Origin of the sequence: Stutzerimonas stutzeri KOS6, assembly GCF_000307775.2 — a bacterium.
GTDB lineage: Bacteria > Pseudomonadota > Gammaproteobacteria > Pseudomonadales > Pseudomonadaceae > Stutzerimonas > Stutzerimonas stutzeri_B.
Genome location: NZ_KK020679.1, coordinates 1 through 57,436, shown reverse-complemented (window position 1 = coordinate 57,436; position 57,436 = coordinate 1). Strand labels below are relative to the sequence as shown.

50 protein-coding genes and 2 tRNA genes (1 of these 52 cut by a window edge) are annotated in these 57,436 nt (G+C 62.6%); 34 read left to right on the top strand and 18 right to left on the bottom strand.

Going from position 1 to position 57,436, the window contains the following annotated elements; genetic code table 11:
* On the bottom strand, positions 1-1,052 hold the 5' portion of the coding sequence (gene thrS / locus B597_RS45780; protein WP_003295192.1) for a threonine--tRNA ligase. The gene continues 871 nt to the left of window position 1, outside the view; the window shows 1,052 of its 1,923 coding nt (coding positions 1-1,052); it begins with the start codon at positions 1,050-1,052; its stop codon lies off the left edge, out of view.
* Between the two features lie 227 nt (positions 1,053-1,279).
* Positions 1,280-1,356 (bottom strand) — tRNA-Val (locus B597_RS45775).
* 168 nt (positions 1,357-1,524) lie between these two features.
* Between B597_RS45775 and B597_RS45770 the strand changes: the two genes are divergently transcribed.
* Positions 1,525-2,808 (top strand): NAD(P)/FAD-dependent oxidoreductase, encoded by a 1,284-nt coding sequence (locus B597_RS45770; RefSeq protein WP_024162585.1) that lies wholly within the window; start codon positions 1,525-1,527, stop codon positions 2,806-2,808.
* Positions 2,809-2,814: 6 nt separating this feature from the next.
* On the opposite strand, the gene B597_RS45765 is transcribed toward B597_RS45770, so the two are convergent.
* Both B597_RS45765 and B597_RS45760 read right to left on the bottom strand, forming a co-directional pair.
* A complete protein-coding gene (locus B597_RS45765; RefSeq protein WP_003295195.1) occupies positions 2,815-3,765 on the bottom strand; it encodes a PA2778 family cysteine peptidase in 951 nt (316 codons plus the stop codon).
* Entirely contained in the window at positions 3,762-4,163 is a 402-nt protein-coding gene (locus B597_RS45760) for a PA2779 family protein (RefSeq protein ID WP_003295196.1), read from the bottom strand. The genes B597_RS45765 and B597_RS45760 overlap by 4 nt, the downstream gene beginning before the upstream one ends.
* 200 nt (positions 4,164-4,363) lie before the next feature.
* Here B597_RS45760 and B597_RS45755 point away from each other — a divergent pair, with 200 nt between their 5' ends.
* Positions 4,364-4,675 (top strand): I78 family peptidase inhibitor, encoded by a 312-nt coding sequence (locus tag B597_RS45755; protein WP_003295197.1) that lies wholly within the window; start codon positions 4,364-4,366, stop codon positions 4,673-4,675.
* Positions 4,676-4,742: 67 nt separating this feature from the next.
* On the opposite strand, the gene B597_RS45750 is transcribed toward B597_RS45755, so the two are convergent.
* Positions 4,743-5,774 (bottom strand): acyltransferase family protein, encoded by a 1,032-nt coding sequence (locus tag B597_RS45750; protein ID WP_003295198.1) that lies wholly within the window; start codon positions 5,772-5,774, stop codon positions 4,743-4,745.
* Positions 5,775-6,012: 238 nt separating this feature from the next.
* Between B597_RS45750 and mobA the strand changes: the two genes are divergently transcribed.
* From mobA to B597_RS45735, 3 genes are all read left to right on the top strand, one after another.
* Positions 6,013-6,654 carry a molybdenum cofactor guanylyltransferase MobA gene (mobA, locus tag B597_RS45745; protein WP_003295200.1) on the top strand — a complete coding sequence of 214 codons (642 nt, stop codon included), beginning with the start codon at positions 6,013-6,015 and terminating at the stop codon, positions 6,652-6,654.
* Positions 6,655-6,668: 14 nt separating this feature from the next.
* Positions 6,669-6,890 (top strand): YgdI/YgdR family lipoprotein, encoded by a 222-nt coding sequence (locus B597_RS45740; RefSeq protein ID WP_003295201.1) that lies wholly within the window; start codon positions 6,669-6,671, stop codon positions 6,888-6,890.
* Positions 6,891-7,030: 140 nt separating this feature from the next.
* Positions 7,031-7,107: transfer RNA gene (locus B597_RS45735), tRNA-Pro, on the top strand.
* A gap of 78 nt (positions 7,108-7,185) precedes the next feature.
* Here B597_RS45735 and B597_RS45730 read toward each other — a convergent pair.
* Entirely contained in the window at positions 7,186-7,434 is a 249-nt protein-coding gene (locus B597_RS45730; protein WP_003295203.1) for a glutaredoxin family protein, read from the bottom strand.
* A 420-nt stretch (positions 7,435-7,854) separates the two neighbouring features.
* Between B597_RS45730 and B597_RS45725 the strand changes: the two genes are divergently transcribed.
* The 6 genes from B597_RS45725 (at position 7,855) to B597_RS45700 (ending at position 13,016) form a co-directional block, all read left to right on the top strand.
* Positions 7,855-9,102, top strand: a complete 1,248-nt coding sequence (locus B597_RS45725) for an OprD family porin (protein ID WP_003295204.1) — start codon at positions 7,855-7,857, stop codon at positions 9,100-9,102.
* A 224-nt stretch (positions 9,103-9,326) separates the two neighbouring features.
* On the top strand, positions 9,327-9,728 hold the full coding sequence (locus tag B597_RS45720; RefSeq protein WP_003295205.1) for an ElaB/YgaM/YqjD family protein: 402 nt from the start codon (positions 9,327-9,329) through the stop codon (positions 9,726-9,728).
* Between the two features lie 14 nt (positions 9,729-9,742).
* Positions 9,743-10,123, top strand: coding sequence for a phage holin family protein (locus B597_RS45715; protein ID WP_003295207.1), 381 nt, complete (start codon positions 9,743-9,745; stop codon positions 10,121-10,123).
* Complete coding sequence (locus B597_RS45710; protein WP_003295208.1) at positions 10,120-10,440, top strand: hypothetical protein; 321 nt, start codon at positions 10,120-10,122, stop codon at positions 10,438-10,440. Before B597_RS45715 ends, B597_RS45710 begins: the two co-directional genes overlap by 4 nt.
* Positions 10,441-10,584: 144 nt before the next feature.
* Positions 10,585-11,916: a deoxyguanosinetriphosphate triphosphohydrolase gene (locus B597_RS45705; protein ID WP_024162583.1), complete on the top strand. Its 1,332-nt coding sequence runs from the start codon at positions 10,585-10,587 to the stop codon at positions 11,914-11,916.
* Between the two features lie 5 nt (positions 11,917-11,921).
* Positions 11,922-13,016, top strand: coding sequence for an FUSC family protein (locus B597_RS45700; RefSeq protein ID WP_024162582.1), 1,095 nt, complete (start codon positions 11,922-11,924; stop codon positions 13,014-13,016).
* Here the strand turns inward: B597_RS45700 and B597_RS45695 are convergent.
* Entirely contained in the window at positions 13,000-13,344 is a 345-nt protein-coding gene (locus tag B597_RS45695; RefSeq protein ID WP_003295211.1) for a YggL 50S ribosome-binding family protein, read from the bottom strand. The genes B597_RS45700 and B597_RS45695 overlap by 17 nt on opposite strands.
* A 251-nt stretch (positions 13,345-13,595) precedes the next feature.
* Here B597_RS45695 and dacB point away from each other — a divergent pair, with 251 nt between their 5' ends.
* Positions 13,596-15,053 carry a D-alanyl-D-alanine carboxypeptidase/D-alanyl-D-alanine endopeptidase gene (gene dacB / locus B597_RS45690; RefSeq protein WP_003295212.1) on the top strand — a complete coding sequence of 486 codons (1,458 nt, stop codon included), beginning with the start codon at positions 13,596-13,598 and terminating at the stop codon, positions 15,051-15,053.
* A 49-nt stretch (positions 15,054-15,102) separates the two neighbouring features.
* On the opposite strand, the gene rlmKL is transcribed toward dacB, so the two are convergent.
* Entirely contained in the window at positions 15,103-17,280 is a 2,178-nt protein-coding gene (gene rlmKL, locus B597_RS45685; protein WP_024162581.1) for a bifunctional 23S rRNA (guanine(2069)-N(7))-methyltransferase RlmK/23S rRNA (guanine(2445)-N(2))-methyltransferase RlmL, read from the bottom strand.
* Positions 17,281-17,640: 360 nt separating this feature from the next.
* On the opposite strand from rlmKL, the gene rmf reads away from it, so the two are divergent.
* Positions 17,641-17,856 carry a ribosome modulation factor gene (rmf, locus tag B597_RS45680; RefSeq protein ID WP_003295213.1) on the top strand — a complete coding sequence of 72 codons (216 nt, stop codon included), beginning with the start codon at positions 17,641-17,643 and terminating at the stop codon, positions 17,854-17,856.
* A 90-nt stretch (positions 17,857-17,946) separates the two neighbouring features.
* Here rmf and B597_RS45675 read toward each other — a convergent pair whose 3' ends face one another.
* The gene (locus tag B597_RS45675; protein ID WP_003295214.1) at positions 17,947-18,978 is read right to left on the bottom strand and encodes a quinone-dependent dihydroorotate dehydrogenase; all 1,032 of its coding nucleotides are present in this window, start codon (positions 18,976-18,978) and stop codon (positions 17,947-17,949) included.
* A gap of 107 nt (positions 18,979-19,085) precedes the next feature.
* Entirely contained in the window at positions 19,086-19,307 is a 222-nt protein-coding gene (locus B597_RS45670; RefSeq protein WP_024162580.1) for a DUF2835 domain-containing protein, read from the bottom strand.
* 158 nt (positions 19,308-19,465) lie between these two features.
* On the opposite strand from B597_RS45670, the gene B597_RS45665 reads away from it, so the two are divergent.
* On the top strand, positions 19,466-20,380 hold the full coding sequence (locus B597_RS45665) for a DUF6685 family protein (protein WP_031323857.1): 915 nt from the start codon (positions 19,466-19,468) through the stop codon (positions 20,378-20,380).
* Positions 20,381-20,517: 137 nt separating this feature from the next.
* Here B597_RS45665 and B597_RS45660 read toward each other — a convergent pair whose 3' ends face one another.
* From B597_RS45660 to B597_RS45640, 5 genes are all read right to left on the bottom strand, one after another.
* Positions 20,518-25,368, bottom strand: coding sequence for an NAD-glutamate dehydrogenase (locus tag B597_RS45660; RefSeq protein WP_003295219.1), 4,851 nt, complete (start codon positions 25,366-25,368; stop codon positions 20,518-20,520).
* Between the two features lie 284 nt (positions 25,369-25,652).
* Positions 25,653-26,957, bottom strand: coding sequence for a TRAP transporter large permease (locus B597_RS45655; RefSeq protein ID WP_024162578.1), 1,305 nt, complete (start codon positions 26,955-26,957; stop codon positions 25,653-25,655).
* A 56-nt stretch (positions 26,958-27,013) separates the two neighbouring features.
* Positions 27,014-27,520, bottom strand: coding sequence for a TRAP transporter small permease (locus B597_RS45650; protein ID WP_003295221.1), 507 nt, complete (start codon positions 27,518-27,520; stop codon positions 27,014-27,016).
* A 66-nt stretch (positions 27,521-27,586) separates the two neighbouring features.
* The gene (locus B597_RS45645; RefSeq protein ID WP_003295223.1) at positions 27,587-28,564 is read right to left on the bottom strand and encodes a TRAP transporter substrate-binding protein; all 978 of its coding nucleotides are present in this window, start codon (positions 28,562-28,564) and stop codon (positions 27,587-27,589) included.
* 207 nt (positions 28,565-28,771) lie between these two features.
* Positions 28,772-29,716 (bottom strand): LysR family transcriptional regulator, encoded by a 945-nt coding sequence (locus B597_RS45640; RefSeq protein WP_003295224.1) that lies wholly within the window; start codon positions 29,714-29,716, stop codon positions 28,772-28,774.
* A 271-nt stretch (positions 29,717-29,987) separates the two neighbouring features.
* Here B597_RS45640 and B597_RS45635 point away from each other — a divergent pair, with 271 nt between their 5' ends.
* Together B597_RS45635 and B597_RS45630 are read left to right on the top strand one after the other, a co-directional pair.
* Positions 29,988-31,211, top strand: coding sequence for an OprD family porin (locus B597_RS45635; RefSeq protein ID WP_003295226.1), 1,224 nt, complete (start codon positions 29,988-29,990; stop codon positions 31,209-31,211).
* A gap of 84 nt (positions 31,212-31,295) precedes the next feature.
* Entirely contained in the window at positions 31,296-33,167 is a 1,872-nt protein-coding gene (locus tag B597_RS45630) for a methyl-accepting chemotaxis protein (protein ID WP_226925020.1), read from the top strand.
* A 49-nt stretch (positions 33,168-33,216) separates the two neighbouring features.
* Here B597_RS45630 and B597_RS47470 read toward each other — a convergent pair whose 3' ends face one another.
* Positions 33,217-33,378, bottom strand: a complete 162-nt coding sequence (locus B597_RS47470; RefSeq protein WP_024162576.1) for a hypothetical protein — start codon at positions 33,376-33,378, stop codon at positions 33,217-33,219.
* Positions 33,379-33,811: 433 nt separating this feature from the next.
* Between B597_RS47470 and B597_RS45625 the strand changes: the two genes are divergently transcribed.
* From B597_RS45625 to B597_RS45575, 12 genes are all read left to right on the top strand, one after another.
* A complete protein-coding gene (locus tag B597_RS45625; protein ID WP_024162575.1) occupies positions 33,812-34,564 on the top strand; it encodes a 5-oxoprolinase subunit PxpA in 753 nt (250 codons plus the stop codon).
* Complete coding sequence (locus B597_RS45620) at positions 34,561-35,274, top strand: 5-oxoprolinase subunit B family protein (RefSeq protein ID WP_003295230.1); 714 nt, start codon at positions 34,561-34,563, stop codon at positions 35,272-35,274. The genes B597_RS45625 and B597_RS45620 overlap by 4 nt, the downstream gene beginning before the upstream one ends.
* Entirely contained in the window at positions 35,271-36,200 is a 930-nt protein-coding gene (locus tag B597_RS45615; RefSeq protein ID WP_031323854.1) for a 5-oxoprolinase subunit C family protein, read from the top strand. The genes B597_RS45620 and B597_RS45615 overlap by 4 nt, the downstream gene beginning before the upstream one ends.
* Before the next feature lie 190 nt (positions 36,201-36,390).
* Positions 36,391-37,350, top strand: a complete 960-nt coding sequence (locus B597_RS45610) for an AAA family ATPase (protein WP_003295233.1) — start codon at positions 36,391-36,393, stop codon at positions 37,348-37,350.
* Positions 37,350-38,312 (top strand): DUF58 domain-containing protein, encoded by a 963-nt coding sequence (locus B597_RS45605; protein ID WP_003295234.1) that lies wholly within the window; start codon positions 37,350-37,352, stop codon positions 38,310-38,312. Before B597_RS45610 ends, B597_RS45605 begins: the two co-directional genes overlap by 1 nt.
* On the top strand, positions 38,309-38,803 hold the full coding sequence (locus B597_RS45600) for a DUF4381 domain-containing protein (protein ID WP_003295235.1): 495 nt from the start codon (positions 38,309-38,311) through the stop codon (positions 38,801-38,803). The genes B597_RS45605 and B597_RS45600 overlap by 4 nt, the downstream gene beginning before the upstream one ends.
* Complete coding sequence (locus tag B597_RS45595; protein ID WP_024162573.1) at positions 38,796-39,815, top strand: vWA domain-containing protein; 1,020 nt, start codon at positions 38,796-38,798, stop codon at positions 39,813-39,815. Before B597_RS45600 ends, B597_RS45595 begins: the two co-directional genes overlap by 8 nt.
* The gene (locus B597_RS0223925) at positions 39,812-41,512 is read left to right on the top strand and encodes a VWA domain-containing protein (protein ID WP_003295237.1); all 1,701 of its coding nucleotides are present in this window, start codon (positions 39,812-39,814) and stop codon (positions 41,510-41,512) included. Before B597_RS45595 ends, B597_RS0223925 begins: the two co-directional genes overlap by 4 nt.
* A 4-nt stretch (positions 41,513-41,516) precedes the next feature.
* Entirely contained in the window at positions 41,517-43,142 is a 1,626-nt protein-coding gene (locus B597_RS45590) for a BatD family protein (RefSeq protein WP_024162572.1), read from the top strand.
* Between the two features lie 181 nt (positions 43,143-43,323).
* The gene (locus B597_RS45585) at positions 43,324-44,541 is read left to right on the top strand and encodes a CmpA/NrtA family ABC transporter substrate-binding protein (protein ID WP_003295238.1); all 1,218 of its coding nucleotides are present in this window, start codon (positions 43,324-43,326) and stop codon (positions 44,539-44,541) included.
* Between the two features lie 14 nt (positions 44,542-44,555).
* Complete coding sequence (locus B597_RS45580; RefSeq protein ID WP_003295240.1) at positions 44,556-45,134, top strand: ANTAR domain-containing response regulator; 579 nt, start codon at positions 44,556-44,558, stop codon at positions 45,132-45,134.
* Positions 45,135-45,434: 300 nt separating this feature from the next.
* Entirely contained in the window at positions 45,435-45,878 is a 444-nt protein-coding gene (locus B597_RS45575; RefSeq protein ID WP_003295241.1) for a thioesterase family protein, read from the top strand.
* Here the strand turns inward: B597_RS45575 and B597_RS45570 are convergent.
* Positions 45,875-46,813 carry a 1-phosphofructokinase family hexose kinase gene (locus B597_RS45570; RefSeq protein WP_024162571.1) on the bottom strand — a complete coding sequence of 313 codons (939 nt, stop codon included), beginning with the start codon at positions 46,811-46,813 and terminating at the stop codon, positions 45,875-45,877. The genes B597_RS45575 and B597_RS45570 overlap by 4 nt on opposite strands.
* 369 nt (positions 46,814-47,182) lie before the next feature.
* Here B597_RS45570 and B597_RS45565 point away from each other — a divergent pair, with 369 nt between their 5' ends.
* Together B597_RS45565 and B597_RS45560 are read left to right on the top strand one after the other, a co-directional pair.
* The gene (locus tag B597_RS45565; protein ID WP_024162570.1) at positions 47,183-48,394 is read left to right on the top strand and encodes an MFS transporter; all 1,212 of its coding nucleotides are present in this window, start codon (positions 47,183-47,185) and stop codon (positions 48,392-48,394) included.
* 26 nt (positions 48,395-48,420) lie between these two features.
* Positions 48,421-50,094, top strand: a complete 1,674-nt coding sequence (locus B597_RS45560; protein ID WP_024162569.1) for a bifunctional protein-serine/threonine kinase/phosphatase — start codon at positions 48,421-48,423, stop codon at positions 50,092-50,094.
* A 3-nt stretch (positions 50,095-50,097) separates the two neighbouring features.
* On the opposite strand, the gene B597_RS45555 is transcribed toward B597_RS45560, so the two are convergent.
* Positions 50,098-50,406: a hypothetical protein gene (locus tag B597_RS45555; RefSeq protein ID WP_003295243.1), complete on the bottom strand. Its 309-nt coding sequence runs from the start codon at positions 50,404-50,406 to the stop codon at positions 50,098-50,100.
* A 471-nt stretch (positions 50,407-50,877) separates the two neighbouring features.
* Here B597_RS45555 and nirB point away from each other — a divergent pair, with 471 nt between their 5' ends.
* The 4 genes from nirB (at position 50,878) to cobA (ending at position 57,412) form a co-directional block, all read left to right on the top strand.
* Positions 50,878-53,328, top strand: coding sequence for a nitrite reductase large subunit NirB (nirB, locus tag B597_RS45550; RefSeq protein WP_024162568.1), 2,451 nt, complete (start codon positions 50,878-50,880; stop codon positions 53,326-53,328).
* Between the two features lie 24 nt (positions 53,329-53,352).
* Positions 53,353-53,682 (top strand): nitrite reductase small subunit NirD, encoded by a 330-nt coding sequence (gene nirD / locus B597_RS45545; RefSeq protein ID WP_003295245.1) that lies wholly within the window; start codon positions 53,353-53,355, stop codon positions 53,680-53,682.
* Positions 53,683-53,799: 117 nt separating this feature from the next.
* The gene (locus B597_RS45540; RefSeq protein WP_024162567.1) at positions 53,800-56,649 is read left to right on the top strand and encodes a nitrate reductase; all 2,850 of its coding nucleotides are present in this window, start codon (positions 53,800-53,802) and stop codon (positions 56,647-56,649) included.
* A gap of 25 nt (positions 56,650-56,674) precedes the next feature.
* A complete protein-coding gene (cobA, locus tag B597_RS45535; RefSeq protein ID WP_024162566.1) occupies positions 56,675-57,412 on the top strand; it encodes a uroporphyrinogen-III C-methyltransferase in 738 nt (245 codons plus the stop codon).
* Positions 57,413-57,436 lie beyond the last annotated feature (24 nt).

Sequence of the window (57,436 nt, the reverse complement as noted above, 5' to 3'; positions counted from 1 at the left end):
GGCAGCTCGCGGTAGCTTTTCAGACCCTGGTTGTACACCTGAACGTGGCACGGACAGTTCATCGGCTTGATCGCATAGTCGCGACTTTCCGACTCGGTGGTGAACATGTTCTCGGCGTAGTTCGCCCAGTGCCCGGACTTCTCCCAGAGCACGCGATCGACAACCTGCGGCGTCCTGATTTCCAGGTAGCCGTTTTCGCGCTGCACCTGGCGCATGTACTGCTCGAGCACCTGGTAGAGCGTCCAGCCATTCGGATGCCAGAACACCATGCCCGGCGCTTCTTCCTGGGTATGGAACAGATCCAGGCGCTTGCCGATCTTGCGGTGGTCGCGCTTCTCGGCTTCTTCGATACGCTGGATGTAGGCGGCGAGCTGCTTCTTGTCGGCCCAGGCGGTACCGTAGACGCGCTGCAACTGCTCGTTCTTCGCATCGCCTCGCCAGTAGGCTCCTGACAACTTGGTCAGCTTGAAGGACTTGAGGAAGCGGGTGTTCGGCACGTGCGGACCACGGCACATGTCGACGTACTCTTCATGGTAATACAACCCCATCGCCTGCTCGTCAGGCATATCCTCGACCAACCGCAGCTTGTAGTCCTCGCCGCGCGACTTGAACACCTCGATTACCTCGGCGCGTGGCGTCACCCTCTTGATGACGTCATAGTCACGATCGATCAGCTCTTTCATGCGCTGCTCGATAGCCGCCACATCATCCGGCGTGAAGGGACGCTCGTAGGCGATATCGTAGTAGAAGCCTTCATCGATGACCGGCCCGATGACCATGCGCGCCGTCGGATAGAGCTGCTTGACAGCATGCCCCACCAAGTGGGCGCAGGAGTGGCGGATGATCTCCAACCCCTCTTCGTCCTTCGGCGTAATGATCTGCAGCGAGACATCCTTTTCGATCAGATCGCACGCGTCGACCAGCTTTCCATCGACCTTGCCGGCAACGGTCGCCTTGGCAAGCCCAGCACCAATGGATTGAGCCACCTCGGCCACGGTGACCGGATGATCGAACGAACGCTGACTGCCGTCGGGAAGAGTAATGGTGGGCATGGCGCCTCCTCTCCTAGTGGTGACCCGTACCAAAGGCCACATGGGTTGGGATGAGCCAGGAAAGCGATCCGGCGAGCATACCTGCCGCACAGTGGCAGGGCGCTTAGAGCGCACTCTACGACCGAACCGAAGTCACTGGAAAAATGACTGGCGATGCTTTCAGAAAGCCGAGGCCCTGACAAGCAGACCAAAAAAAAGGGTCGCTTGCGCGACCCTTTTATTCGAATTGGTAGGCACAATTGGATTCGAACCAACGACCCCCACCATGTCAAGGTGGTGCTCTAACCAACTGAGCTATGTGCCTTCGATGGGGGCGCATTCTAAAGACACAGCCAAAAGAGTCAAGCGTTTTTTTCGCCTAACTCACTGATATTTGGAAATTTTGAAAATTCATGTCGGCGAGCCCAACAACTTGGCGGCTGTCATGGTTAAACGCTAGGATGCGTAAAAAATTCAGAACAGAGAATCCAATATGCCGCACAAGGAATACCCCGCCTCGTACTACGCAGCGACAGCAAATCCGGCGAACGACCGCCAGGAGCTTCAGGAAAGCAAACAGGCCGACGTATGTGTCATTGGTGCTGGATACACCGGTTTATCCACGGCGCTGTTCCTGCTCGAGAAAGGTTTCAGCGTGGTCGTTCTGGAAGCGGCAAAAGTCGGTTTCGGCGCTTCCGGTCGCAACGGTGGACAAATCGTCAACAGCTACAGCCGTGACCTTGACAGCATCGAACGTAGCACCAGCGATTCGGCAGCCAAGCTGATCGGGGAAATGGCATTCGAAGGGGGCCGAATCATCCGTGAGCGAGTGGCGCGCTACGGCATTCAGTGTGATCTGAAAGACGGGGGCGTGTTCGCTGCCTTCAATCAAAAGCAAATGCATCACCTCGAAGCACAGAAGGCACTATGGGAGCGGTACGGCTACCGCCACCTGGAACTACTGGACGCACCCGGCATACAGCAAGTCGTAGCCTGTGATCGGTATGTCGGCGGGATGCTCGACAAGCAAGGCGGCCATATTCACCCACTCAACCTGGCGCTTGGCGAAGCCGCTGCCATTGAGTCGCTAGGCGGGGCCATATACGAGCACTCACCAGCCGTCCGAATCGAGCGAGGCGAAGAGCCGGTAGTGCACACGCCGAAGGGCAACGTCCGAGCAAAATTCGTCGTGGTAGCAGGCAATGCCTATCTCGGCGACCTGGTTCCCGAACTGGCAGCCAAATCCATGCCGTGCGGCACTCAGGTGATCACTACAGAACCGCTCGACGAGGAACTGGCGAGAGTCCTGTTGCCACAGGACTACTGTGTCGAGGACTGCAATTACCTGCTTGATTACTACCGACTCTCCGCTGACAAGCGCCTGATCTACGGAGGAGGCGTCGTCTACGGGGCGCGAGACCCCGCGGATATCGAATCCATTATCCGGCCCAAGATGCTGAAGACCTTCCCCCAGCTGGCGAACGTGAAAATCGACTATGCCTGGACCGGCAACTTCCTGCTCACGCTTTCGCGGCTACCCCAGGTCGGCCGTTTGAACGGCAATATCTACTACTCGCAGGGATGCAGCGGCCACGGCGTCACCTACACCCATGTCGCCGGCAAGGTAATAGCCGAAGCACTGAGCGGCCAGGCTGAGCGATTTGACGCGTTCGCCAGCCTGCCCCACTACCCGTTTCCCGGAGGGCAGCGTTTCCAGATTCCACTCAGCGCAATCGGGGCGATGTACTACAACCTGCGCGACAGGCTTGGCTTCTGAAAAAGATCAAGGAGCGGGACAGCGCGGGTTCGGCAGGCACTGCCCTGCCTGCTCGCGCCCCTGAGCCGGGAGCGGTGACCTGAAGCGGCCATCCTCCGGATCCAGCAGCAAGGCACAAGACCGTGCTTGTCGAGCACTGGCAAGGCACCCCCGCTCTGCAAGCACATGCGACAGATTGAACCAGCCAATGGCGAAGCGCGGATCGCCCCCAACACTGGCGCGCAATGATTTTTCCGCCGCGTCTTTTTCCCCCGCTGCGTACTGGCTGTTGGCCAAGGCAAAAAGGCCAAGCGCGGAGTTCCAATATTCGACAGCCGCCTCGTAGGCCATCCTCGCGGCATCAGCCTGGCCGACCTCCTCCAGGTCGCTCGCACTGCGCAGCCAGTGCGCTTCTTGCGCCGTTTCGGGCAGATGATCAGGCGCCAGCGTGAGCATTGCCCACTTTTCTGCCTTGGCCCAGGAGCGCTCGAAGGCACCGAAAGTGGTAATCCAGCGCTTTGTAGTGCCCGAACGCAACACGATCCGCTGCTCGGCAAGGTCATACCCCACCACCACCGCAAAATGCCATTGGGGCCAGCGCTCGAAGGCAAGATTCTGCAACACCAGAACAGGATTACCTGCAGCTACCTCGGCCAGCACATCCTCCAGCCGGGGACGCAACGGATAAACCAGAAGTCCGGCCGATCGCGCCGCGGCAACCATCTCGACCTGCAGGCTACCCTTGCGCCCGGGGATGTACACCTGATCCACGAGCGCATCAGGATCAGCTGCAACGCCCCCATGAGACAGCACCGTCGCCAAGGCAGCGGGACCGCATTGATAATCCTCCTGCGGATAGAACGGCACGTCGACCAGTTCAGCCCTGGAAGGTAACTGCACATCGTCGATAGTCACCTTCGACGACGCACAGCCACCAGCCAAAGCGATCGACAGGAGGATCAGTAGCAGCCGACTCAACGGTTGATGCAGTTGACGAAGTTGAAGATATTGGTTGCGCAGAGCATGTCAGTGATGATGAAGACCACCAGGAACAGAACGATCACCCCGACCACCCCTGCCCCGGCAGGCGCTTGATCCAGTTGCTGGTTGAACTGCGCGAGTTCGGCAGCAGTCAGACTGTTGATGCGCTTTTCGACCTGATCACGCTCCACACCCATCGACTCGAGCTTTTTCTGCACATCCTGATCACCCAGCATGGTCAGCAATTGCTGCCGATCCACTACCTGCTGCTGCTCCGCAATGACCTCCGGCGTGCCGATCATCGCTGCCTGAGCCAACGGAATCTGTGCGACCAGCAGAAGATGCAGGGCAGCAAGAATCGTCGCGATACGTTTAAGCAGAGGGGAAGTAAACATGGTGGAAACTCCTTGTTTTTCGTTAGCCGCAGGATTGCACAACGCCATCAGGCTTTAAGACGTAGTAACGGCGCTTCGGTTCCCGGCCGTGGTGGTCATTTTAACGCCACGCCACAGGCCGCTCCGCCAACCACTCCCCACCCGAGCACATGCAATCTTGAGAATAGTTGTGTTCAGTTACTCAGACGAAAGGAGATGCCGTGTACCTGCCCAGTCGTTACGTTTCAGCCGCCGTCATCGCGAGTTTGGTACTGCTGGCTGGCTGCCAGAGCGCCCCGCAACCGTCGCCTATGGCAGCGCAAGAATATGAACGCTGCAATTCCGCTGCGACTCAGCACCTCGTGGGCCAGACAGCCACAGCGAAGATTCTTGAGCAGGCACGACTGCAGTCAGGTGCGAGCAAGGCACGGATCCTGCGCCCCGATGATGTCGTGACCCTCGAATACGATTCACGCAGATTGAACATCAACACCAATGCAGACATGCGGATCGAGCGCATCAGTTGCGGCTGACCTCCAGCACTGCTGGCCAGCAACCGCTCGGCACTGTTTGCCGAGCGGCGTCCCGAGGAAAAACGGCTTACTGCGCCAGGGCCTTGCGCATATGAAATTGCGATGCCGAAATTCGCCTGGGAGGGCTGAGCAGGAATTGCAGGCGGTAGCGATTGATGAGCAGCTGCGCCACCAAAGGCGCTGCAGTGCCTATCAGCGTCCCGATCAGCAAATGTGCAGCGATCGAATCAATGCCCATAAACTTGCCGAGTATCACCCGTGCACCGCTGCCCGCCAGGATGTGCATCAGGTAGATCGTCATCGACGAAGCACCGATGAACAGAAACCAGTCAACCCGAAACTGCCCGAGCCACATCGACAACGCGACCATGAAGAAAATGGATATCGTTGCCAGCGCCAGTACGGGCAGGCCGCCGTCGGCGTAGTTCAGGTCGAAGGTGACATGGAACAGATACTGACCGATCACGAACATGCCCCCAAAGAACAGGGCCAACTGGGAATAGCGCGCCAGAAAGAAAGCTTTGACCTCGTTGAACCAGACCCCCAGCGCGAAGAACACCGCGTTGCCTAGAATGAAACGGGTCATGTTGTTCACGGTCAGGTCTTGCTGGAAAACGAATAACACACCAAACAGCGCCACGAACGGCAGGAAATACCGGCGATCGGCCTTGGCATAGAGAAATGCGCAAACGACGAATACCAGGAAAAGCGCGTAAAGGAACCAGAACTGCGCGCGGGGCATCCAGAGAAGCGAGAGCACTTCCGTCAACGTAACCTGGCCATTGGTGTAGTTGGACAGCACAACCTCAAACAAGCCCTGCAGCAACGACCAGACAATGAAGGGATACACGATTGTATCCACCTTATTGATGATCAACCCGCCTCTGCCGCGCTTCTGCAACGAGTCGAAGAAGAACAATCCGGAAAGGAAGAAGAACAATGGCATGTGAAAGCTGTAGATAATGCTGTCCACGAGCACGAATTTCTGCTCATCTATGGGCAAGCCGGCGTTGAAAACCCCGCGCGCGACATGGCCGTAGACCACGAGAATGATGCCGATTGCCTTGGCATAATCAACCCAAACGTTTCTCTCCTGCATGATGTTTTTCTCCTTGTATGTCGACCAGGAAGCAGACGGCATCCGCCAATGCCCAGGAATGCGGATGAAGGAGATAGACAACGACTTTCACGGTTGGTTTAGCCGCCGATCTGGCGGACACTCGCAACACCTGCCCTGCTTCGCCTAATGGCGCTGAGTGCCTCGTCACTACAGCTACAAGCCATCTGGTTACCGACGAACGGGCCCAGTGTCACGTGCAAACCTATGGAGCCCGCTCATGCCCGATTCCAGACTTTCCTCCTGTACCATCCTGTTGCTCGCGGGTGGTCGTGGTCAGCGAATGGGCGGTCGGGACAAAGGCCTGATCGAATGGCAAGGGCGCCCGCTGATCGCGTGGCTGCATGATGTGGCTCGCCCGCTGACTGACGACCTTCTCATCTCATGCAACCGCAATCAGTCGCTCTATGCACCCTACGCCGATCAGTTGGTGACTGACGCGAGCAGTGACTATTCCGGCCCACTTGCAGGCATACGCGCCGGCCTTGCAGCAGCGCGTAGCCGATGGATGATGGTGCTACCTTGCGACACCCCCCTGATCGACCGGCCGCTCCTGCATTCGCTATATGCGGCTGCAACCGAGACACCAACGAGGCCGTTCATGCTGCGCCGCGGGCAACAATGGGAACCACTGTTCAGCATCATTCCCACTGCGCTGCTGGAACAGCTCGAGTCCCACTGGCAGGCTGGCGAGCGCAGCCCGCAGCGACTCCTTCTGGACTTGGGTGCAGTCCCGGTGGCGACGCACGAAGATGACATTCGCCTGGCCAATCTCAACACACCCGCATTACTCGCGATGACTGAGGCTCTCGCGGGAACTTCGCCCCAAAATGCCTCGTCCGATAGGTATCGACACACCTAAGAAGGAACAGCGTCATGCGCCAACGCCCCCTCTCAACCCTGCTCCTTGCACTGGGCTTCGGCATTCTCGCCGGGTGCGCCAACCCCAGCGTAATCACGCTCAATGACGGCCGTGAGATCCAGACGCTGGATCGGCCCGATTTCGATGAGGAGTCCGGCTTCTACGAGTACGAACAGATCGACGGCAAGCCCGGGAAGGTAAACAAGGATCAGGTCCGAACCGTACGAGAACTCTGACGCCCAACCTTGCGCTACCTCCCCTGATCAGACGGCGCGAGCGATTCGAGCATAAGCTGCTCACGCCGCCGTATCACCTAAAAAAAACTTGCCTAACGCCTTGTGCAGCAAAACTTTTTCTGTAGAATGCGCGCCATCTTCGGAGCGTAGCGCAGCTTGGTAGCGCGTCTCGTTCGGGACGAGAAGGTCGCTGGTTCGAATCCAGTCGCTCCGACCATATCCCGCTGAACCCGCAGCATCAGCTGCCCAAAAAACCGGCCATCGAGCCGGTTTTTTTGTGGACGCTGCAAGCGACCTACCGCGCACAAGCCTGCAGAAAACTCACTACCTGCCCGACTTCGAACGGCCAGTCCAACTCGGCCCCGGTATCCACACGGCGCAAAACCGGAATTCGCAAGCCGTAAAACTCAACCCACTCCGGACTGTCTGCAATATCCATCAGTTCGACCATAAGCCCGTGCTCGACCAGAGGCATGAGCACATCCTCTGCCTGTTCACAAAGATGGCAACCCAAGGTTCCGAATAGCTGGCATTCAGGCAACATTTGAGGCTCTCACAAAATCCATGCAGCGATTCTAGCAAGCCACCCTCAGTTCGCCATCGACTGAATAGTCGCCGGAACAGCGCGCAGATGAGTCGAAAATGTGAAGCGCCTCCAATCGCCAGCCCCCCCCTCCGCATGCCATTCGACTCGGCCCGAGTAAACCGTTAGGATGCTGCGATCCGAGGCAGCGAAGACTGCCCGGTAAACCCAGTCTTTAATCGCCAGGCTCATGGAACGTGCAGCAATGGACTCGTAATCGGGTACGTCAATCAAATTGGCGACACGAAAGACTGCGTCTAGCACGTTGACTTGCGAGACTTGACGACTAAAGTCTAAAGGCTGAAAACCCTCTGTAATGTTTTATTGCATCGCGCCGTAAAGAGCGACTTCAGAGCATCATCCAACGAGGAGAAATAAGAAATGCTCAAGACCCCCATCGCCCGGGGCGTGGCCCTCGCCACTCTGGGAGCAACACTGGCTATCCCAACCATGGCCCAAGCTGCCTTCGTCGAAGACACCAAGGCCGGCCTGGAACTGCGTAACTTCTACTACAACGCCGACAACCGCTCCGTTGCATCCACCGCACAGTCGAAGCAAGAGGAATGGGCCCAGGGTTTCATTCTGCGCGTTGAGTCCGGCTTTACTGAGGGCTCGGTTGGATTTGGTATTGATGCGTTAGGCTTGCTCGGCGTCAAGCTGGATTCGAGTGCAGATCGCGCAGGCACAGGCCTTCTCCCCGGCTCTTTCGGGAATGAAGTTCCGGACGATTACTCCTCGCTTCATGCCACCGCGAAAATGAAGGTTTCCAATACAATCCTGAAGGTTGGCGCGATCGAGCCGAAGAATATGGCTATCGCCCGAAGCGACTCTCGCCTTCTGCCGCAGACGTTCCAGGGCGCACAGCTGATCTCGAAGGAAATCGACGGGCTTACTCTGGACGCAGGCTACCTGACCGAAGAGAACAACCGTAACTCCTCTAACTACGAAGACATCACGTTCGCAGGGAAAGGCGGTGTGGCTGCCGGTGCACCAGAAGACTTCGTGTTTGCCGGTGCAACCTATTCACTGATGAAGAACCTGACAGGTGCGTATTACTACAGCAACCTGGAAGAAGCGTATAAGCAGCATTCGTTCAATTTGATCCATGTTCAGCCGCTCGGTGAAAATCAGTCCCTGAAGACCGATCTTCGCTACGCGCGCTCGACCGACGATGGCTCCTCCACTGTTGACAACAATGCTTTCGGAGCCATGGTTACCTACTCCGTAAGCGGCCACAGCTTTGGTCTCGGCTATCAGAAGATGAGCGGAGATACTGGCTTCGCCTACGCTGGAGCCAGCACCGATCCTTACCTGGTTAACTACGTAATGATTGGCGCAGACTTTGCTAACGCAGACGAAAAGTCTTGGCAAGCTCGTTATGATTACAACTTCGCCGCCATGGGCATTCCTGGGCTGACGCTCATGACCCGCTATGTTTCAGGCGACAACTTTGGCGCTGGCGGAAATAGCAAAGAATGGGAGCGTGACACCGACATCGGTTACGTCTTCCAGGAAGGCACACTGAAGAATCTCGGCGTAAAGTGGCGTAATGGTACATACCGCAGCAACACTACCCGCGATATCGATCAGAACCGTCTGATCGTCAGCTACACCATCCCGCTGATGTAATAGCGGCTACGGCACTTTGCTGCTGTAGACAAGAAAACCCGCTTCGGCGGGTTTTCTTTTGCCTTTTTTTCTGCAAACACGATTACGGAGCGATTGGCTCAACCCACAAATCACGCACCTTTTCCCGCGCAGCCCAACGAAACGGGGAACCTTTGCCCGACCGTCGCGCTCGAAATCTCAGGTAACGGGGCCCACCGTCCCGGAGACTCAACAAGGAGCTGCGCATGTCCACCGAATCCACCTTTGGTACCAACGATGACACCCCGATCCCCGAGGGCCCTGCTGGTAACACCCGCCCCCTGATCGACACACCCGCCCATCGCCGCAACCTGCAAGCGGCCCAGAGCGCATTGATCGAGGAATTCCATACCCTGATCGGCGATACCGAACGCCTGCTCAAGCACACCCAGGAAACCGCAGGCGGACAGACTCAAGAGCTACGAAGCAAGATCAATGCGAACATTGCCAAGGCTCGCGAAATGCTGAAAGAGCGTGAAGGCTCAATGCGTGAGCAAGGCCAGGCCGCTATCCAGTGCACCGAAGAATATGTGCATTCCCATCCGTGGCAATCGATCGGCATCGCTGCTGGCGTCGGCTTTCTGCTCGGTCTGATTTCACGTCGCTGATGGGAGAGCCACCAATGCAAGCGAAGCCCGGCGCCGAGGCACCAAAACCGTCGCTGAAGAAGCTGGGCGGCGCATTTGTCGGTCTGCTACAAGGGCACCTGGAGCTGGTGGGCATCGAGGTTCAGGAAGAAAAGGCCCGGACGTTCCGGCTGTTTCTCCTGGCTGGCGTCAGCCTGATTCTCGGTCTACTGATTCTGGTCGGGCTTTCCGCAGCGATTGTCATCGCTTTCTGGGAGACCCATCGGATAGCAGCGATACTGACGCTTTGCGTCGTTTATGCGGTTGTGATGATCATCTGCATCAGCCGAGCGGTTTCGCTCGCCAAGCAGTGTGCCGCGCCGTTCCAGGCGACTCTTGAAGAGCTGGAACGCAACCGGGAGCGTTTATTGCCATGAGCCAGCCTCTGAGCACATCGAATGACCTGAGCATGCGCAAGGAACTGGTACGCCTGCGCATGGAAATGCACCGTCAGCAGATGCTTTACCACGCACAGCCACTTTCTCATCCGCTGCAGCAGGTGAAGGGCTTCGTCACGTCACGTCGCTCGTCTGCCGAATCATCATCGGGCAAAGGGCCAGTATTGATTGCTGCCACGGTCGTGCTTGCCCTGTTTGGCCGTAGGCTGGGAAAAATGGGCAAACTGGCTCGTCTCGCACTGACGCTCTATCCGCTGCTCAAGGGCCAGCAAAAGCTACGCGAAAAGCTGCATTGAGGCTTGATCGGTACATCTCGGCCCGCCCCTGAGGCCGATCCAGGCTTGATATGGCCTGGCAGTTCCAGCGCGATAGAACTGATCGGTAACTAAACGGTTATGGTAGTTTTGCACCAGCCCGCTAATGGCATACGGAGATGGTCCTTGGACTGGCACACACTGCTTACCCGCGAACGATTAGGCAAATTGGCTCATAGCAGCGACGAACTGGGCCGTAGTCCGTTCCACAAGGACCATGATCGCATCATTTTTTCCGGCGCCTTTCGTCGCCTGGGGCGCAAGACGCAAGTGCATCCGGTGTCCAGCAACGATCACATCCATACGCGCCTGACGCACTCGCTGGAAGTCAGCTGCGTTGGCAGGTCACTAGGCATGCGTGTAGGCGAAGTGCTGCGCGATGAACTTCCTGAATGGTGTAGCCCTGCAGATCTGGGAATGATCGTCCAGTCAGCGTGTCTCGCCCATGACATCGGCAACCCACCCTTTGGTCACTCTGGCGAAGATGCCATTCGCTGCTGGTTTCAACAGGCGGCCGGGCGCGGCTGGCTCGACGACATGAGCGACCGGCAGCGGGCGGACTTTCTCAATTTCGAGGGCAACGCACAGGGTTTCCGTGTGCTCACGCAGCTGGAATACCACCAGTTCGACGGCGGCACCCGGTTGACCTATGCGACGCTGGGCACCTACCTCAAGTACCCGTGGACGTCTCGCCATGCCGAGGCACTGGGCTACAAGAAGCACAAGTTCGGCTGCTACCAGAACGAATTACCTTTGCTGGAGCAGATCTCGCAGAAGCTGGAACTGCCCAAAGTCGCGGACCAGCGCTGGGCACGCCACCCCCTCGTTTACCTGATGGAGGCTGCCGACGATATCTGTTACGGGCTGATCGATCTCGAGGACGGCCTGGAGATGGAGCTGCTCGATTACGCGGAGGTGGAAGAGCTGCTGCTTGGCCTGGTGGGCGACGACATACCCGAAACCTATCGCCAGCTGGGGCCCAGTGATTCGCGCCGCCGGAAGCTGGCGATCCTGCGCGGCAAGGCTATCGAGCACCTGACCAACGCTGCGGCGGGCGCTTTCGTCGAGCAGCAGCACGCCCTGCTTCGTGGCGAGCTGCATGGCGACCTGGTCGAGCACATGCATGGCCCTGCCAAGGACTGCGTGCTGCAGGCCAAGGCCATGGCCCGGCAGAAGATATTTCAGGACAAGCGCAAGACCCTGCACGAGATCGGTGCGTACACGACGCTCGAGATATTGCTGAACGCCTTCTGCGGCGCCGCACTGGAGCAACACCGCGGCGGCAACCCATCCTTCAAGAATCAAAGAATCCTCGATCTTCTCGGCCGCAGTGCACCCGCCCCCGATTTGCCGCTGTACCAGGCGTTCCTGCGCATGATCGATTTCATCGCGGGCATGACCGACAGCTACGCGACGGAAATGGCCGGCGAGATGACAGGTCGCTCCAGCCCGGTCTGACTAACATGAAACGCCTGATTCGACAAAGCATCCACTGGCACCCCGGGCGCCCTGCCTGGGGCGCGGCGATGGTCGCCGGTTTTGGCTGCGCCCTGCCGCTGCTGCTGGGTCTGTTCAGTGGTCATCCGGGTTTCCTGTGGGCGACGGTGGGCGCCTTCCAGGCAGCCAAGGCCAACCCGCTGCATCGCTTTGGCATGCTGCGCATGCTGCTGCTCATCGCGCTGGGTGCCGGCAGTGCCGGGTTGGGATTCTGGTCCGCGACCCACCCAGCGGTCAGCCTTGGCCTGTTCGCCTTCTACGGCCTGCTGCTGGCCTGGCTGCAGCGCTACGGCAGCGAAGCCGGCAAGCTGGGCATAGGCCTGGCGATCTGCCTATGCCTCGGACAGGGGCAACACGGCGTCGCGGACTTCAACAACCCCTACGCGATTGCCGCTCTGTTTTCGCTCGGTGGACTATGGGTGACCTTGTTGGCGTTCGGCTTACGCGGGATGCATGGATTGCGGATGTGGCCCCACATGCCCCGACTGATGAGCATACTCCGCGTGCTGCGCCGACATGCTCGCCGCACACCCATACGACAGTGGCGGGTGCACGCATTGAGCTACATGCTTGCCGGCGCTCTGGGCGGGGTGATCGTCAACATGGCTGAACTACCCAGGGGCTACTGGCTGACGCTGGCGGTTTTCACCACGCTGCAGATGGACCTGGAAAGTAGTCTCGTGCGAGCGCTGCAGGCCAGCCTCGGAATACTGGCTGCCGCAGCCATTCTGATCTATCTAGGCCATGGCCTGGCCGATCCACCGCTGATGGTGATGATTCTGTTGCCGCTGGTGGTCCTTGGCAGAGCCTTCCAGGCCAACCACTACGGGCTGTTCGTGCTGCAGACCAGTCTGCTGTTCCTGCTGCTGGCAGAAACACTGGCACAGGACTGGAACCTGCCGCAGATTCGCCTCATCAATGCCGCCATCGGCGTAGGTGTAGCGCTATTTGTCGCTACATTGCTGCATCTGTTGCACCGGCTGCTGGCCAGGCGATCACGCGGAAAAGCCCGGCTGGCAGCGACGAAACGCTCGGAGGAGCAGACTACTTCTCGGCCCTGATCGGGTTTTCCGGATACCACACGTCCATCAGCGGGCTGACGTTGTACTCGGCCAGCTCATTGCGAGCCTTCAGCCATGCATCCACCGTTCCACGCTGCTCTTCGCTGACCGAGCCACGCCGGGCCAGGCAAACGAAACCGTAGTCTTCGCCGCCGATATAGCCCAGGTCGTTGGCCTCCATCGCCTCGGCGATGAATGCTTCGAGAAATGCATCCACGGCCTTGCCATCAAGCCCTTCGCGATAGGTGAGATTGATCTCGAAGCCCAGTTCCTGGAACTCGTCGACACAGAGTTTTTTGCGCAGGCGACGCGAACGATTGGTAGCCATTGGATCGATCCTTTTCTACTTGATGACGGCGCGCACTCTAACAGCAACCCCGGGCCAAGGCGATGACCGGCGAAAGAGCAGCATATCCCTTTGCGACAACCCATCGCTGGCAGCTACGCTTATCGGATAGAGGCACAGCGCCTCTACAGCGCGGGCATAATGGCCCGCGTTCGTTCCCTTAGAGCAGTGGGAAATCGTATGCCCAACCGAATCGCCAACGGCCCTCTGTGTCCATCCAGAGGTGCCTGCAAATGAACCAACTCCTGCGCAGCGTAGCCTTGGCCATGCTGGCGATGCCCATCGCCCTGCCCTCGCTGGGCGCCGGCGTCAACCAGACCCTGCCGGCACGAGTCGAGAAAGCATTAAAGGCCAACAAGATCAACAGCGACGCGCTGTCAGTGGTCATGCTGCCGCTCACCGGCAGCGCCGCGCCGACCTACGTCAACGCGGACGTTTCGGTCAACCCGGCATCCACGATGAAGCTGGTTACTACCTATGCAGCGCTCGAACTGCTGGGGCCCAACCACCAATGGAAGACCGAGTTCTATGCCGATGGCCCGCTGGTGGACGGTACGCTGAACGGCAACCTCTATCTCAAGGGCGGTGGCGATCCCAAGCTGAACATGGAGAAGCTCTGGCTGCTGCTGCGTGATCTGCGGGCCAATGGTGTCAGCAAGGTCACCGGGGACCTGGTGCTGGACCGCAGCCACTTCGTCCAGCCCGAGCTTCCCGTATTCGATGACGATGGTGGCGATCGGAACAAGCCGTTCCTGGTCGGGCCGGATTCGCTTTTGGTCAACCTAAAGGCGCTGCGCTTCATCGTCCGCAACGATGGCGGCAAGGTTAACGTCGCAGTCGAACCGCCAATCGCCAGCATCCGCATCGATAACCGTGTAAAAGCACTGCCTGCAGCCAAGTGCCCTGGCTGGCCGGACGTGCTGTACAACCCGGTCGCGGAGGGTGACGGCGTCACCGTGGTCGTAACCGGCAAGCTGGCCATGGGCTGCAGCGCTCAGACTTATCTGTCGCTGCTGGACCACGAACGCTATGCCGCCGGCGCGGTGCGCGCGATCTGGAGTGAGCTGGGCGGCAGCATTCTTGGCCGCGACCGCGTGGCCCAGGTGCCGGACAGCGCGCGACTGCTGGCCAGGGCGTACTCACCGGATCTCGCCGAGATCATTCGCGACGTCAACAAGTACAGCAATAACACCATGGCCAAGCAGCTGTTCCTGAGCCTGGGGGCGGCGTTCCGTAACGAAGCGGATGCGGATGACGCCAAGGCAGCGCAGCGCGTCATCCGACAATGGCTGGCCAAGAAAGGACTTATTTCCCCGCATCTGGTGATCGAGAACGGCTCCGGCCTGTCACGCGCAGAGCGGGTCAGCGCCCGGGAATTGGCCAGCCTGCTTCAGGCCGCCTGGCGCAGCCCCTACTCGGCCGAATTCATTTCGTCGATGCCGCTGGCGGCGGTGGACGGGACCATGCGCAAGCGCCTGCGCAATACCCCCGTCGCCGGCAAGGCGCACGTCAAGACAGGCACACTCAACACGGTGCGGGCCATCGCGGGCTACAGCCGAGACGGCGACGGCAATGTCTGGGCGGTGGTGGCCATCCTTAACCATCCACGCCCGTGGGGCGCCTCGTCGATTCTGGATCAGGTGTTGGTCAGCCTGTACAACAATCGCAACGAAAACACCGCCCAGCGCTGACCGCGGATAGGGCAGGCCGCAAGGCCTGCCCTTGGCGCCATACGAGGCCTCAGCGCGCCTGCAACCTCCAGGCGCGGTGAATGCGCGGGTTGCGCCGGAAGTCCTCGTCCAGAGTCGTCGGCGTGATCTCCTCGACGGCATAGCGATCACTCAGACTCGCATCCAGCACGAATTTGCGGAAGTTGTTAGAGAAGTACAATGTGCCGCCCGGCGCCAGCCTCGCCATGGCCAGATCGAGCAGGGCCAAGTGATCCCGCTGCACATCGAATACGCCCTCCATGCGCTTGGAGTTGGAAAAGGTCGGCGGGTCGATGAAGATCAGGTCGTATTCGCCACGATCCTCCTCCAGCCACGCCATCACATCACCCTGCTCCAACCGCTGGCGATCCGAGAACCCGTTGAGCGACAGATTGCGGCGCGCCCAGTCGAGATAGGTTTTCGACAGGTCGACACTGGTGGTGCTGCGCGCACCGCCCTTGGCCGCATGCACCGTTGCGGTGGCGGTATAGCAGAACAGATTGAGAAAACGCTTGCCGGCTGCTTCGCGCTGGATACGCAAACGCAGCGGCCGGTGATCCAGAAACAGGCCGGTATCCAGGTAATCGGTGAGATTGACCAGCAGCTTGACGCCGCCTTCGCTTACCTCGAGAAACTGCCCCTGAGACGCCTGGCGCTCATACTGACGCGTCCCCGTCTGACGTTCGCGCCGCTTGACCACCACCCTGTCGCGCGGAATACCCAGTGCCTGCGGTATGGCGACCAGTGCATCGAGCAGACGAGCCTGGGCCTTTTCCGGGTCGATGGAACGTGGCGGAGCATACTCCTGCACGTGCACCCAGTCGCGATACAGGTCCACGGCAAGCGCATATTCCGGCATGTCGGCATCGTACAGTCGATAGCACTCGATGCCTTCGCGCCGGGCCCACTTGCCGAGCAGGCGCAGATTCTTCTGCAGACGGTTCGCGAACATTTGCCCGCCTTCGCTCAGGCGCGCCTGCTCCACGGCAACGTGCTGCTCCGCCGTGTCAGTCGCACAGACGCGCTGGCCGGTCACGAACTGGTCCAACTCGACCTTGATCAACAGCAGCTTGCACGGCAAGGCGCCGTTCCAGAATGCGTACTGCTTGTGGCTGCGGATGCCCATGCGCTTGCCGAGATCGGGCGCGGCGGTAAACACGGCCGCTTCCCAACCGAGGCAGGCCTGTCGCAGGCGCTCGCCAAGATTCTGGTAGAGATAGAGAAGGCTGGCCTCATCGCCCAGGCGTTCACCGTAGGGTGGATTGCAGACGACCAGGCCCTTCTGGTTCTGGTCCGGACGCGGCTCGAAGCTTCCCACGTCGCCCTGGTAGATACGAATCCAGTTCGCCAGCCCGGCGCGCTCGATGTTGTTGCGCCCAGGCTGGATCAGACGGGGATCGGCCTCATAGCCGCGAATCCATAACGGGGGCCTGGCCAGCCCGGCTTCCGCCCGAGCCTGCGCTTCGCCATGCAGGCGACTCCACAGGGCCGGCACATGGCCTAGCCAACCGCTGAAACCCCAGCGCTCACGTCTCAGGTTCGGTGCGATATCCGCCGCCATCATCGCGCCTTCCACGAGAAAGGTGCCCACGCCGCACATGGGGTCGGTCAGCGCACCACCCGCAGCAGCGATACGCGGCCAGCCGGCACGAATCAGAATCGCTGCGGCAAGATTTTCCTTCAACGGCGCCGCACCCTGCTGCAGCCGGTAGCCACGCTGATGCAGGCTGTGCCCGGACAGGTCCAGCGAGAGCACCGCCTGCCCCTTGTCGAGGCGCAGGTGCACGCGCAGATCCGGATCGACCTTGTCGATGCTCGGCCGCTCGCCAGAGGCGGTGCGCAGGCGATCGACAATGGCGTCCTTGACCTTGAGCGCACCGAAATGCGTGTTGTCGATACCCGAGCCGCGCCCGCTGAACTCCACAGCCAGGCTGCCAGCGGGCTGCATGTGATCGGCCCAATCGACAGCATGCACACCTTGATAGAGCGTCTCGGCATCCGTCGTTGGAAACCGGCTTATGACCAGCAGCACTCGGTTTGCCAGGCGCGACCACAAACACAGGCGGTACGCCACTTCCAGAGCCCCGTATCCGCGGATCGCGGAAGTCTGCTCACGCCCCTGCTCCAGTCCCAGCGCGGTGGCTTCCTCGAGCAGCAGGCCTTCGAGCCCCTTGGGACAGGTGAGGATCAGTTCATGGCGGTCGGTCATAGCGTTTCCAGAAAGATGCTTCGGACTGCTGCGACCCTTTCGTCGGAACAAGCCCAGCAAAGAAATTAAAAATAATGATACGAAGTCGGCGGCAGGAATGGATGTAGAAGCGGCCCGTGGCCACACTTCACACGCCTCGCATTCTCCGGCTTATGGGTAGAACCATAGAATCGTTACCTGCTTATGACAAAACGATCATTCCAGCCTCTTCGGCATTGCGTTAGAACTCTTCTCAGGCCGGCACCGCAATGGTGTCGGCGAAGCGCGCCACGCCGGCAGCGCGCTTCACTGGCAGCCTATCTGCCCCGGTCTCGCCATGAGGCCACAGGAACACCAGTCAACCACTGAGGGCAATACCCAATGAGAAGACTCAAGCGTGATCCGATGGAACGAGCATTCCTGCGCGGTTATCAACACGGCATACATGGCAAATCTCGCGACCTCTGTCCTTTTTCCCATCCCACTGTTCGTCAAGCCTGGATCAACGGCTGGCGGGAGGGTCGCGGCGACAACTGGGATGGACTGACCGGCACGGCCGGTCTGCATCGACTCAACGAACTTCACGCAGTCGGCTGATTTACCGAACCACCCGACTTGAAAAGGCTTGCCCTACCCGGGCGGCGGGCTAGAAGCCCTGGGGCTCCAGACGGAGCCCCATCCTGGCAATCAGCGTGTCTGGGAACGCAAGGCAGCAATGGCATCCACCGCCTCGCCGATGAGCGCCGGCCCCTTGTAGATGAATCCTGAATAAAGCTGAACCAGACTGGCACCCGCCTCGATCTTCTCGGCCGCGTGGCGACCTTCGGTGATGCCGCCCACGGCGATGATCGGCAAACGTCCACCGAGCGTCTGCGCCAGCACCCGGACCGTATGAGTACTCTTGTCCCGCACCGGCGCACCGGACAGCCCACCCGCCTCTTCGGCATGAGCCAGGCCAACGACCCCTTCACGCCCCAAGGTGGTATTGGTGGCGATGATCGCGTCCATACCCGCCTGGAAAACCGCCTCGCCTACCAGTGCGGTTTCCTCGTCTGTCATGTCAGGAGCAATCTTGATCGCCAGCGGCACGCGCTTGCCGTGCATGAGTTCGAGATCCTCCCGCCGCAGACGCAGCGCCTCCAGCAACTGCTTGAGTGAATCACCGAACTGCAGGCTACGCAGGCCCGGTGTGTTGGGCGAGCTGACATTCACGGTGACGTAGCTGGCGTGGTGATAGACCTTGTCCAGACACAGCAGGTAGTCGTCCTCGGCGCGCTCGACCGGGGTATCGAAATTCTTGCCGATGTTGATACCCAATATGCCCTTGAACCGGGCTGCCTCGACCCGCGCCAGCAAGGCATCGACGCCATGGTTGTTGAACCCCATGCGGTTGATGATCGCTTCGGCCTCGGGCAAGCGGAATATCCGGGGTTTCGGGTTGCCGGGCTGCGGACGCGGTGTGACGGTGCCCACTTCGATGAAACCGAACCCCAGCTGCGACAGGCCGCGGATCGCCTCGCCGTTCTTGTCCAGCCCGGCAGCCAACCCCACCGGGTTGGGGAAATCCAGCCCCATGACCCGCACCGGCAAGCTTGCCGGTGACTTGCTCAGCATTGCGTTGAGCCCCAGACGGCCACCAGCGCCAATCAGCTCGAGGGAAAGCTCATGGGAAGTTTCCGGGGATAGCTTGAACAACAGCTGGCGGGCCAGGTTATACATACGCAGCCTAAGTCTCGGTAAATGTGGACGCGAAGTATAGCAGCCCAAGGTGGCTTAAGCGGCCGGCGGATGCCATGAAAACCACATTGCCGCAAGCGTAAACCTGTCTAACCAAGACGTCGCAGGCGCAGCAATTGACCGTGCTCGGCAAATTCCAGCTCGAAGGAACCATATATGCCTTCATGGGTCAGAAACGGACGCAGGTGATGCGCAGGCAAGCTGACTCGCGTGCCGTCGCGGCTGCGAACCAGAATTCGATTCGCATGGCCCTGATAAACGGCCTTCATCCGCTCGGCGGACAACGCGATATCCAGCACCAGGTTCGGCATGGAGGCTCCTCAGTGATCTATACGGCGATATTGCCACATCGATTCGCAATGATCGGCCCGGCCTGCTACGCGGCGTGGCCGCAAGGACAGCGCAAAGCCCGTGCGCAAAAGGCGCTGGTCTGCCACACTTCGGCCCCTGCCCCGAGAGCTCAAGCATCATGATGAGCCGGCCCGAGCCCATGCCTTCACTGACATCTCACATTGCAAGACTTGCGCAACGCCTCGGCATGCGTTCCAAAGCCTTGTCTTCGGTGCAGGAGCGCGCCAGCAGTCTGCAACTGCCGTTCACCCGCCTGGCAGAGCCCGAACCAAGCATCTTCTGGAATGATGGTCCCTGCCTGCAGCGCCTGCTGGAGCTTCCACGCAGCGCACTCTCCGGCCCGCTGCAGGAAGACAAGGCCCGCGCACATGCGGCGCTGACCCGCCTGTTCAGCAAGGATCGCCTGCAGTTGCAGCTTGACCTGCGCCAGATTGGCGGCCTTGGTGGCCAGCACAACGGCAGCGTCAGCTACTCGACCTTCGAAGCCTTCGCTGCGACGCCAGCCTGCCGGCAAATTCGGATCATCAGCTACAAGGACTTCGCCCGCGCCCTCGGCACCGCCTTGCCGGGCTTTGACAAGGGCATGCCGATTGAGGTCCGCCAGGCCAGTTGGCTAGGCGAACGGTTCTATTGGGCGGGCGACCACCATACCGAAGCCTTCGCCTGCGCCGTCGCCTATGCTCGCCTGCGGGGCCTGGAAGTGATGCTTTCCGCCAACCTGACCGACTATCGCCTGGACCGCTCCGGCGTTCAGGCGCTGGACGCGGAATATCATGCGCTGACCCTGCCGGCGCAAGCGTGGAGCGACCGTGGATTCATGGCACTGCTTCTCGACAGCCAAGTGCCCTATGCGCGCTTGACGTTGCTGCGCGACAGCAACAATGCGGAGCTGCTGTTGCTGGAGAAGCGCAATCCCACTGCCAATGCCATTGGCGAGGGCCTGAAGTTGGCAGGCGCGCCGGACCTGGTTCGCTACCTGCGTGAGCTGCCACGGATCACGCGTTTCAAGATTGGCATGCCCGCGCAAGGCTGATATTTCCGTCATACCCCTCGTCACGCTGATTGATGCGCATCGGCCTGTAGCGCACAGCGGCGCTGGACGATCCGTCACCCCCAGGCCAAAGCCCTGCGAACAGGCCGTCCGCAGGGCGCCTCTGGGCCAGTGTTCCTTCAACCATGCCCTACCGATTGCGCCAGTCCCTGCAACTCCCGGCTGGCAACGGCGTATATCGCGTAGTCATTGCCGCTGGCTGCGCGCAGCTCCGCCAACATCGACCGCCACCGCTCCAGCGGCACCGGATGCTGGGCCAGCCAGGCGTCGACTCGCTCGCTGATCGGCTCGGGCCCGTTTTCCATCTGCAGCACCGACACCGTGATGCTGCGCTGTTGCAGGTCCAGATCGTCGCGGAAGCCTTCGCGCGCAAGCGCCTGCCAGTTGTTGGCCACGGGCAGCGTGGTGAGCTGATGCAGATACCAGGGCAACTCCAATGCGCCACCCACCGCGAAGTAGGCCGCCGCAACCTGGGCCGGAACCTGACCGGTCTCGTCCGCCGCCTCGAGAATCGGTAACAGCGTGTACAAATGGCTGGTGCCAGCCACCATACGGGCCAGCAACTCCGGCACGCCCGCTTCGGTGTAACGCTTGTAGCGTTCCTGCCAACGATCACGCGTCGCTCCCTGCAACAGCTCGTCCAGCTTGAGTCCCAGTGCTGCGACACGCGGCCCGAAATGCGCAACGTCACGCGCGGCATCCAGTTCGCTGCGGCGATTGCGCAGGAACCAGCGCGTGGCACGCCGGCCAAGGCGCATCAGTTCATCCATCAGGCCCAGCTGAAGGTCTGCCGGAACCTTGTAATCCAGCGCCTCGATCTGGCGGAACCAGTGCGGCAGATGGAAAATGTCACGCACGATGACGTAGGCTCCGGCAACATTCGCCGCACTCATGCCGGTCGCTTCGTTCAGGCGCTGAACGAAGGTGATGCCCATGTTATTGACCAGGTCGTTGGCGATCTGCGTGCTGACGATTTCGCGCCTGAGGCGGTGCTGCAGCATGGCATCGTGAAAGCGCTCGGCCAGCAGCTGCGGGAAGGCACTTTCCATCTCCCGCGCAAGGTAGGCGTCGTCCGGCACACGTGAATCCAGCAGTGCCCTCTTGAGCTCGATCTTGCTATAGGAAATCAGCACCGACAGCTCAGGCCGGGTAAGTCCCTTGCCGACATTGGCTCGCTCGGCCAGCGCCTCGTCGGATGGCAGGAACTCCAGCGCCCGATCGAGCTGCCCTGCGGCTTCCAACGCATTGATCAGCCTGACGTACTCACCGGCCCGCTCCCGCGAGCGATGCTGAGCCTGGGACAGCGCCTGGGTCTGCTTGTAGTTGTTCTGCAGCACCAGCTCGGCGACTGCATCGGTCATATCGAACAGCAGCTGATTGCGTTGCTTGGCCGTCATGTCGCCGGCACTGACCACTTCGTTGAGCAGGATCTTGATGTTCACTTCGTGATCGGAACAGTCGACCCCGCCTGCGTTGTCGATGAAGTCGGTATTGCTCGAGCCACCATGCAACGCATATTCGACCCGCCCCAGCTGGGTCATGCCGAGGTTGCCACCCTCGCCCACGACCTGGGCTCGCAGTTCGTTGCCGTTGACCCGTACCGCGTCGTTGGCCTTGTCACCGACCTCGGCATGACTCTCGCTACTGCTCTTGACATAGGTGCCGATGCCGCCATTCCACAGCAGATCGACAGGCGCCTTGAGCAGCGCGTTGATCAGCTCGGCGGGGGTCAACTGATCCGCCTCGATGGCGAAACGCTGCTTCATTTGCGCCGTGATCACGATCCGCTTGGCCGAGCGCGGAAAGATACCGCCCCCCTCCGATATCAGTGAGGCGTCGTAATCGGTCCAGGACGAACGCGGCAATTCGAACAGGCGCTTGCGCTCGACGAAACTGCGTGCGGGGTCGGGGTTGGGATCGATGAAAATATGCAGGTGGTTGAACGCGGCCACCAGTTGCAAGGTTTCGGACATCAGCAGGCCATTGCCGAACACGTCGCCAGCCATATCGCCGATGCCGATCACGCTGATGACATCGGTCTGCACGTTGATACCGCGTTCACGGAAGTGCCGTTGCACCGAGACCCAGGCGCCACGCGCGGTGATGCCCATCTTCTTGTGGTCGTAACCGGCCGAGCCACCGGACGCGAACGCATCGCCAAGCCAGAAGTCGTATTCGGCGGCGATGCCGTTGGCAATGTCCGAGAAGCTGGCCGTACCCTTGTCGGCAGCGACGACCAGATAAGGATCGTCCCCGTCGTAGCGCAGCACGTTGGCCGGCGGCACCACCTGCCCTTCGCGAAGGTTGTCGGTGATATCCAGCAGGCCACTGATGAAGATCCGGTAACAGGCGATGGCTTCGGCCTGGATGTCATCGCGCGACCCGCTGCCGGGCAGCCGGCGCGGAACGAAGCCGCCCTTGGCGCCACCGGGTACGATGACCGCATTCTTCACCTGCTGGGCCTTCACCAGGCCAAGCACTTCGGTGCGGTAATCTTCCTCGCGGTCCGACCAGCGCAACCCGCCGCGCGCCACCTTGCCGCCACGCAGATGGACGCCCTCGACCCGCGGCGAATAGACGAAGATCTCGTACATCGGCGCCGGCCGCGGCATCTCCGGGATCGAGCGCGGATCGAGCTTGAAGCTGAAATACTGCTTGGGTTTGCCGTTGGCATCCGGCTGATAGAAATTGGTGCGCAGGGTGGCCTGGATCAGCGCCAGATAACGCCGCAGGATACGGTCTTCATTCAGCACCGCCACCTCATCCAGCGCGCTGAGAATTGCCTGCTCCAGGCGCTGTTGCTTGTCGGCCAGGTCATCTTCGCCGAGCTTGCGCGCCAGGTAGAAGCGCATCTTGAACAGGCGTACCAGTTCCCGGGCGATATCGGTGTGATTGAGCAGCGCGCTGGCGATGTAGCCCAGGTCGAAGCCCATGCGGATCTGCTTGAGGTAGCGCGCATAGGCGCGCAGCAAGGCGACCTCCCGCCAGGTCAGCGCGGCGGTCAGCACCAGCCGGTTGAAGGCGTCGTTCTCGGCGAGCCCGCCATAAATATGAATGAAGGCGTCCTGCAGTGCTTCGTTGATTTCCAGTAGGTCGATTTCCAACCCTTCGGCGTAGGTGAAGGCGAAATCGTGTATCCAGTACTCGCGGCCGTTCCTGTCGCGCAGGCGGAACGGGAACTCGCCCAGCACGCGCAGCCCGAGGTTCTCCATGATCGGCAGGATGTCCGACAGCGGCAGCGGCGTGTCCATGTGGTAAAGCTTGCAATGCAGGCGATTCTCCCCCGCCGTGATCGGCTGGTAGAAGCTCATCACCAGCGGACGCTCAGCGCTCAGGTCGAGCACGTGCTGCATGTCGACCGTAGCCGACTGCGGCGAAAAGCGCTCGCGGTAGCCGGCTGGAAAGCCCTTGGGAAACTCGCTGAGCAAATGAGTGCCCCTCGCTTCGCCGAAACGCTCGACCACCAGGCTCTGGTAATCGTCCTGCCAGGTGCGGCAGGCCTGCAGGACTTCCTGCTCGAGGTGCGCCGGGTCGACCTGCATCGGCTTGTTCGGATCCAGGCGCAGGATGAATTGCACCCGCGTCAGCACCGACTCGGAGAAGTACGTGGAAAATTCGCAATCACTGGCTTCGAGCCGTTCCTGCAGGACCTGCTGGATCTTCAGCCGCGTCTCGGTCGAGTAGCTGTCGCGTGGCACGTACACCAGGCAGTAGCAGAAGCGCCGGTACGGGTCGAAGCGCAGGAACAAGCGCAACCGGTTGCGCTCCTGAATCTGCACGATGGCGATGGCGTTTTCGAACAGCTCATCGATCGGCGCCTGGAACAGCTCATCGCGCGGCAAGACCTCAAGGACCTGGACCAGCTCCTTGGCCAGGTGGGCCGAGCTGCCGAAATTGGCACGCTGCACCACGGTTTCGACCTTGCGGCGTATGAACGGTATGCGCCGGACGCTCTGCGTATAGACCGAAGATGTGAACAGCCCGAGGAAACGGCATTCGCGAATCACCCGCCCCTGCTCGTCGAACTCGCGTATCGACACGAAGTCCGGATAGGCCGGCCGATGTACGCGGCTGGGCATCGCCGCCTTGGCGAAGGACAGCAGCAGGGGTTCGCGCAGGTAGCTGACGGCCTGACCGGTCAGCGCCTGTTCCTCAGCGGACAGCCCGGTCCGCATGCTGCGCGAAAGGCCCAACAGCGAGCTTTCGTCATAAGCGATTCGTCCTCCGTCGGCTTGCTCCACGACGGAAAACTCCTCGTAGCCGAGGAAGGTGAAGTGATCGTCCGCCAGCCAGCGCATGAAGTCGCGAATCTCCTCCAGCTCGTCGGCTTCGATGTGCAGGCTGACCCGCTCCAGCCGCGCCTGCAGGCCCTCGGCCATGCCCTTCATGGCCGCGAAATCGCCGACGACCTGTCGCACATCAGCCAGTACGCCCAACAAGGACTGCTCGAGCTCGCGCAGCGCAGCCGGGCTCGCACAGCGATCGATCTCGACGAAGATCAGCGATTCGGCATGGCTATCGGACGCCCGCTCGTCCTTGGGCAACAGTTCCAGCAAACTGCCATCGGCAGCGCGGCGCACCTGCAGCACACTGGTCTGCAACGTATGGATGCTGTAGCCACGACGAGTCAGCTCCATGCGCACCGAATCGACCAGGAACGGCATGTCCGGATGCAGCACCTCGACCACGCTGTGCGTCGACTGCCAGCCATGCTTCTCGTAGTCAGGGTTGAACACCTGCACCTCCGGCATGGCCGGGTCGAAGCGCTCCAGCAGGCGCCAGCTGGCGAGCGTAGAGCCGACCAGATCGCCCATCCGGCGCTCAGTCAGTTCGGACAACGCGACGATGCCGAAGAACTGCTCGGCGAAGACGCTCAGTTGCGGCAGGATTTGCGGATCTACGTGCTGTGCCAGTGCGGTCTGCAGTTGCTGCTGGAAGTCGGCCTTGCTGGCCGCTGAAAAGAACGCCATGTATGGCTCCGATTGGCTGATGGTTCGACAGTAATCTGTTTCGCTGCCGCAGGTGTTAGTTCAACGTTAGTCCATGAAACGACAATGACACTTGCGAGTCGCATGCGGACCGGCGTGAAGAGAGCGACCGATTGGTCATCTATAAGCCGACGAGCTTAACCAGGGACGCCCCACAGCCGCTTGCGGCGGCACGACACATCCTTTCAGGGCTGTACCGACCCGGTGCAAAGAAGGAAAAAGCCATGGCCCGCGCCACAGGAGAGTGAACGGGCCATGCTGTGAGCTCATGTGCCGCGCATGGCTTCGGGCAGGCCCAGTACGATCTGCGGGAACAGCGTGATCAGGATCGCTGCCAGCACCAGCAGGAGGAAGAACGGGAAGCTGGCCCGTGCCACCGCTCCCAGGTTGCGCCCGGTAAGGTTCTGGATGACGAACAGGTTGAAGCCCACCGGTGGGGTGATCTGCGCCATTTCCACCACCAGAATGACGAAGATACCGAACCACAGCAGATCGATTCCGGCAGCCTGCACCGCCGGCAGGATCACCGCGGTGGTGAGCAGGATGATCGAGATGCCATCTAGGAAGCAGCCTAGGGCGATAAAGAACAACGTTAGCGCCAGCAGCAACAGATAAGGCGACAGCTGCTTGGCGATGATCCAGTCTGCCAGCGCCGCCGGTAGTCCGGTGAAGCTCATGGCCGAGGTCAGGTACGCCGCACCGAGCAGGATGAAGAAGATCATGCACGAGGTGGACACCGCGCCCATCAGGCTGGCCATGAAAGTGTCCCGGGTCAGCGCTCCGGAACACAGCGCGATCAGCAGCGCACCGACCACACCGACTGCAGCAGCCTCGGTGGCCGTCGCGATGCCGCCATAAATCGAACCGATCACCGCGATGATCAGGCCCAGCACCGGGATCAGCAGCTTGGCGCGACGCAGCTTCTCCATGAACGGCAGGCGCTCGCCCTCTTCCGGCAGCTTGCTGCGATTGCAGGCAGACCAGAGCATCAGGTAGCCGCTGAAGATTGCCAGCAGCAAGAGGCCTGGCAGGATGCCGGCGATGAACAGGCGCGAGATCGACACCTGGGCCGCCACACCGTAGACGATCATCATGATCGACGGTGGAATCAGCAGGCCGAGCGTGCCGGCACCGGCCAGCGAGCCCATGGCGATGGACTCCGGGTAACCGCGCGACTTCAGCTCGGGCAGGGAGATGCGACCAATGGTGGCAGCTGTGGCAGCGGAAGACCCACTGACCGCAGCGAACATGCCGCAGCCGAACACGTTGACATGCAGCAGTCGCCCCGGAAGGCCACGCATCCAGGGCGCCAAACCGTTGAACATGTCTTCGGAAAGCCGTGTGCGATAGAGAATCTCGCCCATCCAGATGAACAGCGGCAGCGCCGTCAACGTCCAGCTGGCACTGGAAGCCCAACTGGTGGAGGCGAGGATCGAACCGGCCGGCGCCCCGCCGAACAGCTCCATGCCGATGATGCCGACGCCGAGCAACGACAGGGCAACCCAGACGCCGCTGCCAAGCAGCACGAACAGTGCCAGCAGCAAGGTGATTGTAATAATTGTGTAGTCCACGGTTCACTCACGAATGCAGTGCGGCGATCGCCGCAATTAAGGTCAAGCCTGCGGGCTCACTCGCTCATCGCCGTACCGGCTTCGGCGGCTTCGAAACGCTTGCCCTGGCAGATCAGCACCAGGCGCTCGACCATTGCCACTACCAGAATCAGCGTGCCGAGCAGCATCGGCAACTGCGGCAGCCACATGGGAATAGGCAACAGGCCGGACGACACTTCCTTGAACTCGTAGGACTCCATAACGAACAACGCGCAGTACCAGGCCAAGTAAGTGGCGATACACAGACCAACCAGCGTGGTCAGGACATCAACCACACGGTGCCCGCCAGCGGGTAGCAGGCGCAGCAACAGCTCCACGCGGATATGGGCACCACGCTGCAGCGCATAGGGCAAGGCGAGAAAACCCGACGCCGCCATCGCGTAGGCGGCGAACTCATCGGCGGCGGGCACCATGGTGCCCAATTGGCGGGCCACGATCTGCGCCACGACCAGCAGGCAGATCAGGACAAGAAACACGCCGGACAACCATCCGGACAGGGTATAGAGCTTGTGCAGTGGGGTCATGAACAACGGGCTCCCTGGGCAAGGCACAAGAAAAGCCCGCCGCAACCATGGCGGCGGGCAGCAGAGTCAACGCTGGTAGCTATCGAGAATCGCCTTGCCATCTGCACCGGCGCGCTTGAGCCACTCTTCGGTCATGGTCTTACCGATCTGCTCGAAGCCGCTCTCCACCGCCGATGGGGCCTGCCCGGATACCTGCATGCCGTTGTCGGCCAAGGTCTTGACCAGCTCGCCGGTCTTCTCCTGGGCAATCGCCCAGCCACGCTCCTCGGCACGCTTGGCAGCATCCAGCACGGCCGTCTGGGTAGCTTCCGGCAGGCGGGCGAAGGCACGGGCGTTGACGATGACGAAGTTCTTCGGAATGAATGCCTTGACGTCATAGTAGTAGGAGGAAAAATCCCAGGCTTGGGAATCCACACCGGTGGTCGGCGAGGTGAGCATTCCGTTGATCATGCCGGTGCTGAAGGCCTGCGGGATCTCGCCGGTCTGAATCACGGTCGGCACTGCGCCCATCAGCTCGGTCATGCGCGAAGTCGCTGGGTTGTAGGCGCGGAATTTCATGCCCTTGAAGTCATCCATGCTCGCTACCGGCGTCTTGGTAAAGATGCTTTGCGGGGACCAGGGCATGGCGTACAGCAGCTTGATGCCCTGCTTGGCCAGGCGCTCTTCCACGGCCGGTCGGCTCGCTTCCCACAATGCCTGAGCCTGCTCGTAGTTGCGTACCAGGAACGGCACGCTGTCGACTTCAAAGATTGGATCTTCGTTGCCAAGCACCGACATCAGCACGTCACCCACCTGTATCTGGCCGGTCTGTACAGCGCGCTTGACCTCCGGACGCTTGAACAGCACAGAGTTGGCATGCACACGAATCTGCAACTCGCCGCTGCTGGCCTTCTCGACGTCCTGTGCGAATTCCTTGGCCACGGTGGTGATGAAATTGCCATCGGGGTTCTCGGTACTCATGTTCCAGCGTTCGGCAGCCTGTGTACCGAAGCTCACTGCGCAAGCCAAAGCGGTAAAGGCGAAACGCGATGCGATGCTTTTCATGGTGCTCTCCTGTTCATTGTTTTTGTGCGCAGCGAAGCGCGTTGGAAGACGATTTCGAGTCTCAGCGCATCGCCCGACCCTGTCCAACTAGAAAAACCGGAGGCGCATGATCGGAAATCGTTATGGGATGAAAAGGGGCATTTCCCTAGCCAATGCACCAGCAGCGAGCAGCCGTTTCCGGGCCCGCTGGCTATTGATTGAAGGTGATCAGGCGCTCTGCTGCTCGGGCACTGGCGCGACTCGCGCCATGCAGGCTTCGCCCATTTCTTCGGCATAGGCATCCAGTGCCTCGCAGGCCAGAGCGATGATGTCCTCAGTGAGTTCCAGGCCCACACCCGTGCGCCAGGTGGCAACCACTGGCAGAGACGGCGGCTCGGGAACCTCATCGAGAATGCTCAGCAACCCTTGCTTGAGTTCGTCATGCACCAAGGCTGGCGGCAGCGCACCGATACCGAAACCGTCACGGATCAGACGGGTCATCGCGGCGATCGAATTGACGCAGTTGATGCGAGGCGCGCTGACGCTGCCCGCATGCAGCAGATTGAGAATGTCCTGATGCGGCCGTGAGTTCTTCGAGAAGGTAATGATGCGCTCGCGTGCCAATTCCTCCATCGAGGCGTAGCGACGGTGGTACAGCGAACCGGTTGGCACGATCCAGCGAACCGGGAATGCGGCCAGCTCCAGATTGCGCACACTGTCGCCATTAACCATGTCGGTCTGGAAAACGATATCCAGATAACCCTTGAGCAACTGCTCGTTGAGGTTGCGTGCCGTGTCGGCAGTCAGCTCGATCTCCACCGCGGGGTAGCGTTCCATCACCAGTGTTACGAACGGACTCAACCAGGTGTGAATGACGGTATCCATCGCCCCGACGCGGATACACCCCTGAATGTTTCCGGTATCGCTGATCGACTGTTTCAAGGCCTGCATGGTGTCGATCATGCGTTCAGCATATTCGAGCACCTTCTGTCCTTCCGGAGTCAGCGATACGCCCTTGGAGTCACGTAGAAAAAGACGGGTGCCAAGTTCATCTTCGAGCGCAGCGATACGGCTGGAAATGGATGCCTGGGTGCTGAACAGCTTCTCGGCTGTCAGGCGGAAGCTCTTGAGCCGCGCCACCCAAACGAAGGTTTCGAGAAATCTCAGATTCATGCCGCGATGCCTCTTCGCAATGTGCTCATCAGGGCCTGATCACCAGCACCCACGCAGCTTCAGGCGTAGCAGGTTGCATGCCAGAGGTTTTTCGCGCGGCGGATGATTTTTCCTATCGCCGGGCCCCTGTTTTTTCTCGTTGGACGCAGGCGAACAACGCTTTGAAGAATGGCGTCGCGCTCTGCGCAGACCACAACAACATCATTCAAAACGCGCTCTGCCAAGCAGCCGCTCTCGCCGCTGCGCGCCCCCAACAGGAGACACCGCAACCATGAAACCCCATTACCCATTGGCGTCCGCACTGCTGCTCGGCAGTGGCCTGCCAACGCTGGCGCATGCCGACTTCATGGCCGACAGCAAGGCCAGCGTCGAGATGCGCAACTTCTATTTCAACCGTGACTTCCGCCAGAGCGGCGCCCGTGACAAGGCCGAGGAATGGGCGCAGGGCTTTCTGCTGCGCATGGAGTCGGGCTACACCGAGGGCACCGTCGGCTTCGGTATCGATGCATTGGCGATGCTCGGTCTGAAGCTTGACTCCGGCGACGGCACAGCCGGTAGCGGCCTGCTCCCTGCCGATGGCTCTGGCGGTTCGCAGGACGAATACTCCAAGCTCGGCCTGACCGGCAAGGTGAAGCTTTCCAACAGCACGCTGAAACTCGGCGCCCTGCACTTTCGCAGCCCGATCGTCTCGGCCAACGACTCACGCCTGCTGCTGCAGACCTTTCAGGGTGCACTACTCAACGTTCAGGAAATCGACAACCTGACCTTGCAAGGCGGCAAGATCAACCGTATCAAGGCCAACAGCTCCACCGATTACACCGAGATGACCGGCAACCGCATCGGCGGCAGCAGTGACGCCTTCGCGTTCGGCGGCGGCGAATACAAGATTACCCCGCAACTTACCGCAGGCCTGCACTACGGCACCCTCGAGGACATCTACCAGCAGTACTACGGCACCATGGTACATGTACTGCCTCTAGGTGACGGCCAGTCGTTCAAGACCGACCTGCGTTACTCGCAAAGCCGCGAGGACGGCAACTTCCGCGATCTCGACAACAAGGCATTCGGCGCCATGTTCACCTACAGCCTGGGCGGTCATGCCCTCGGCGCGGGTTACCAGCGCATGAGCGGTGACGATCCGTTTCCCTATATCGCCAGCAGCGACCCCTTCCTGGTCAACTTTGTGCAGATCAATGATTTCGCCAACATTGAAGAGCGCTCCTGGCAAATGCGCTACGACTACAACTTCGCCAGCATCGGCATACCCGGCCTGACCTTCATGACCCGCTATATATCCGGTGACAACGTCGAAGTCGCCGGCCGCAGCAGCGAAGGCAAGGAATGGGAACGCAATACCGATATCGCCTACGTGGTGCAGAGCGGTCCACTGAAGAACCTGGGGCTGAAATGGCGTAACGCTACCGTTCGCTCCAATTTCGGCAACGATATTGACGAGAATCGCCTGATTCTCAGCTACACCATGGCGCTTTGGTAAGTACTCAACTAATGACGGGGTCCCCGCGGCCCCGCTCGCGTTTCTCGGAAAGCAAGATGGCGAGGCGTTACCGTGAGCTTTTTATTGTCCTGGCAACAAAAATTCCGAGCCCTTATCGCGCTCACCCTGACCAGCCTGATACTCATGGCAGCCGCCTCGTTGTGGGCCAGTCATAGCGTCAGCAGTGCATTGCAGGCAAGGGAACAAGCGGCTGCCTATGCCAGCGCCAGTACCCAGCTGATGAACCGCTGGTGGCAACAGAACGCACTGCGCCAGCGGATCACCCCCGATTTGCAAGAGGACTTCAATAGCGGTCTCGTTGAGCTGCAAGAACTCATCGGACAACTGTTGGCGCAAGCTCAAGCGCTGGAAGATGACGCCACCTTGCAACACGCCCAGCAGATCCAGACCGTGCTGCTGGAAGAACTGGCCCAACAGCGCCACTGGCTGAGCCTAAATCAGACCCTGGGCCTGACACCCTTCGAAGGCCAGCGCAAAACGTTGAAGGAGAAAGGCAAGGCGCTGGAAGCGATCAGCTTCGACCTGATCAAACCCTTCATTATCAGTGCCCTGAGTAGCCAGCGTGACTATCTGTCGACCTTCGATCCGGCTTTCGCCCAGATTGCCCTGACGGCCATCGGCAAATTGCAGGAACAGATCGCAGACCTTGAATGGCAGGACACGCCGATTGGCAAAAACGTGCAGGGCTATGCCCAGGCGTTCACTGATATCCATGGCAATATCGAGCGAATCAACGCGACCAATCAGCACCTGCGCCAACTCGGCGAGCAACTGCAGGCACGCATCGAAGAACAGGCACAAGCACTGCAAAGCGGCCTGTTGCTGCGCCGTACACAGGAGGCTGCACAGGCTCGACTTTCCGCACTGTGGATCATGGGGCTGAGTTTCCTCGCTGTCGCCGCCCTACTCTGTTTCACCTTGCTGCAGGCTTCACGCACCCTGGTTACGCGCCTGCGCAACGCCATCCTGTTGCTGAGCCAGGTCGCTTCCGGCGATCTCACCGGCAAGCTGCCTGTGGGGAGCAACCCGCGCGACGAGTTTAACCAATTGGCCGATGCAGCCAACCGCATGATCCAGGGCATTGGCGGCATCGTTACCGAAGTGGTGCGCGCCAACGGCGAGCTGCGCCGCCTGTACCATCACCTGGGCGATGCCATGCGCCAGTTGGGAGATAACAGTACCCAGGTGGAAATCCAGACCGAGCAGGCCGCGTCGGCCTCGCACCAGATCAGCACCACCCTAAACGACATGGCGCAGCGCACGGCGCAAGTCGGAACCGCCACGACCAGTGCCTACGATGCCGCGCGCAACGGCGGCGAGGTGATCGCAGCCAGCGTCGACAGCATGAGTCGCTTGGCTCAACTGATCCAGGACACCCACAGCCAGGTCGATACCCTCAGCCAGAGCAGTGCCCGGGTCAACGGCATCGTCGATGTAATCAACAGCCTGGCCGATCAGACCAACCTGCTCGCCCTCAACGCGGCAATCGAGGCTGCACGGGCGGGTGACGCCGGGCGTGGCTTCTCGGTGGTGGCCGATGAGGTGCGTTCGCTTGCACAGAAGACAGTCTCGGCCACTACCGATATCAGCGCCATCGTCGGTGAGTTCCAGCAACAGACCCGCCACATGCACCAGTTGATGAGTAACGGCCTGGACTTGGCTGCCGACAGCGAGCGGCATGCCGCTCAGGTGGCCAACGCCATCTCCTCCATTACCTCGGCAATGGAGCGGCTCACCAGTGAGATGAACCAGGTGGTGGTCGCCATTGAGGAGGTTTCCACCACAACCGAGGACATTGCCGGCAAGATGGAAACCATCAATGTTCATACTGGGCAGAGCAAGGAACTGCGTCATACCTTGGGTGGCCACACTGAGGGGCTGTCTTCCCAGGTCGATGCGCTGGGACGCAGCGCCAGCCAGTTCCGACTGGCCTGAGTGAGGTGATAGCAGCTCGGCGTGTCCTCGACCCGGACTTGCGTATCGGCTAACGTGGCTGCCCGTCGAAATAAGCCTCGATGATCTGCGCGTGGTCCCCGCCAGCTCGCGTCAGCCATTCCTCGGTGAGCTGCTGGCCCGCTTCGTTCGAGCCACGCCGCAGTTGCGGCTCGCTGTCCTGCATCACGGTCATGCCATGTCTGGCGAGCATCCGCGTCCGATCACCGGTCAAAGCTCAGGACAACGCCCACCCTGCCCACCCGGCTCACTCGCCCGTCTGCAGCAGCGCCCGGCGCGGAGCCTTGGGCAAGTCGTTGCCTTGGCATCCCAATTGACTGGTAGCGAGGGGCCGAGTCGACTCGAAAGGAACGAAAAAACCCCGACTACGGAACATCGGGGCGCGCCAGAACGGCGCCAAGGAGCGTTCACCCAATTCACTGTCGAGCCCGGCGACACTCACTGTCCAACGGGAAAAACCCGCGTCTGGAGATCAGAAAAATCGATGTCCGGTACCATCAGCTTTTTCTATCTCAGGCGGATGTTTTTATTAGTTGGACTCCCTTGGACGGCGTCGGAAAAATGAAGCCAGCTCCCAGAACAGCTCAGAGCTGCTGGAACCGACAAGCCACGACTAGGATGCTCACGTGAACAGCTTGCTTCTGAATTGCGACATCGGCGAAAGCTTCGGCGCCTGGACCATGGGCCTGGACACCGAGGTCATGCCTTACATCGACTGCGCCAACATCGCCTGCGGTTTCCACGCCTCGGATCCCAGCGTGATGCGCAAGACCGTGGCCCTGGCCGTGGCCCACGACGTACGCATCGGCGCGCACACCGCCTATCAGGACCTGGTCGGCTTCGGCCGCCGTTCGATGGACTGCACGCCACAGGAAGTCGAAGACCTGATGCTCTACCAGATCGGTGCGCTGGAAGGCATCTGCCGCAGCCAGGGCACGCGCGTCAGCTATATCAAACCGCACGGCGCGCTGTATCAGGACATGATGCGCAAACCCGCCACCCTGCGCGCGGTGATGAGCGCCGTGGCCAAGTACGACCGCCAGCTGCCGCTGATGCTGATGTGCACCCGCGACAACAGTGCCGCCCAGGCGCTGGGCGACGAATTCGGCCTGACCCTGTGGTTCGAGGCTTTCGCCGACCGCGCCTACGACGCCGCCGGCTTTCTGGTCAGCCGCAGCCTGCCGGGTGCCGTGCATCACGACAGCGAGGTGATCGTCAGGCAGGCGCTCACCCTGGCACGTGGCGAGGCCCTGCAGGCCAGCGACGGCAGCGCACTGCACCTGAGCGCGCAGACGCTGTGCGTGCATGGCGACAACGCCAGTTCGGTCGCCGCCGTCAGGCGCATCCGCCAGGCCTTCGACAGCCTGGTTCAGGCATGAAGGTGCCCAACGCCCGGCTGGAAGTCGCCGGCATCGACAGCCTGATTCTGCGCCTGTTCGACTTTATCGATGAAGCCAACATGCCGTGGATGCTGGCCGCACGCACGCGCCTGCAGGAAGCGTTCGGCGGCGCGCTGATCGACCTGGTGCCCTCCTATACCACGCTGCTGCTGCACTACGACCTGTGCCAGCTCGACAGCGAGCAGGCGCGAGCGAAGGTCGCCGAAGCACTCGATGGCTTGCAGCCTGCCGATCTGCAAGGCGGCCGCGAACATCAGTTGCCCACCTGGTACGACCGCAGCGTCGGCCCGGAGCTGCAACTGCTGGCCCGGCGCAGCGGGCTCAGTGAGGCCGACGTGATCGCCCGGCACAGCGGCCATGCCTATCAGGTATTCGCCCTGGGTTTCGCGCCCGGCTTCGCCTTCATGGGACTGGTCGAGGAAATCCTCGCCGCGCCGCGCCTGAGCACGCCGCGCAAGCGCATCGCCGCCGGCAGCGTCGGCATCGCCGAACGGCAGACGGCCGCCTACCCGGTGGTGTCGCCCGGTGGCTGGAACCTGATCGGCCGCACGCCGAGCCGCCTGTTCGGCAGCGACATCGAAGGCTACAGCCTGCTGCAACCTGGTGATCGTGTGCGTTTCGTGCCCATCGAGCGCGCCGAATTCATTCGTCTGGGCGGCGACGACAGCCCGCTGGAGGCCAACCAATGAGCGCTATCGACGCTGGCTTGCGTGTGTTGCGCAGCAGTCCCTTCGTTCAGTTGCAGGACGGTGGTCGCTTCGGTGTGCGTCACCTTGGCGTGACCCAATGCGGTGCCCTGGACTGGATCGCCCATCGCTGGGCCAACTGGCTGCTGGGCAACCCGCTGACTGCCGCTGTGGTGGAGATCACCCTGGGCAATGCCGAGTTCGAATGCAGCCGCGACGCCACCCTGGCGCTGGCCGGTGCCAACCTCGGCGCGCGGCTGGACGACCAACCGCTGGCGCCCTGGCGCAGCTTCGAGGTACGCCAGGGCCAGCGCCTGAGTTTCGCCCAGCCGCGCCAGGGCGCCCGCGCCTATCTGGCAGCGCCAGGTGGATTCCAGGCGCCGCTGGTGCTCGGCAGCTGCGCCAGCATGCTGCGCGAAGGTCTTGGCGGCCTGCAGGGTGATGGCCGCGCCATCGCTGTCAGCGACTCGCTGGGCTGGAACGGTAGCGCCAGCGCAACGCGGCAGATGCCTACTGAGTTCATTCCCGAGTACCAGTCTGCGCCCCGACTGCAACTGGTACTGGGAGCGCAGATTGGCGATTTTCGCGGCCAGAGTCTGTTCGATGTCTTCAACAGCGAATGGCTGATCGACCAGCGTGCCGACCGTATGGGCATTCGCCTCAATGGTCCACAGCTGCAATGCCAGCGTGGCTCGATGATCTCCGAAGGCATTCCTCTGGGCGCCGTACAGGTGCCGCCGGATGGCCAGCCGATCATCCTGCTCAACGACCGGCAGACCATCGGTGGCTACCCACGCCTGGGTGCGCTGACACCGCAAGCAGTGGCTCGGTTGGCGCAATGCCTGCCGGGGCAGACGGTGCATCTTGCGCCCACCACCCAGGCCAGCGCCCTACTCGCCCAGCGCCGACTCCAGGCGCAATGGCAGTAACGCCAGTGAATGACCCGCCATCGCCCATGGCGGGTCATTTCAGCGCTGGCTATGTCTCGCTCTCATTTCTGTTGCCAGACAGCTCATGACAAGCGCCGCACATGGCGGCTGAAGCCGCAAATGCATTAAAGTCGGCGGTCTGCACGCGCGGCAGTGAAAAGCCCCGCCCATCCGCCAGAAGAGCCCGACGATGGATCACCGAGAATCGATTACTGCGCTGCGACAGTTCCTTTCCAGCCAGATCCTGGGCCAGGAGCGGCTCATCGAGCGTCTGCTGGTCGCCCTGCTCGCCGACGGACACATGCTCGTCGAAGGGGCACCGGGCCTGGCCAAGACCCGCGCGATCAAGGAGCTCGCCGAAGGCCTGGAAGCCGAATTCCATCGCATCCAGTTCACCCCCGACCTGTTGCCTGCCGACATCACCGGCACCGAGATCTACCGACCGGAAACCGGCAGCTTCGTCTTTCAGCAGGGGCCGATCTTCCACAATCTGGTGCTGGCCGACGAAATCAACCGCGCCCCGGCCAAGGTGCAGTCGGCCCTGCTCGAGGCCATGGCCGAGCGCCAGGTCAGCGTAGGCCGTAGCACTTACGACCTGCCACCGCTGTTTCTGGTCATGGCCACGCAGAACCCGATCGAACAGGAAGGCACCTATCCATTGCCCGAAGCGCAGCTCGATCGCTTCCTGCTGCATGTGAAAATCGGCTTTCCCGACGCCTCGGTGGAACGGCGCATTCTGCAGCAGGCGCGTGGCGAAGCGATCAATGGCGAGGCGGTGCCTGAGCACCGGGTCAGCCAGCAGGCGATCTTCGCCGCACGCAAGGAAATTCTCGGCCTGTACATGGCCGATGCGGTGGAGGAATACCTGGTGCAGCTGGTCATGGCCACCCGCACGCCCGGCAAGTTCGATACCGAGCTGGCGGAATGGATCGCCTATGGTTCCAGTCCTCGCGGCTCCATCGCGCTGGACCGCTGCGCACGCGCCCACGCCTGGCTGGCCGGGCGCGACTTCGTCAGCCCCGAGGATATCCAGGCGATGCTCTTCGACGTACTGCGCCATCGGATCATTCTGTCCTTCGAAGCAGAAGCAGCCGGCATCGACCAGGACCGCGTGATCCAGCGCATTCTCGACGTGGTCGCGGTGGCCTGATGCAACCGCAGGCTTGCGACAGCGGGCAGCCGAGCCAGCCGGACGGCGGCATACGCGTGACCCTGGCCGAGCTCATCGACATCCGCCATCGGGTCCGTGAAGTCCCGCTGTTCTCGACGCCGAACCGACGCAGTCCGCTGGTCGGCCTGCATCACTCCAGACTGCGTGGCCGAGGCGTGGACTTCGATCAGGTCCGCATCTACCAGGCGGGCGACGACGTGCGCACCATCGACTGGCGAGTCACTGCGCGCACCCAGGAGCCGCACACCAAACTCTTTCACGAGGAACGTGAGCGCCCGATCTACATCGTCGTCGAGCAGAGCCCGCGCCTGTTCTTCGGCAGTGGTCGAACGTTCAAGTCGGTGCTGGCCGCCCAGGCAGCGAGCCTGATCGGCTGGGCGGCGCTGAGCCACAACGATCGCGTCGGCGGGTTGGTGTTCGGTGCCGAGCAGCAGGAGATCAAGCCACGCCGCAGCAAACAGAGCCTGCTGCAACTGCTTGACCGCGTGACCCGAGCCAACCGCCAGTTGCAGCCAGACGGCTCGCTCGATCCCGAAGCCTTCAGCCTGGCGCTGCGGCGCGTGCGGGAAGTGCTGCGGCCCGGCAGCCTGTCGGTGATTCTCTGCGACGAACGGACCCTGACCGACGCCGCCGAACAGCAGCTCAGCCTGCTTGCTCGGCATGTCGACCTGTTGCTCCTGCCGCTGTTCGATCCGCTCGATCACGCCTTGCCGGCCGCCGGTCTGCTGCGCTTCAGCGAACACGACAAGCACCTGGAACTGGATACTCACGATGCCGGCCTGCGTCAGCGCTATCGTGAACTCGGCGAAGCCCGCAGCGCACGCTGGCAACGACTGGCCGATCGCCTGCGCGTACCCTTGATGCCGCTCGATACGCAGCGTGATCTGGTCGAGCAACTGCGCGAACACCTGAGTGTCCGGCATCCGAGCATCCGCTTATGAATCCGCTCGATCAACTGGCGCCGCTGATCCAACCCGAGCCGATCGCCTGGTGGCCTCCGGCGCCTGGTTGGTGGTTGCTTGGCCTGCTGTCGATGCTCTGCCTGGCAGCGCTTTGGCGGACTCGGCATCGGTTACACAAACCCAGGCTTCGAACCTCACCCGAACCTGAGCTGGAACCGCAGCGGCGCGAAGCACTGATCGAGCTGTCACGCCTGAGCAAGCCCTATGGCGGCCAGCCGGCCAGCCAATGGCTGCAGCAGCTCAATGCCTTGCTCAAGCGGCTCTGCCGCATTCGCTACCCCGACGACCATCCGCACACCCTCAGCGGACGCGCCTGGCTGGCCTTCCTCGACAACCGCTGCCCGGCCGCCGGCCTGACACGCTGGATGGTGCTCGTCGAAGGCACCTATCGCGCCGAATGTCGCCTCGATGACAAGGCCATCGATGGCCTTGAGCAGGCTGTCGACATCTGGATTCGCAAACATGTTTGAGCTGGCCTGGCCGTGGATTTTCCTGCTGGCGCCGCTGCCCTGGCTGCTGCGCGCGCTGCTGCCACCGGCGGACAACGGCGAGGCAGCCTTGAAGATCAGTTTTCTCGACGAACTGCAGCAGCTCGCCGGACGGCGTGCCCGCGTCGCCCTGCCTGCCTGGCGCCAGCAACTGCCCTACCTGAGCGTATGGCTGTTGCTGCTGTTCGCCGCGGCTCGCCCGCAGTGGCTCGGTGATCCCCTGCCTCTGCCCACCAGCGGTCGTGATCTGCTGTTGGCCGTCGATGTCTCCGGATCGATGGATTACCCGGACATGCAATGGCAGGACGAAGAGCTCACGCGGCTCGAGCTGGTCAAGGTGTTGCTGGGTGATTTCGTCGAGCAGCGCCGTGGTGACCGTGTCGGACTGATCCTGTTCGGCAGCAAGGCCTATCTGCAGTCCCCGCTGACCTTCGACCGCCACACCGTTCGCGTCTGGCTGGACGAAGCCAGGGTCGGTATCGCCGGCAGCAACACCGCCATCGGCGACGCCATTGGCCTCGCAGTGAAACGTCTGAGAGAACGTCCGGCAAGCAGCCGGGTGCTGGTGCTGATCACTGATGGCGCCAATAACGGCGGCGAGATCGAGCCCCTCCTGGCAGCAACGCTGGCGTCGGAGGAAAACGTGCGAATCCATACCATCGGCATCGGTGCAGTGCCGGAGGAAGGCGGCGTACTCAGCCGCTTCGGCTTCAATCCCGGCCTCGATCTGGACGAGCCCACCCTGCGCGCCATTGCCGAGCAGACCGGGGGCCAGTATTTCCGCGCGACCTCGAGTGCCGAGCTGAAGGCCATCGGCGACACGCTGGATCGCCTCGAGCCCGCTGCCCAACAGCCGACCCAGGCGCGCGTGGCCGAACCGCTCTACGTCTGGCCGCTGTTCGCGGCGCTGTCGATCAGCCTGCTGATTGTTGCCAGCAGCCTGTGGCACCCGCAGCTGCAACGCCTGACGCGGCGCCGGGAGCCACGTCGATGAGCGCTCTGCTGCCCCACCTGCTGCGGCCATACTGGCTGCTCATCCTGCCGCTGCTGGCCTGGCTACTCTGGCGGCTATGGCATCGACAGCTGCAGGCCGGGCACTGGCAACGCCTGCTGCCAGAAGCCTTTCATGCGGCCCTGCTGACTCGCGGTCGGCTGCGCCACAGTCGTCTGCCCTGGATCACGCTCGGCCTGGCCTGGCTACTGGCGGTAGCCGCGCTGCTCGGTCCCAGCTGGCAGCGGTACGAGCAGCCCAGCAGCAAACGCAGCGATCCACTGGTGGTGTTGCTGGAACTGACACCGTCGATGCTCGCCAGCGACGCGGCGCCGACACGCCTCGAGCAGGCCAAGCGCGAACTGCTCGACCTGCTCGAGCGTCGCCAGGACGTCCAGACCGCCGTCGTGGTCTTCGCCGGCAGTGCCCACACCCTGGTCCCGCTATCGGACGACCTGGCCACCACGCGCAACCTGCTCGATGCCTTGCACCCCGCGCTGATGCCGGAGCCGGGCCAGCGCGCCGACTTGGCCGTCGAAACGGGACTCGCCCTGCTCGAGCAGGCCGGCCTGGGCCGTGGCCGTCTCCTGCTGATTGGCAGTAGCCTGGACGAGCAGGAGCGCAGCGCCATCAACAAGCTGCTGGGCGACCAGGGCGACCGCCTGCTGATCCTCGGAGTCGGCACCGAGCAGGGTGCGCCAATCGCCGGCGACAACGGCAGCTTCCTCAAGGACGCGCAAGGCGCGATCCTGATTCCGCGTCTGGACAGCGCCGGTCTGCAGCGTTTCGCCAGTTCGCTGGGCGGTCGCTACCAGCAGGCGCGGATCGGCGACAGTGACCTCAGCACACTCGGCCTGCTCGACGCCAGCGGCTCGCTGCAGCAAGACGACGATGTCACCCGCCTCGAGGCCTGGCTGGACCAGGGGTATTGGTTACTGCTGCCACTGCTCCTGCTAGCCGCTCTCGCCGGTCGGCGCGGCTGGTTGTTCTGCCTGCCACTGCTACTGCTGCAGCCGCAACCGGCCAGCGCCTTCGAGCTCGAGGACCTGTGGTTGCGCCGCGACCAGCAGGGTCAGCGCCTGCTCGAAGCGGAACAGCCGGCACAGGCCGCCGAGCGCTTTGTCGATCGCCGCTGGCAGGCCGTGGCCCGCTATCGGGCCGGCGACTACACCGGCGCCGCCGAATTGTTCGGCCAGGGCACAACTGCCGCCGACCATTACAACCGCGGCAATGCGCTGGCCCGCACTGAAGCCTTCGAAGCAGCCATCGAAGCCTACGATCAAGCGCTGGAACTGCAACCCGACCTGCAGCAAGCACTGCACAACCGGACGCTGATCGAAACGTTGCTGCGTCAGCGCGAAAAACAACCCGAGCCAGCGCAGGAGCAGCAGGACGCGCAAACCGCCGAGCCCGAACCGCAGCCAGCGCAATCGCAGCAGCCGGGCTCGCCCCCTTCGCCAGCGGCTGAAGCGGCCCAGAGCGATGCGGCCAGCGAGTCCGGCGGCGCCTTGCAGCCCGCTGCAAGCGAAGCACGGGAAGCTGCGGAAACCGAAGCCAGCTCGTCCCAAGCGGAGCATGATGCCCTTCCCGAACAGGAACGACAGCAGGCGATGGACCAGTGGCTACGGCAGGTTCCCGACGATCCCGGCGAGTTGCTGCGACGCAAATTTCTCTATGAACAACGCAAGCGCCAGGAATGAAGCAATGATGCGCCTGATGGCTTTTCTCTTACTTGCCGTGCTGGCCACTCAGGCCAGCGCCGCGGGTCTGTTCGCTCGCGTCGATCGTACCCAACTGAGCATCGACGAAACCCTCGAGCTGAGTCTGGAGACCCAGGGCGATGCGGCATTCGGCAAGCCCGATCTGCAGCCGCTGGACCAGTTGTTCGAAGTGTTCGACACCCGCCAGGTCAACCGGCTTTCCAACAGCAACGGCGAAGCGCGGGCGACCACTCGCTGGTTGATCACCCTGCGTCCGCGGCAAACCGGCTACGTGATCATTCCGCCACTGCAGTTGGGTGAGTGGAGCAGCGAGCCGATCACCCTGCTGGTTCAGGAGTCGCTGAAAGATACCGAAAGCGATCAGTTGGCTCCGATCTTCATCGACGCCAGTGTCGATCAGGAAAGCGTCTACGTGCAGGCCCAGGTGATCCTCACCCTGCGCATTTATCACTCGGTCTCGCTGTATGACGACAGCACGCTGTCGCCATTGCAGATGCCCGATGCATTGGTAGAGCGGCTCGGTGAGCCGCGCACCTACGAAAAGACCATCAACGGCATCCGCCACGGCGTCATCGAGGTGCGCTACGCGCTGTTTCCGCAGAAATCCGGTGAACTGACCATTCCGGCCCAGCTCTTCAGTGCCACCACCGTAGCCAGCGATAGCAATTCGCTGTTCGGCTCGCGCTCGGGCCGTTCTACTCAGGTCCGCTCGCCGAGCATCCCGTTGACGGTCAAGAGCAAACCGGCCGACTACCCGGCCGACGCGCCCTGGCTGCCGGCACGCAGCCTGACGCTGATCGAAGCCTGGAGTCCGGAGCCGGAGAAGGCGCAAGTCGGCGAATCGCTGACCCGCAGCCTGCTGCTCAAGGCCGAGGGACTGACCAGCACTCAACTGCCGGCGATCGGTATGCCCCAAGGAACGGATCTGCGGCGCTACCCCGATCAGCCCAGCCTGGCCGACGAGGTGAACGCGTCCGGCCTGGTGGGCAGCCGAGAGCAACGCGAAGCGCTGATCCCGACACGCAGTGGAGCGCTGCAGGTGGAGCCGCTGGAAGTGATCTGGTGGAACACCGTCGAGGATCGGCTCGAGCGCACCACGCTGGCTGCGCGCACCCTCGAGGTTGCCGACAATCCCAACCTCCTGCCGCCCGCCGTCGAGCAGGCTTCAGCCGCGCCGATGGCTCCGCCGGTACTGCTGTGGCCGTGGCAGCTGAGCACGGCATTGCTGGCACTGAGTACCCTGGCCGGCTTCGGGCTCTGGTGGCATGCGCGGCGCCAGCCGGCGATACAGCGCACCCTGCAGCCCGGGCCTACCCCGCGCAGCCTGCTCGACGATCTGCGCCGCGCCTGCCAGGCCAACGACTCCCAGGCCACCCGCCAGGCGCTGGATGCCTGGGCCAGGCAGCAGCCGGAAACACTGGCCGACATGGCCGCCCGCTTCGTGCCGCTGTCCGATGCCCTGGATGGCCTGAATGGTGCGCTGTACAGCGAGGCCGGCCAGCACTGGCAAGGCGACGCCTTGTGGCAAGCGATCCAGACACTGCCGGCGGTGGCCAGGCCGGACGTGGAACAGGACCAGAGCGCCCTGCCACCGCTCTATCCACGCTGAGCCACGATCATCGGCCGCTCGCGGCATCCGCTGCGCCGCCATTGGCCGTTTTTTCAGCGTGCAGCAACGTGCACCAATTTCAGGCTGGCATATCGCTTGCTTCAGGCTTGTCACAGACCCTTCCAGAGCCGTGCGGCACTCGTTCTGCCCCGCGTGCTTCGTAATCGAAAAGGCCCACAGCATGACGGAACCCTTCGCGCCGCACCGCCACGATGCACTAGCCTGGGTCGCCGGTAGCGATGCACCAGAAAAGAGCTCGGTCAATCTCGGTTTTTTGCCGCTCACCGATGCCGCGTCGCTGATCGTCGCCGCGACCCAGGGCTTCGCACAGCCATTCGGCCTCACCCTCAATCTGCACCGCCAGAATTCCTGGTCCGGCCTGCGCGACAAGCTGACCGGCGGCGAGCTCGACGCAGCCCACGGGCTGTACGGCCTGATCTATGCCATGCACCTGGGCATCGGCGGCAGCCCGGCGGTGGACATGGCGGTGCTCATGGGGCTTGCGCAGAACGGCCAGAGCATCAGCCTGTCCGCCCCCCTCAAGGCTGCGGGCGTGACCGATCCGGAGACATTGCGCAATAGCGTGCGCCATAGTGGTGCACGACTCACACTAGCCCACACCTTTCCAACGGGGACGCACGCGCTCTGGCTCTACTACTGGCTGGCCGCCCACGGCATCCATCCGCTGAACGACGTGCGGACACTGGTGCTTCCGCCGTCGCAGATGGTGGCGCACCTGCGTGCCGGTCGTATCGATGGTTTTTGTGCGGGCGAACCCTGGGGCGCCCAGGCTATCGCCGAAGGCGTCGGCTTTACCCTGGCGACCAGCCAGTCGATCTGGCCCGACCACCCGGAAAAGGTGCTCGGCTGCACGCGGGCGTTCGTCGAGCAATACCCCAATACCGCACGGGCACTGGTAATGGCGGTGCTCGAGGCGAGCCGCTTCATCGACCAGAGCCAGGAAAACCGCCGCGGCACGGCCCAACTGATCGCCGGACGTGACTATGTCGACGCGCCACTGGCCGCCATCGAGGAGCGCTTTCTCGGTCGTTATCACGACGGCCTCGGCCAGACCTGGGACGACACCCATCCGTTGCGCTTTTTCGGCGAGGGCGCGGCGAACATGCCCTACCTCTCCGATGGTCTCTGGTTCATGACCCAGCTGCGGCGCTGGGGCCTGCTGCGCGAGGATCCCGATTATCAGAAAGTTGCCGGTCAGGTGCAGCAGACCGACCTCTACCGGCAGGCTGCAGACGCACTGGGCATTGCCGTGCCCGTTTCCCCCATGCGCAGCGCCACGTTCATGGATGGCAGGGTCTGGGACGGCAGCGACCCGGCCGCCTATGCCCGCAGTTTCACGCTGAACGCCATGGCTGGCGCGGCCGTGGTCGCGCTTTGAAGAGGGAGCCCGGCATGTTGCGTATCCTGCTGATCGATGACACTCCGCGAAAGATCGGGCGGCTGCGAAGCGCGCTGATCGAGGCCGGCTTCGAGGTCATTGACGAGTCCGGCCTGTCCATCGACCTGCCCGAGCGGGTCGAGGCGATTCGACCGGACGTGGTACTGATCGACACCGACTCGCCCGGGCGTGACGTGCTCGAGCAGGTGGTGCTGGTCAGCCGCGACCAGCCAAGGCCCATCGTCATGTTCACCGACGACAGCGACCCGGACGCCATGCGCCAGGCGATCCGCGCCGGTGTCAGCGCCTACATCGTCGAAGGCATCCAGGCCCAGCGGCTCAAGCCCATCCTCGATGTGGCGATGGCCCGCTTCGAGACCGACCAGGCGATGCGTGCGCAACTGCAGGCGCGCGAACAACAACTGGCCGAGCGCAAGCGCATCGAACTGGCCAAGGGCATGCTGATGAAGATGCGCGACTGCAACGAGGAAGAGGCCTATACGCTGATGCGGCGCCAGGCGATGAGCCGCCAGCAGAAGCTGATTCAGGTTGCCGAGCAGATCATTGCCATGAACGAGCTGTTAGGGCAGTGATCCGCCCGACTCGCAGAGCGAGTGCTCGGCAAGCGCACCACTGACGTCTGCGCTCGCCGTGCACAAATTGCCCAACGGCTGCATTGCTGACTGCCGTAACGATGCACTGGAACAGCCAGCGCTGATCCCATCGCCGAGCGGTCAGCGAACCTGGCAATTTCCGCGGGAGCGGCAATGGTCGGGAGGAGTCCACTCGGTGGCAATTCATTCGCGGTCAAGACCGCTGCCACCAGTGCTCGACTAACCTCTGCCAATGGCACAACGCTAGAATGCGCGCCTCAGTCCGACAGCGAGCGATCCATGGCGCGCCTCACTCTCCAGTTTCCAGAAGACCAGTACTGCTTCTCCACCCAGCTCACCGTGCGGATCACCGACATCAACGCGGGCAATCACCTGGCCAACGACTCGATGATTTCGATGATCTCCGAGGCACGGGCACGTTTCCTGTTCGCCTATGGCGTGGCCGAGACCCGTCAGGACGGCAGCGGCATCATCGTCACCGATCTGGCGACGACCTACAAGGCCGAGGCTCATGCCCGTGACGCCCTGCTGTTCGAAGTCGGCGTGATGGATTTCAACAAGTACGGCGGCGACATCATTTTCCGCATCACCCGCCCTGCCGATGGCCGGCTGATCGCCATGGCCAAGTCCGGCTTCGTGTTCTACGACTACGCGCAAAGCCGCGTCGTCGCCATGCCCGAGGCTTTCGCGACGAAGTTCCCGCGGGTCAACCGGATCGACTAATGCACGTCTTGCGCCATCCGTAGCAAGCGCTGCACGTCCTCTCGATGGCACAGCTCGGTGCCCGGACGCATCACGGTCGCGGCTCCGGCGGCGATGCCGTGGCGCACGGCCTCGTGCACGTCCTGCCCTTCAGCCAGGGCCAGCACCACGGCAGCGAGCATGCTGTCGCCCGCTCCCACCGCGCTGACCACCGGCACGTCCGGCGCGGGCAGGCGCTGCAACCGGTCGCCACAGGCGTACAGGGCACCCTGGGCGCCCAGGGACAGCACGATGATCTCCGCGCAGCCCTGGGCGATCAGGCCGCGCAATGCCTGCTCCTGCCCCGCCTCGCTCGGCAGCGGCTGGCCCATGATCGTGGCCAGCTCGTTGAGGCTCGGCTTCATCAGGTACGCCCCGCCCTGGCGAACCGCATAGCGCAAGGGCTCGCCGGACAGGTCGACGACCAGCCGCGCACCGATACGCCGCACGAGGGCCAACAGCTCGTCGTAGAAGCCGAGGCCCACGCCGGGCGGAAAACTGCCACTCAGAACCACGTAAGCCGGTGTCGGCCGGAGCGCAGCCAGTGCATCCAGGCAGCGCTGCAGTTCCTGATGCGCCAGTGAGGGACCAGGCAGCACGAAGCGGTACTGCAGCCCCGTTTCCAGTTCGTCGACGGTAAAGCTCTCCCGCGTATCGCCTGCGATGGCTACCGGGCGATGCACCAGGCCGATTTCGTCCAGCGAGCGCCGCAGCAGATCCCCGAACGGCCCGCCGGCGGGATAGACGGCCAGCGACTTGCCGCCGAGTGTCTTGACCACCCGCGCCACGTTGATGCCGCCGCCACCGGGATCGTGACGCGGGGGCGAACAACGCAGCTTTTCGGTGCTGGCGACGCGCGCGGTGCTGACCGAGAGGTCCATCGCCGGGTTCAGGGTCAGGGTTGCAATAAAGGCCATCGCTCGTTCCTCGGATATGCCAGGGCAAGCCTATCAGTCATGCAAGCGGCCGCAGTTGACCAACCGCATTGCAATTGGCTGCCCCGGTTTGGCCCATCGCTGCGCATTGTTTGTGCGTCACCCGGCGAGCGAACAGGCGTCAGCGATCACGCGCCCCGCATAGCGCGGCATTTCCGCGTACTGGCACGCTAGCTGCTAGGAGCAGGTCGAGGCAGGCCAACGGCGGTCTGCAAATCACGACAAAGGCGTCGCAACATTCCTGCTCCGGCAGGCGTGCTGCGGCGCTTTTTTGTTTTCCGCCCGATGACGAGGCGGTCCGAGCAGTCTCAGCGGCCCTCGCCGCGCCACGAACGCCCTGGAGCCTATCCCATGAGCACGAGTTTCTGGAAAGCCGGCCACACGCCGACCCTGTTTGCCTCTTTTCTCTACTTCGACCTGAGTTTCATGGTGTGGTACGTGCTCGGCCCGCTGGGCGTGCAGATTGCCGCTGACCTCGGCCTGACCACCCAGCAGCGCGCCTTCATGGTGGCGACGCCGATTCTCGCCGGCGCGGTATTGCGCCTGGTGCTCGGCATCCTCGCCGATCGCAGCTCCCCGAAAGCCGCCGGACTGTTCGGCCAGGCCGTGGTGATCGCGGCGCTCTTCGTGGCCTGGCTGCACGGTGTCCACAGCTTCGAGCAGGCATTACTGCTGGGACTGTTCCTCGGCATGGCCGGCGCGTCCTTCGCCGTCGCGCTGCCGCTGGCCTCGCAGTGGTATCCGCCGGAGCACCAGGGCAAGGCGATGGGCATCGCCGGGGCCGGTAACTCCGGCACCGTGCTGGCAGCCTTGTTCGCGCCGGTCCTGGCGGCGAGCTTCGGTTGGAACAACGTGTTCGGCCTGGCGCTGATCCCGCTGGTGCTCACTTTCGCCATTTTCGCCAGCGTGGCGAAGAATGCGCCCAACCGCCCGGCACCGAAGTCGCTGGCCGATTACATGAAGGCGCTGGGCGACCGCGACAGCTGGTGGTTCATGTTTTTCTACAGCGTGACCTTCGGTGGCTTCCTCGGCCTGGCCAGCACCCTGCCCGGCTACTTCCATGACCAGTACGCCTTCGACCCGGTCAAGGCCGGCTACTACACCGCCGCCTGCGTCTTCGCCGGCAGCCTGCTGCGCCCGCTCGGCGGTGCGCTGGCCGACCGCATTGGCGGCATCCGCGCGCTGCTGGTGATGTACACGGTCGCAGCCATCTGCATCGCCGCGGTGGGCTTCAACCTGCCGAGCGCCACGGCTGCCCTGGCGCTGTTCGTGGTCGCCATGCTCAGCCTGGGGGCCGGCAACGGTGCGGTATTCCAACTGGTACCGCAGCGTTTCAACAAGGAAATCGGCGTCATGACCGGACTGGTCGGCATGGCCGGTGGCATCGGTGGCTTCCTGCTCACCGCCGGGCTCGGCGCGGTCAAGCAGTCAACCGGTGATTACCAGCTCGGCCTATGGCTGTTCGCCAGCCTCGGCGTGCTGGCCTGGTTCGGACTGCACGGCGTCAAGCGGCGCTGGCGCACGACCTGGGGCTCGGCTGCAGTGACTGCGGCACGGGTTTGAGTCCAGCAACGCACCGGATGCCCTGCATGCCCCTGCAATTGAGTTATGGCGAAGCCAGCGCCGCCGGCCCGCGCCCGGAAAACCAGGATGCGATACGCATCGTCACCCCGGCCCCGGCGCTGGCCACCGGCAAGGGCTACCTGTTCGCCCTGGCCGATGGCGTCAGCCAGTGCGCCGATGGCGGGCTTGCGGCCCGCGCGACGCTACAGGCGCTGGCCTTCGACTACTACGCGACACCGGAAACCTGGGCCGTTGCGCAATCGCTGGATCGCGTGCTGGTCGCGCATAACCGCTGGCTGCAGGCCAACGGCGGCAGCCAGCCACTGCTGACCACCCTCACAGCGCTGGTATTGCGCGGCCGCCGTTTCACCCTGGCCCACGTCGGCGACTGTCGCGCGTATCGCTGGAACGGCACGCAGCTCGAGCGGCTCAGCGAAGACCACGTCTGGGAACAAACGGGCATGCAGCATGTGCTCAAGCGCGCAATGGGACTGGACCAGCACCTGGTGGTGGACTACCTCGACGGCGAGCTGCAGGAAGGCGAAAGCTACCTTCTGCTAAGCGACGGCGTTTGGTCCTGCGTTCCCGAGCGTGATATCGCGCATATCCTCCGCGATCAGCCCGACCTAGGCGCCGCGGCATGGGCGCTGGTCAATCTGGCGCACCAGAGCGGCAGCCAGGACAACGCCAGTGCCTTGCTGCTGCGCGTCGAAGCCCTGCCCGAAGCGGTGCTGGCCGACGCCCTGGCCCAGCTCGACCACTGGCCATTGCCGCCGAAGCTGCGCGCGGGCCAGGTGTTCGAGGGCTGGCAGGTCATGCAACTGGTCCATGAGTCGAGGCAATCACTGATCTACCGGGTGGCGGATGGACAGGGCCAGAGCTGGCTGCTGAAGACATTGCCAGCGAGCCGACAGGACGAGGCCGACGCCGGCCCCGCCCTGCTGCAGGAAGAATGGTTCATGCGGCGGGTCGCCGGGCGTCACTTCGCCGAGCTGCACCCGCTGCCACAGCGCCAGCATCTTTATTACGTCCAGCGCGAGTACGCCGGAACGACCCTGGCGCGACGCATCGAGCAGGATGGTCCATTTCCCCTGGCAGATGTGCTGCAGATCGCCACACGGCTGATCCGGGCGGTCGGCATGCTGCATCGGCGCAACATCCTGCACCGCGACATCAAGCCGGACAACCTGCTACTGGGCGAGGACGGCGAACTGCGTATCCTGGATTTCGGCCTGGCGTTCTGCCCCGGGCTGTCCCGCGACCTACCCAATCACCTGCCCGGAACCCCGAGCTTCATCGCGCCCGAGGCCTACTCGGGAGCTGCGCCCAGCGCAGCGCAGGATATCTATGCCACCGGCGTCACCCTCTACTACCTGCTGACCGGGCACTACCCCTACGGCGAGATCGAAGCCTTCCAGCATCCGCGCTTCGGCAGTCCCACGGCTGCCAGCCGCTATCGCCCGGACATACCGACCTGGCTGGAAGAAAGTCTCGGCCGTGCGCTAGCGGTGGATCCACGCCAGCGCTTCGAAACCGCCGAGCAATGGCTGCTGGAGCTGGAGCAGGGCGAACAGCGCAGCGTCAATGTCCGGCCACGCCCGCTGCTCGAACGCGAGCCGCTGAAGGTCTGGCGCAGCGTAGCGCTGACTTCGCTGCTGCTGAACCTGGCACTGGCGATGTTGCTGATTAAAGGCGCATGACGCTCAGCGACGGGTAATAAGCCCTTGGCGCGCCACCCGGGTCAGCTCGCGCACGCATTCTTCCAGGCGCTCGGCGGTCGGTGCCTGAATCACCGCCAGATCGAAGCTGTCGGTGGCGAAACGTGCCAGCGACTCGTCGGCCGTGGCGAACTGGATAAGCAAGGCGTGGGATTTGCGATGACGTCGCGGCCAACCTTCGAGGTAGCGCAACAGGGATGGTTGGTGAGTACCACCCAGCAGGATTTTCGGATTGCTGGGGTGCAGGCCGCTGGTGATCGGGGCCAGGCGCAACTGTGCGTGCTTTGCGTTCATTGATTCAACTTCCGCCTCGAGGATTCCGCTGGGCAGCGGTGAGAGGCGACACCGGAACCAGCGCTTTAGCGGTATTTCGAAGCCATCGGCTCCAGGCGCCCCGCAAGTAGCTGACTAAATCGGCGCATGGGCGAAACTTTAGGAAGCCGACCGCCAACTGTCAATCGACAATATTCGCCCCAGCTGCACCATGACAGCGCGCGCGGCCGCATAACGGTGCAACACAGCGGCCTATCTTGCGGAAGGACCGCGCACAAACCATGGGAAGCAGGCGTTTTGCCAAGTTGGCACAGCTTCTGCTAAGCAAAAGGCGACAGAACATACGACCTGACCCTCAACGTGGAGCGGCAGGTTTCCCGAGAGAGCGGGACACGGGACAAAGGCGTCCTCACTGGGTAACCAGTGGGACGCCTTTTTTGTTGTGAAAATTTTGCACTGGCCAGGCGGGACGTTTTGGCGCGGAGAACGGGCATGAAGAAACTCAAACTGGTGATGATCGGCAACGGCATGGCCGGCGTGCGTACGCTGGAAGAGCTGCTCAAGCTCACCAACGAGCTCTACGAAATCACGGTGTTCGGTGCCGAACCGCACCCGAACTACAACCGCATCCTGCTCTCCCCCGTGCTGGCCGGCGAACAGCAGTTCGAAGAGATCGTGCTCAACGACCTGAACTGGTATGCCGAGAATGACATCCGCCTGATGCTCAACCGCAAGGTGGTGAAGATCGACCGCGCCCGGCGCCGGGTCATTGCCGATGATGGCACCGAGGCGGAATATGACCGGCTGCTCATCGCCACCGGCTCCAACCCATTCATCCTGCCGATTCCCGGTAACGACCTGCAGGGCGTGATCGGCTACCGCGACATCGCCGACACCCAGGTGATGATGGAAACCGCCAAGACCCACAAGCATGCAGTGGTCATCGGCGGCGGCCTGCTCGGCCTGGAGGCGGCCAACGGCCTCAAGCTACGTGGCATGGACGTGACCGTGGTGCACATCGGTGACTGGCTGATGGAGCGCCAGCTGGACAAGACCGCTGGCACACTGCTGCAGAGCGCGCTGGAAAGCCGCGGCCTGAAGTTTCTCCTGCCCAAGCACACCGCCGAACTGCTCGACAACGGCGAAGGCCGTGTCTGCGCGGTCAAGTTCAAGGACGGTGAGGTGATCCCCGCAGACCTGGTGGTGATGGCCGCCGGCATCCGCCCCAACAGCAAACTGGCCGAGCAGGCCGGCATCCCCTGCAACCGCGGCATCCTGGTCAACGACACCCTGCAGACCTATGACCCGCGCATCTACGCCGTCGGCGAATGCGCCAACCACCGCGGCACCGCCTACGGCCTCGTCGCACCGCTGTTCGAACAGGCCAAGGTCTGCGCCAACCACCTGGCCATGCTCGGCTTCTCCCGCTATCTCGGCTCGGTGACCTCGACCAAGCTCAAGGTCACCGGCATCGACCTGTTCTCCGCTGGCGACTTCATCGGTGGCGAGGGAACCGAAACCATCACCCTTTCCGACCCCATCGGCGGCGTCTACAAGAAGCTGGTGATCAAGGACGACGTGCTGGTCGGCGCCTGTCTGTACGGCGACACCGCCGACGGCGGTTGGTACTTCCGCCAAGTCCGCGAGGGGCAGAACGTCGCGCAGATCCGCGACCATCTCATGTTCGGAGAAAACGCCATCGGCGACGCCGGCCATCAGGGCCAGAGCAAGGCCATGTCGATGCCCGACGACATGGAAGTCTGCGGCTGCAACGGCGTGTGCAAGGGCACCATCGTCAAGGCGATCCAGGAGCACGGGCTGTTCTCAGTGGACGAGGTGAAGAAGCACACCAAGGCCGCCAGTTCCTGCGGCTCCTGTACCGGACTGGTCGAACAAATCCTGATCAACACTGTGGGCGGCGCTGCCGACGTCAAACCGAAGAGCGAGAAGGCCATCTGCGGTTGCAGCGACCTCAACCACGGCCAGGTGCGCAAGGCCATTCGCGAGCACCACCTGACCAGCATTCCCGCGGCCATGGCCTTCATGGAATGGCGCACGCCGAACGGCTGCGCCACCTGCCGCCCGGCGCTGAACTACTACCTGATCTCCACCTGGCCGGGCGAGGCCAAGGACGATCCGCAGTCGCGCTTCATCAATGAACGCGCCCACGCCAACATCCAGAAGGATGGCACCTACTCCGTGGTGCCACGGATGTGGGGCGGCGTCACCAACGCCGCCGAATTGCGGCGCATCGCCGACGTGGCGGACAAGTACCAGGTGCCCATGGTCAAGGTCACCGGTGGCCAGCGCATCGACCTGCTGGGCATCCGCAAGGAAGACCTGCCCGGCGTCTGGAAAGACCTGGATATGCCCTCCGGCCACGCCTACGGCAAGTCCATCCGCACCGTGAAGACCTGCGTCGGCAGCGAGTTCTGCCGCTTCGGTACGCAGAACTCGACGCAGATGGGCATCGACCTGGAGCACGCCCTGTTCAACATGTGGTCGCCGCACAAGGTCAAGCTGGCCGTCTCCGGCTGCCCGCGCAATTGCGCCGAATCCGGCATCAAGGATGTCGGCATCATCGGCGTGGACTCCGGCTGGGAGCTGTACATCGGCGGCAACGGCGGCATCAAGACCGAGGCCGGCGAGTTCTTCGTCAAGGTGAAGAACGCCGAGGACGTCATGGAGTACAGCCTGGCGTTCCTCCAGCTCTACCGCGAGGAAGCCTTCTACCTCGAACGCACCGTGCACTACCTGCAGCGCGTCGGCATGGATCACATCAAACAGGCCGTGCTGAACGATGCCGAGCGGCGCAAGGCGCTGCACCAGCGGTTGCTGTTCTCGCTCTCCTTCGAGCAGGACCCGTGGCAGGAGCAGCTTTCCAAGCCGCAGCTAAAGAAGGAATTCGAGCGCATCGCCGTCAAGCAGCTGGAAAACGCCTGAGAATTTTATCTGGAGAGACACCGCATGAACTGGCTCGACATCTGCGCACTGGATGAAATCAACCCGCTCGGCTCGCGCATCGTTGCCGGCCCCAAGGGCGATATCGCGATCTTCCGCACCTCTGACGATCGGATCTTCGCTCTAGACGACCGCTGCCCACACAAGGGCGGCCCGCTCTCGCAGGGGATCGTCTACGGCAAGCAGGTCGCCTGCCCGCTGCACAACTGGCAGATCGATCTGGCCAGCGGCGAAGCCCTGGCCCCCGACGTCGGCTGCGCCCATCGCCACGAGGCGCGCATCGAGAACGGTCGCGTACTGCTGGCGCTGAATGCGCGCAAAGAATGTGCGGCGTAGGACTGCCCGCAGGGTGGGCTTCCGCCCACCGAGCCACTCGTGGCGAAAGCCTGTCGACCGGTGGGCTGAAGCCCACCCTACAGCCGAACCCGACGAAATTTTCCAGGAGACGACGCCATGCGTATGACAACCGCCTCGACCTGCTGCTATTGCGGTGTCGGCTGTGGCGTGCTGATCGAGCACGACGGCGAACGCATCCTCGACGTGGCCGGCGACCCAAGCCATCCGGCCAACCACGGCAAGCTCTGCAGCAAGGGCTCGACCCTGCACCTGACCGGCGACCTCGATGCCCGCGCGCTCTACCCCGAACTGCGCCTGGGCAAGGGCCTGGCCCGCACTCGCACCGACTGGGACAGCGCGCTGGAACATGCCGCCAACGTATTCGCCGAAACCATCCGCGAGCACGGCCCCGACAGCGTCGCCTTCTACGTCTCCGGCCAGTTGCTGACCGAGGACTACTACGCCTTCAACAAGCTGGCACGCGCCCTGGTCGGCACCAACAACCTGGACTCCAACTCGCGGCTGTGCATGTCCTCGGCGGTGGTCGGCTACAAGCGCAGTCTCGGAGCCGATGCCCCACCCTGCTCCTACGAAGACATCGAACAGGCCGACTGCCTGCTGATCGCCGGCAGCAACATGGCCTACGCGCATCCGGTGCTGTTCCGCCGCCTGGAGGAAGCCAAGGCGAAGCGGCCGGAGATGACCATCATCGTCGTCGACCCGCGACGCACCGACACCAGCGAGCTGGCCGATCTGCACCTGCCGATCCTGCCCGGCACCGATGTCGCGCTGTTCCACGGCCTGCTGCATATACTCATGTGGGAAGGCTGGATCGACCGCCGCTTCATCGAGGCCCACACCGAGGGTTTCGATGCGCTGAAAAGCCTGGTGCGCGACTACACCCCGGCCATGGTCGCCGACCTCTGCGGCATCTCTGTAGATGATCTGCAAACCTGCGCACGGCTGATTGGAAAACCCAGGGCGAGCAGGAGCGTCGCGAGCGAAGGTGCGGCACGGCGAAAAACGGTGAGGGAGCGGAGTTTACATGCAGTAAATGAGCATCCCGAGCCGGTTTTTAACGCGGCCGCACCGAGTGCAGCAGCTCCTGCGCATCCTGGGGCGCCAGCCTTCCTCTCCCTGTGGTGCATGGGGCTGAACCAGTCCACCGCCGGCAGCGCGAAGAACAGCGCGCTGATCAACCTGCACCTGGCCACCGGGCAGATTGGCAAGCCGGGTGCCGGCCCCTTCTCGCTCACCGGCCAGCCGAACGCCATGGGCGGTCGCGAAACCGGCAGCCTGTCCAACCTGCTGCCCGGCCACCGCGACGCGGCCGATGCCGAACACCGCGCCGAAGTGGCTGACTACTGGGGCGTCGGGCAGTTGCCCGAGCGGCCTGGACTATCTGCCATCGAGCTGTTCGAGGCCGTGCGCGCAGGCAAGATCAAGGCGCTGTGGATCGCCTGCACCAATCCGGCCCAGTCGCTGCCTGACCAGCAGAAGGTTCACCAGGCGCTGGCCGCCTGTCCCTTCGTGGTGGTGCAGGAAGCCTTCTTCACCACCGAAACCTGCCGCCACGCCGATCTCCTGCTGCCAGCCGCGAGCTGGGGCGAAAAGGAAGGCACGGTAACCAATTCCGAGCGCCGTATCAGCCACGTGCGCCGCGCCGTACCGGCCCCAGGCGAAGCCCGTGCGGACTGGGCGATCACCTGCGATTTCGCCCGGCGCCTGGAGCGCCGCCTGCGTCCCGACGAGCCGAGCCTGTTCGCCTTCGAGAATGCCGAAGCGCTGTTCGAGGAGTACAAACCGCTGACCAACGGCCGCGATCTGGACTACAGCGGCTTGAGCTATGCACTGATCGACACCCTCGGTCCGCAGCAATGGCCGTTCCCGTCGGGCAGCCAACAGGGCACCGCGCGGCTGTATGGCGACGGTGTGTTTCCCACTGCCAATGGTCGTGCGCGCTTTATCGCCGAGCACTACCAGGCACCGAAGGAAAAGCGCGAGGCGCGCTACCCGTTGACCCTCAACACCGGCCGCCTACGCGACCAGTGGCACGGCATGAGCCGCACTGGCACCGCGGCTAGGCTGTTCGGCCATGTCGAGGAAGCGCTGCTTTGCATGAACGCCGAGGACATGCGCAGCCGACGCCTGTTGGACGGCCAGTTGGTGAAAGTCACAAGCCGTCGCGGCAGCCTGATCCTCCCGGTGCAGAAGGATGACAGCCTGCGCACCGGACAAACCTTCCTGCCGATGCACTGGGGCGATCGCTTCCTCAAGGGGCTGGGCAGCAACGTACTGACCCTGGCCAGCGTCGATCCGCTATCGAAGCAACCGGAACTCAAGCACGCCGGCATCGAGGTGGAACAGGTGCAATTGCCCTGGCAGTTATTCGCGCTGGTGGAGGGCGATGTGCAGCGGCGTTTCGAGGTGCTGCGGCCATTGTTCGAAACCTTCGACTACGCGAGCTTCAGCCTCGGCGGTCGCGAGCGCTCGGCATTGCTGATCCGCGCCGCCCGGGAAGCGGCGCCAACAGCCGCCGAGCTGGACGCCATCGACCGCCTGCTCGGCCTCGACGACGGCCCGGTAATGGCCTATGACGACCCGCGTCGCGCCGTCGGCAAGCGCGTGCGTATCGAGGAAAGTCGCATCGTCGCGCTGCGCCTGGCCGGCGAAACCGCCGCCCGGCAGTGGCTGCGTGGACTCTGGGAAAGCGGCAGTGCCGACGCCGAACTGCGTCGCTGGCTGCTGGCACCGCTCAGCGCCCCGCCTGGCGGCGCGACAATCAGCACTGACCGCACCCTGTGCAATTGCATGAACGTCAGCCAGAGCAAGATCCGTGCAGGCATCGAGCGTGGCCTCGACCTCGCCGGACTCACGCAGGAACTCGGCTGCGGCACCAGTTGCGGCTCCTGCGTGCCCGAAATCAAGCGCCTGCTGGCCAGCCAGCCGGAACGCGTACATCCCTGATGCCAACCACGACGAGGATTACCCCATGAGCGCAAAAGTCTGGCTGGTAGGCGCCGGCCCCGGCGACCCGGAACTGCTGACCCTCAAGGCCGTGCGCGCGCTCGGCGAGGCGCAGGTGGTGATGATCGATGACCTGGTCAACCCCGCCGTGCTCGAACACTGCCCCAGCGCACGCATCATCCCGGTGGGCAAGCGCGGCGGCTGCCGCTCCACGCCACAGGCCTTCATCCACCGGCTGATGCTGCGTTACGCCCGCCAGGGCAAGTGCGTGGTCCGTCTCAAGGGGGGCGATCCGTGCATCTTCGGCCGCGGTGGCGAAGAAGCCGAATGGCTGTCGGCGCGCGGCGTCGAGGTCGAGCTGGTGAACGGCATCACCGCCGGCCTGGCCGGAGCCACGCAATGCGGCATCTCGCTGACCCAGCGCGGCGTCGCCCGCGGCGTCACCCTGGTCACCGCGCACACTCTGGACGACAGCAGCCCCGAATGGCATGCGCTGGCGAAAAGCGGCACCACGCTGGTGGTGTATATGGGCGTCAGCAAGCTGGAACAGGTGCAGGCCGGCCTGCTGGAAGGCGGCCTTGCCGCTTCGACGCCAGTGGCGATGATCGAGAACGCCTCGCTGCCACAACAGCGCGAATGCCGCTCCAGCCTCGCCGGCATGTGTCGCGATGCATTGACCTTCAAGCTCAAGAGTCCGGCGATTCTGGTGATCGGCGAAGTCGCCGCGCAGGCTGCGTTCCAGGCGATAAGCCAGAGCGCCTGAGCGTAGCTGACCGCCGAAAGAAAC

What these genes read in the sequence shown, in the direction of transcription:
- B597_RS45555 (WP_003295243.1), bottom strand. Translation starts at nt 50,406, where the DNA reads ATGAACGCAAAGCACGCACAGTTGCGCCTGGCCCCGATCACCAGCGGC.
- dacB (WP_003295212.1), top strand. Translation starts at nt 13,596, where the DNA reads ATGAACCAACTCCTGCGCAGCGTAGCCTTGGCCATGCTGGCGATGCCC.
- B597_RS45540 (WP_024162567.1), top strand. Translation starts at nt 53,800, where the DNA reads ATGCGTATGACAACCGCCTCGACCTGCTGCTATTGCGGTGTCGGCTGT.
- B597_RS45725 (WP_003295204.1), top strand. Translation starts at nt 7,855, where the DNA reads ATGCTCAAGACCCCCATCGCCCGGGGCGTGGCCCTCGCCACTCTGGGA.
- B597_RS45575 (WP_003295241.1), top strand. Translation starts at nt 45,435, where the DNA reads ATGGCGCGCCTCACTCTCCAGTTTCCAGAAGACCAGTACTGCTTCTCC.
- B597_RS45570 (WP_024162571.1), bottom strand. Translation starts at nt 46,813, where the DNA reads ATGGCCTTTATTGCAACCCTGACCCTGAACCCGGCGATGGACCTCTCG.
- B597_RS45700 (WP_024162582.1), top strand. Translation starts at nt 11,922, where the DNA reads ATGAAACGCCTGATTCGACAAAGCATCCACTGGCACCCCGGGCGCCCT.
- B597_RS45720 (WP_003295205.1), top strand. Translation starts at nt 9,327, where the DNA reads ATGTCCACCGAATCCACCTTTGGTACCAACGATGACACCCCGATCCCC.
- nirB (WP_024162568.1), top strand. Translation starts at nt 50,878, where the DNA reads ATGAAGAAACTCAAACTGGTGATGATCGGCAACGGCATGGCCGGCGTG.
- B597_RS47470 (WP_024162576.1), bottom strand. Translation starts at nt 33,378, where the DNA reads ATGCTCGCCAGACATGGCATGACCGTGATGCAGGACAGCGAGCCGCAA.
- B597_RS45600 (WP_003295235.1), top strand. Translation starts at nt 38,309, where the DNA reads ATGAATCCGCTCGATCAACTGGCGCCGCTGATCCAACCCGAGCCGATC.
- B597_RS45565 (WP_024162570.1), top strand. Translation starts at nt 47,183, where the DNA reads ATGAGCACGAGTTTCTGGAAAGCCGGCCACACGCCGACCCTGTTTGCC.
- B597_RS45615 (WP_031323854.1), top strand. Translation starts at nt 35,271, where the DNA reads ATGAGCGCTATCGACGCTGGCTTGCGTGTGTTGCGCAGCAGTCCCTTC.
- B597_RS45635 (WP_003295226.1), top strand. Translation starts at nt 29,988, where the DNA reads ATGAAACCCCATTACCCATTGGCGTCCGCACTGCTGCTCGGCAGTGGC.
- B597_RS45660 (WP_003295219.1), bottom strand. Translation starts at nt 25,368, where the DNA reads ATGGCGTTCTTTTCAGCGGCCAGCAAGGCCGACTTCCAGCAGCAACTG.
- B597_RS45750 (WP_003295198.1), bottom strand. Translation starts at nt 5,774, where the DNA reads ATGCAGGAGAGAAACGTTTGGGTTGATTATGCCAAGGCAATCGGCATC.
- B597_RS45590 (WP_024162572.1), top strand. Translation starts at nt 41,517, where the DNA reads ATGATGCGCCTGATGGCTTTTCTCTTACTTGCCGTGCTGGCCACTCAG.
- B597_RS45610 (WP_003295233.1), top strand. Translation starts at nt 36,391, where the DNA reads ATGGATCACCGAGAATCGATTACTGCGCTGCGACAGTTCCTTTCCAGC.
- B597_RS45560 (WP_024162569.1), top strand. Translation starts at nt 48,421, where the DNA reads ATGCCCCTGCAATTGAGTTATGGCGAAGCCAGCGCCGCCGGCCCGCGC.
- B597_RS45605 (WP_003295234.1), top strand. Translation starts at nt 37,350, where the DNA reads ATGCAACCGCAGGCTTGCGACAGCGGGCAGCCGAGCCAGCCGGACGGC.
- B597_RS45730 (WP_003295203.1), bottom strand. Translation starts at nt 7,434, where the DNA reads ATGTTGCCTGAATGCCAGCTATTCGGAACCTTGGGTTGCCATCTTTGT.
- cobA (WP_024162566.1), top strand. Translation starts at nt 56,675, where the DNA reads ATGAGCGCAAAAGTCTGGCTGGTAGGCGCCGGCCCCGGCGACCCGGAA.
- B597_RS45710 (WP_003295208.1), top strand. Translation starts at nt 10,120, where the DNA reads ATGAGCCAGCCTCTGAGCACATCGAATGACCTGAGCATGCGCAAGGAA.
- B597_RS45620 (WP_003295230.1), top strand. Translation starts at nt 34,561, where the DNA reads ATGAAGGTGCCCAACGCCCGGCTGGAAGTCGCCGGCATCGACAGCCTG.
- rlmKL (WP_024162581.1), bottom strand. Translation starts at nt 17,280, where the DNA reads ATGACCGACCGCCATGAACTGATCCTCACCTGTCCCAAGGGGCTCGAA.
- B597_RS45740 (WP_003295201.1), top strand. Translation starts at nt 6,669, where the DNA reads ATGCGCCAACGCCCCCTCTCAACCCTGCTCCTTGCACTGGGCTTCGGC.
- B597_RS45595 (WP_024162573.1), top strand. Translation starts at nt 38,796, where the DNA reads ATGTTTGAGCTGGCCTGGCCGTGGATTTTCCTGCTGGCGCCGCTGCCC.
- B597_RS45770 (WP_024162585.1), top strand. Translation starts at nt 1,525, where the DNA reads ATGCCGCACAAGGAATACCCCGCCTCGTACTACGCAGCGACAGCAAAT.
- B597_RS45580 (WP_003295240.1), top strand. Translation starts at nt 44,556, where the DNA reads ATGTTGCGTATCCTGCTGATCGATGACACTCCGCGAAAGATCGGGCGG.
- B597_RS45650 (WP_003295221.1), bottom strand. Translation starts at nt 27,520, where the DNA reads ATGACCCCACTGCACAAGCTCTATACCCTGTCCGGATGGTTGTCCGGC.
- mobA (WP_003295200.1), top strand. Translation starts at nt 6,013, where the DNA reads ATGCCCGATTCCAGACTTTCCTCCTGTACCATCCTGTTGCTCGCGGGT.
- B597_RS45665 (WP_031323857.1), top strand. Translation starts at nt 19,466, where the DNA reads ATGATGAGCCGGCCCGAGCCCATGCCTTCACTGACATCTCACATTGCA.
- nirD (WP_003295245.1), top strand. Translation starts at nt 53,353, where the DNA reads ATGAACTGGCTCGACATCTGCGCACTGGATGAAATCAACCCGCTCGGC.
- B597_RS45670 (WP_024162580.1), bottom strand. Translation starts at nt 19,307, where the DNA reads ATGCCGAACCTGGTGCTGGATATCGCGTTGTCCGCCGAGCGGATGAAG.
- B597_RS45695 (WP_003295211.1), bottom strand. Translation starts at nt 13,344, where the DNA reads ATGGCTACCAATCGTTCGCGTCGCCTGCGCAAAAAACTCTGTGTCGAC.
- B597_RS45645 (WP_003295223.1), bottom strand. Translation starts at nt 28,564, where the DNA reads ATGAAAAGCATCGCATCGCGTTTCGCCTTTACCGCTTTGGCTTGCGCA.
- B597_RS0223925 (WP_003295237.1), top strand. Translation starts at nt 39,812, where the DNA reads ATGAGCGCTCTGCTGCCCCACCTGCTGCGGCCATACTGGCTGCTCATC.
- B597_RS45760 (WP_003295196.1), bottom strand. Translation starts at nt 4,163, where the DNA reads ATGTTTACTTCCCCTCTGCTTAAACGTATCGCGACGATTCTTGCTGCC.
- B597_RS45585 (WP_003295238.1), top strand. Translation starts at nt 43,324, where the DNA reads ATGACGGAACCCTTCGCGCCGCACCGCCACGATGCACTAGCCTGGGTC.
- B597_RS45640 (WP_003295224.1), bottom strand. Translation starts at nt 29,716, where the DNA reads ATGAATCTGAGATTTCTCGAAACCTTCGTTTGGGTGGCGCGGCTCAAG.
- B597_RS45675 (WP_003295214.1), bottom strand. Translation starts at nt 18,978, where the DNA reads ATGTATAACCTGGCCCGCCAGCTGTTGTTCAAGCTATCCCCGGAAACT.
- rmf (WP_003295213.1), top strand. Translation starts at nt 17,641, where the DNA reads ATGAGAAGACTCAAGCGTGATCCGATGGAACGAGCATTCCTGCGCGGT.
- B597_RS45715 (WP_003295207.1), top strand. Translation starts at nt 9,743, where the DNA reads ATGCAAGCGAAGCCCGGCGCCGAGGCACCAAAACCGTCGCTGAAGAAG.